Source organism: Gordonia sp. JH63 (assembly GCF_009856645.1).
GTDB classification, from domain to species: Bacteria; Actinomycetota; Actinomycetes; order Mycobacteriales; family Mycobacteriaceae; genus Gordonia; species Gordonia hongkongensis.
Map to the genome: position 1 here is coordinate 4,372,256 of NZ_CP047235.1, position 57,671 is coordinate 4,429,926.

Here is a 57,671-nt window from a genome sequence, read left to right on the forward strand (position 1 = left end):
GAATGGCTCAGTCCCCCACACCCCCTTGAGGACATCGAGGAACTCGCTGGTCCGGCGATAACGGTCGTCGTGCGCGACCTTGTCGCCCCACCACAGCTGGGCGGGGCCTCCGCCCCCGCTGATGATGTTGTAGACCAGGCGTCCCCCGGTCGCCCGCTGCAGGCTGGCCGACATCCGGGCGGCCTGTAACGGATGCAGGAATCCCGGCTGGAAGGCCACCATGAACCGGTAGGTGCTGGTCTCCCGGGCGAGCGCCGCAGCGGCCGCCCACGGATCGTCGGTCCCGGGGAACGACGGGAGCAGACCGCCGACGAAGCCGGCGCTCTCCGACGCCTTGGCCACGGCCGCCATGTGGTCGATGTAGGTGTACGAGTCACGTTCTCCCGCACGGATGGCCGGCGTCAGGTTGCCCGGCTGGACGCCGCGCCAGTCTCCCCGGTTGAGCCGTCGGGGCGTGCGCAGGGTGGCGTGGTCGCCACCCATCCCTATCCGCCAGTAGAAGTCGATGGTCATGGGTCTCCGCTCGTCTGTCTGGGATCGTCGGTCAGGCGAGGACGCGGTTGCGTTCGTCGGCCCGGAAGAGCAGGTGCTCGGTGTTGCGGTTGAGTTCCTCGATGTTCGGTATGCCCGACAGGACGAAACGCGCGAAACCCTGCTCGGTCAGATCGATGATCCGCTGCGCGACATCGTCATAGGAGCCGACCAGACCGATGGGGTGCCGGTGGCCGATCCGGTCGAACCCGGCGAAGGTGAGGTCGTCGACCCAGAGATCGTCCGTCCGGGTGTCGGCGTCGGCGCCGTAGGCGTCCCGCCATTGACGACGCAGGCGTTGCACCGCTTCGTCTTTCGTCGACCGGGCGATCACCGGCAGGTACAGGCCGGCCGCCACCGTCCGCCCGAGCGCCGACGCACGGTCGACGAGCGGTGCGATCGCCGGCGCCGCACCGGTCGAGGACAACTCGAACAGGTGGATGTCGCCGTGCCGGGCCGACAGCGCGAGCGCCTCGTCACTCTCCCCGGTCAGGCGGACGGCCGGGAATCGATGACCGTGCACCGACCGATCGAGCCCACCGTCGGTGACCTCGTAGAACTCGCCCACGTGGTTGAATTCGCCGCCGTCGAAACCGCCCTGACGGGACCCGGCCCCGTCCCACACGCCTTTCGCCACGGTCAGGAATTCGTCGGCCCGTCGGTAGCGCTCGGCATCGGTCAGCCGGTCGCCGCGCGCTCGGTTGTCCGCGGCGTCGGTCTCCACGCGCAACTGCCACTGCAACCGGTCCGCGGAGTTCCGCTGCAGCGTCGCCGACACCTTGGCGGCATAGACCGGCGTTCCGAAACCGGGGTGGAACTCGACGGCGACGTGCGCATGTCGCGTGCGCCGCAACGCGATGCCGGCGAGAATCCACGATTCCTCACCCGCCGGGTCGTACGGCGCGATCACCGTGTCGTAACCGGCGGTGTCGATCGCGGTGATGACCTGTTCGGTCGGATCGAACGGATCCCACCGGCCGGCCGCGCGGAGGTCGGTGGCCACCGCCGACCCCGGTGATCGTGCCCAGCCGCCGCGGTGACGCGCGGCCGACCCGACATGCCGGCTGTCGCCGCGGCTCGGCACCTCCCATTCGAAAGCAACCATCACGCTTCCCCGGTGATGTCGGCAATGGGTTTGGCCGCACCGATCTCGGCGCGCGCACGGCGCAGGGGCTCGGGATCGACCCAGCTCTCGAGATCGAAGTCCGCAGGCAGGAACCCGTAGGTGTAGAGGAACCGCTTCTGAACCCCCAGTAGATCCAGCCGTTCGTCGGACAGCGACGGGTGCAAGGACGTGTGGAAGCCGTCCCCGTATGCCGCCACGACACCTTCCGGTCCCGAGAACGTCTCCCGCGCGAGCACTTCGCGGACCGTACCCAGATTCCCCGCCGCCCAGTCCGCCGCACGCAGACTCGCGGCGAGGAACCCGACCACGACCTCGGGATGCTCCTGCAGCAGGGACTCGTGCACGGTGATCGGCCGCGGCGTGCCGTTGTTCACCCGGGACCGCTTCGACTCGGTCGCATCGAGATCGACGAGGACGCGCAGACCGTGTTCGGCGGCGGCCTCGGCGGCCCTGGCGCCCTTCACATAGATGGCGTCGACGTCGCCGTCGAGCAGTTCGGGGAACCCGGACGGCACCGATCGCAACCGGTCCGCCTCCTCGGTGCGGACGCGTGGTTCCCAGTTGGCGGCCGTCTCGACCACGTTCACGTCGCCGAACGAGAGTCCGCCGAGTGCCAGCGCGGAGGCGAAGCCGTGCAACGACATCGCGCGGGGAAAGCTGCGGGCCTGGTCGACCGCCCACGCCGGAATCCCGATCCGCTTGCCGCGGAGCCCGGCAGCGTCGTCGATGTCGGAGTCGGGTCCGACCAGAACGGCTTGCGATTCGTCGATCCAGGTGAGTCCGATCAAGCGGGTCGGTGAACCCGACGCGCGGGCGACGATCGCCGGCACGTTGCCGCCTTCGCGGATCAATCTCGACAACTGGTGGTCGAAGTGGCGCGGAGCGAGTTCGGGGCCGGCGTCCTGGAGGATCGAGAAGCCCAGTCCCGCTGCGGATGCCGGCTCACCGAGCCAGCCCAGACTGTTGGCCAGACCGCTCGCGGTCGGGACCGGGCACCGGGTGTACCAGACGGTGTCGGCATCGGCAGACGCCGTGGTCGCGGTGTGGATGGTGGTCGCGGTGTCGATGGTCATCGGGGATTCGTCCTCAACTGTCGGTGTCGGGATGTATGCGGCCGACGCCGAGTTCACGGAGGAACTCGGCTCGGTAGCGGAGCGATTCGGGGTCGGAGCGGTCACGCGGACGGGGCAGGTCGATGTCCTCGTCGACGCCGAAGGTGCCGTCCGACAGGATGATCACGCGGTCGGCCAGCCGGACCGCCTCGTCGACGTCGTGGGTCACGAGCAGCACCGCGGGTTGGTGCCGGGCCACGAGATCGCCGACCAGATCCTGCATCTGGAGTCGCGTCAGGGCGTCCAGCGCGGCGAACGGCTCGTCGAGCAACAGCAGTTCCGGTTCGCGGACGAGGGCTCGGGCCAGTGCGACCCGTTGCGCCTCACCGCCGGACAGGGTGGCCGGCCAGGCGTCTGCCTTGTCCGCGAGGTTGACCTCCGCCAGCGCCGCCCGTCCGCGGTCCTTTGTGGTCTTGCCGCCGCGCTGGCCGATCGTCACGTTGGCCAGCGCCCGCTTGGAGGGCACCAGTCGCGGCTCCTGATACACGGTCGTGCGTGCAGCGGGGACGAGGATCTCACCGGAGTCGGGCTCTTCGAGGCCGGTCAGCAGGCGCAGCAGCGTCGTCTTCCCGGTACCCGATGGGCCGAGCAGCACCACGAACTCGCCTCGCCGGATGGTCAGGTCGACCGACTGCAGGACCGTCTTCGGACCGAAGGTCTTGGTCACCCCGGTCAGCGAGACCGCGACCGGCCGGCCCGCACGGCGTTCGCGTGCGGTGACCTGCGTCGGCTGCCGCTCGAGGAGTGGGGGCAGCGGGGCTTCGGGGCTCATCGGACGGTCACCCCCGCCCGCCACGGCATCGAGTACTTCTCCAGGATGCGGACGATGAGGTCGAAGATCAGGCCCAGGACGGCGTACAGCACGACACACAGGATCATGTAGTCGGTGCGGTTGTACTCCTGCGCCAGACTCACCAGGTAGCCGATGCCCTCACGGGTGCCGACCTGCTCGGCGGCGATCAGCCCGGTGATCGAGATGGACAGATGCGCAGTGCCATCAGGATTCCGGGCAGCGCCGCCGGGATGATCACGCCGAGGATGAGGCGGCCCCCGGTGAGCCCGAAACCCTGTGCCGCCTCGATCATCTTGCGATCGACGTTGCGGACCCCGAGGTAGCTGTAGGCGTACATGGGCGACACGGTCGCGATGGCGATCAGCAGCACCTTGAAGGTGTTGTCGATGCCGAACCAGGCGATGAACAGGGGCACCAGCGCGAGGAACGGGATGGCCCGGTTGATCTGCATCGTCGAGTCGATGAGTTCCTCGCCGAGCGTGTACAGGCCCGCGAGCACGCCGAGGATCAGCCCGACGCCGACGCCGAGACCGACACCGAGTGCGGCACGCTCCAGAGACGCCAGCGCGAAGTCGACGAGTTGCCCGGTGCGGTAGAGCTCGACGAACGCGTCGAACACGGCCCCGGGCGAGGCGAGGACCGCCGGCGAGATCGCGCCGGTGGCGGTGCCGATCCACCAGACCGCCACGATGACGCCCGGAACCAGGAACCGCAGCGGCAGCGAGAGCCACACCGGCCGGGCGCGCTGTCTGCGCGTACGTGGGGTCTCCAGGCCGATCGGTGAGACCGGTTGCGACGCAGTCTCTCCGGATGCGGTCTGGGCGATCGTCGACGAGGTCATTTCTGTCCGCTCTCGTACTTCTGCAACTGTGCGGGCAGATCGAAGAAGATGTCCTCGGCGGTGACCGGCTTCTGGATCACGCCGGCTTCGACGAACAGCGCCGACACCGATTCGAGGTCCTCACCGTCTTCCGCCGTGGGGTAACGCGGGGTCGACGCGTCGGCGCCGAGTGCGAGGGCGCGGGTGAGCCGGTCTCCGCTGAGCGCACGGGGACCCGCCTTCTCGAAGACGTTCTCGTAGTCGGCCGGATTCTCGCGCTGCTTGTCGGTCAACTGCTGCAACGCCTTCAGGTAGGCGTCGGCGACGTCGGGCCGCTCCTCGAGCACCTCGGTCCGGAAGGCGACGATGGTGTTGTCGACCGAGCCGATGCTCTCCTCGGTGGCGATCTCGACACCCCCGGCGGCCTTCGCCTCCTGGTACGGCTGGTTGAACGATGCCCAGCCATCGACCTGACCGGTGGAGAACGCCGAACCGGCCTCCGCCTGCTGGAGGGGCACCCGCTCGACCTTGTCGAACGGAATCCCTGCCTGCTTCAACGCCTTCAGCGTGATGTACTCACCCTTGCCCGCCGGGTTGACCGCGACCCGCTTGCCGACGAGGCCGGCGACATCGGTGACGCCGGAGTCCTTGGTGACGAGGATTCCGTTCTGGTCCTTGCCGGCCGGGTCGGCCACCGCGATGATCTTGACGCCGACGTTCTTCGACAGTGCGCCGACGACCGGGCTGTAGGCGCCACCGGACACATCGAGCTGGCCGGTGTTGAACAGCTTGAGGTTCGACGAGAACCCCGGTGTCGAATTGACCCATTCGATCTTCGCGCCCTGCGGGGCCAGCGCCTCGTCGAAGGTCCCGTCGCGCTTGCCGACCGCCAGCGGTCCGGCGTTGCCCGGGTCGGTCACCTTGAGCACATACTGTTCGCCGCCGGCACTGCCACCGTCCGAGTCACCCGACGCGCACCCGGTGGCGACGGTGAACAGCGCTGCCGCCGCGACCGCGGCGGCGGCGAGGCGGAATCGTGGGGTTGCGGGCATGACGGGCTCCTGTTCGACAGGTGGAGGCCGTGTTCGGACGAACACGAGGATTCGGATACCGCAGACGTTAGGTGGACGGAGACAGTCCGCACACCTCTGCGTTTCCATCAGTTGGAAAGCTTGACAACTCCACTCAGAGCTGGGTCGGTCGGCGCGTAGCTCTGCCAGAGGTCGCGGTAGGGCCCGGGCGCCGACACCAGATCCGCGTGCCGTCCGGACTGGACGGCCCGACCGTCGGCCATCACGACGACCCGGTCCGCCCAAGCCGCGGTGGTGAGGCGGTGTGCCACGAGAACCGTTGTGCGCCTGCGCGCTACGGCCTGCAACGCGGCCAAGACCTCCGCTTCGGTACCCGGGTCGATGTCCGAGGTCGCCTCGTCGAGGATCAGCAGATCCGGTTCGACGAGTTCGGCACGGGCCAGGCAGATCAATTGCTGCTGGCCCGCGGACAGCGTCGCCCGGCCCGGCCCCACCGGCGTCTGGTAGCCCAGCGGCAGCGACGCGATGCTGCCGTGAGCGCCGACCGACCTCGCCGCCCGTTCGATCTCGGCCTGCCCGGCGTCGGGACGCCCGAACGCGATGTTGGACGCCACTGTTCCGGCGAACAGATAGGGATCCTGTGGCACGTAGGCGATTCGAGGGCGGCGGCCACTCGGGCCGATGTGGCGCAGGTCGACGCCGCCGACCCGCACGACGCCGCGGTCGGGCGAGTGGAACCGCAACAGCAACTTCATCACGGTGCTCTTGCCCGCGCCGGTCGTGCCGACGACGGCCGCGGTCTCACCGTCGGGGATGACCAGGTCGAGCCCGTCGAGCGCGGGCCGACCACGCGTCCGCGTCGCCGTCGGATACCCGAAGACCACCTCGTCGAATTCGACTGTGGCACCAGCTGGTTCGGCCGTGTCGGCGATCTTCTGCCGCGAATCCTCGTCGATCGGGGTGTCGAGGAAGCCGCGCATCCGCTGGGTGCCGACCCGAGCCTGGATCCAGAGGTCGAGCACGATCGACAACTGCTGGAGCGGGGTGAAGAACAGATCGACGTAGAGGAGCGCGGCGATCAGCACGCCGGTGGTGAGGGAGCCCGCGTCCATGAGCTGTGCGCCGACGATCAGGATGAGCGCCTTGGCCGCCACCGCAAGCAGATTCAGGAAGGGAAAGAACACCGAGATGTACAACATCGAACGACGGCGCGCATCTCGGTAGCGTCGCGAGTGCCCGTCGAAAGCACCCGTCGTCCACTCCTCGGCGTTGTGCGCCTGGATGATCCGCACCCGCCCCAGATGTTCGGAGAGGAGCGCGGTGACGGTCGCGATACGCGAACGCGCCTGCAGGTAGGCCCGATTCGAACCCCGGACGAAGATCCACGATCCCACCGCGAGAAACGGGATGGTGGCGAGCATCGCGGCCGCCAGCCGGATGTCGAGCAGGGCCAGTACCACCAGGATTCCGGCACAGGTGCACACGTTGACGATCGCGTTGACCATGCCCTGCGTCATCAGTTGCCCGACCGCGTCCACGTCGCTGGTGAGCCGGGTGACGATGCGGCCCGACTGCCGTGCGTCGAAGTAGTCGATGCGCAGTTGCTGGAGGTGCCCGAACAGCCGGAGCCGCAGCGCGAAGAGCACGCGCTCGAAGACCCGCGCCGCCCGCAGCGCCAGCACCCACGAGTTGAGCCAGGACACCAGCGCGATCACCAGGACGATCGCGCACGTTCCCCAGAACACGGTCGCCGCACCCGCCCCGAGACCGTTGTCGATGCCATGCCGGAAAAGGGCGGGGGTGGCCAGCGTCGTCGCCGCGTCGACGACGACCAGGGCCACGCACAGCGCGACGGGCCACCAGAACGGCCGCAGGGACCCGGTCAGACCGAAAACCCTGGTACGGGCCGACTTCGGGGGAGGACGGTCGTCGCCCGGCGCGGGCACATCGGTCAGCGGGGGGAGCGCCAGCAGTGCCTCGCGTAGGTGCGAGTCCACCTGCTGGACCTGTTTGCCGCTCTCGTCGGCGTCGAGCCCCAGCCGGGCCCGGACCACCGGATCGGCGCCCGCCTCGTCGACTTCCGGCCAGCTTTCGGGAGTCGGAATCGAGCTGTCCGGCACCGTCGAACGCTCGGTTTCGTGCGCCTTCGGCACGCCACCGGCCAGGAGAGCCGCGACGCGCGGGTCGGCGAGCACCTCCGACGGCGGACCGTCGTGCGTGATGCGGCCCGCCTCGAGGACGATGACCTGGTCGGCGAGTTCGGTCGTCGCCGGCCGGCGCGCGATCAGGATCGTGGTCCGGCCGACCATCAGCCCGGCCAGGCTCGCCAACACCGTCCGCTCGGTCGTCGGGTCGAGCGCCGACGTCGTGTCGTCGAGGATCAGGACCGCCGGGTCGGCGAAGAAGGCGCGGGCGAGCGCAATCCGCTGACGTTGTCCGCCCGACAACGAGATCCCGCCCGGTCCGACCACGGTGTCGTAGCCCGCGGGCAGCCGCTCGATGAACTCATCGGCCGCGGCGGCGCGGGCAGCAGCAGCGATTTCCGCGTCGTCGGCCGGGGACCCCATCGCAATGTTCTCGCGGAGGGTGCCCGAGAACATCAGGCTCTCGTCGAACACCATCATCACCGCCGACCTCACCGAGCGCGGCGACACGGCACGCAGGTCGGTGCCACCGATCCGCACCGATCCCCGGTCGGGGTCGAACTGGCGGGCGATGAGCGACCCGAGCGTCGTCTTGCCCGAACCGGACGGACCGATGATCGCCACCCGGCTACCGGGAGCGATCGACGTCGTCACCCCACGGAGGACGGGGTGGCCACCGAGCGCGAGGTCGACGCCGGTCACCTCGATCGTGCCGCGCGGGGACGGGAGATCCGGACCGGTGGGGTCCATCGCCGGCACCGTGTCCAGCAGCGCGAACACCCGACGCGCCCCCGATCGCGCGAGCTGCATCGTCGTCACCATGGCCGCGAGCAGCCTTGCCGGAGGCGCGAATTGCAGCACGTACGAGGCGAAGGCGAGGAAGACACCCACCGAGACGTGTTCGTTCATGGCCAGCCACCCGCCGACGACCAGCACGCCGAGCTGGGTGAAGACCGGGATCGCGACCATCGCCGCGCTCAAGCGTGCCGAGATCCGCGCACTGCGCAACCGCGAGGCGAACAGGCGGGTCGCGCGGTCGCGGAAACGGTTGCGTCGCATATCTTCCTGGCCGAACGCGCGGATCAGTTCGACCCCGGAAATCTCCTCGTCGACCGCGGCGGCGACCTGGCCCAGCAGCACCTGGTCGCCGAACGAGGCGGGGTAGAGTTCGCGGCGGAGCCGGCGCGTGACCCAGAACAGGACCGGAACGCTCGCCGCCACGACCACGAACAGCGGCGGCGACAGGACGAACATCACGACCAGGCCGACCGCGAGCAGTGTCAGGTTGGCGACGAACAACGGCACCTGCGAGATGAACATCTGGATCAGGTTCAGATCCGACGTCCCACGCGAGATGACATCGCCCGCCGCGAGTTCCGCCCGACGCCGTGCGTCGAGCGCATGCAGGTGCCGATGGACCGCGACGCGCAGATCGTGCTGAACGTCGACCGCGCAGCGGCTGCCGATGTACCGGCGCAGTGCGTGGGAGGCGAAGCTCAGCACACCGATGGAACACAGGACGGCGATCCAGAACGCGAGGGACTGCGTCGGATCGAGCAGGACGTCGTCGACGATGATCTGCTGGACCAGCGGCACCAGTGCCAGCAACCCCTGGCCCACCACCGCCAGCACGAGCGCCACCGACACCCGGCCGTGGTACGGGCGTACCCACTGCCAGAGCCGTCGCAGCCAGCCCGGCCCATTCTCGTCGGTCACACGTCTCCTCGCCCGATCTCGGGACTCTCTGATTTCCGAACTGCACCGCTCGAACCGCGCTGATCCTGATATCGACGGCCCCCTTCGCGAGGAGTATCTTCCGAATAGTGGAAAGTGGCCAGGCCCTGAATCAGGCCGATTTCTAGTCGGGAGGCATGGAGAGATGGCCGGTTCTGGTGTGCAGACCGTGTCGAGGGCGCTGGCCGTCCTCGGCTGCTTCCGCGGTGGGGACGAACTCGGGGTCACCGACGTCGCCCGCGCGCAGGGCCTCGCTCTGAGCACGACTCACCGTCTGCTCACCGCTCTGGTGGACGCCGGGTTCCTCGAGAAGACCGCCGAGGCAAGCCGATACCGCCTCGGCGGGGCGTTGGCACAGTACGGCCAGATCGCCTATCGCCAGCATCGGATCTACCTCACCGAACCACATCTGGAACGCCTTGCCGCGACCACGGGCGCGTCGGCATCGGTCGCGATGCGGTACGGCAACGAAGTCGTCCTCCTCGGCACGAGCCGCTGGCGCGAAGCCGAGGGGCACGCACTCCAGGGCGTGTTGCTGCCGCTGCACGCCTCCGCACTCGGCAAGGCGCTGCTGGCGTTCTCGCACACCGGCCAGGACGAGCTCGAACGCCTCCCTTACGGAGACGGCACCGACCGCGCCGTCCGAAACGCCGACGAGCTCGCGAAAGAACTGGCCCTCACCCGGGAACGTGGCTACGGCTTCAACGACGAGGAGCTGGCCGCCGGCCACCGCACCATCGGACTCCCGATCTTCCCCGCCGACGGTGGCGCCGACGTGCGCTTCGCCCTCGGCATCCGGGGTGCCACCGAACTCATGAGTCCCGAACGCATCCCGTTCCTCGTCGACCTGGGCCGGTCGACCGCCCGGGACATCAGCGTCGCCCTGGCGCAGTGAGCGAAGAGGTCTAGGAGACTGCTGAAATAGTCGGTGTCGTTTCGGTGTGGGGTGAGCGGGTTTGCCTGGTGGGCTGGGATCCTGGTGGGTATGCAGGGTGAGCCGGATCGTCAGGGTGAGTTTCTGGATGTGAACTCGGTCGTCGGGCATTTGCTGGCCGAGGGCAGTGTGTTCGCGTTTTTGGCTGCTCATCGCGAGCAGTTGTTCCCTGCGGAGATGTTCGCGGACCTGTTTCCCAGCGGCCGGGGCCGTCCGTCGATCCCGCCGGCCACGATGGCGTCGGTGATCGTGCTGCAAACGCTGCAGGGTTTGTCCGATCGCGAAGCCGCTGATGCGGTCACTTTTGATCTGCGGTGGAAAGCGGCGTGTGGATTCGTGTTGGGTAACAAAGGTTTTCATCCGTCGACTCTGACGTACTGGCGTCGGCGACTGGCAGCCAGCGACCGGCCGCACCGCATTTTCGAGGTGGTACGCGAGGTCATCACCACCACCGGGGTGCTCGCGGGTAAGAGCCGTCGAGCGCTGGATTCGACGATCTTCGATGACGCGGTGGCCCGCCAGGACGCCATCACCCAGGTGATCGCGGCGATCCGGCGGGTCGCCCGAGAGGTCGACGGTGGTGCGGTGGTGGTCGAGCAGCACGCGACTCGTCTGGCCGCGTTGACCGGCGGCGGCTATGACCGGCCCGGCAAGCCGCGGATCGCCTGGGATGATGAGTGTGCTCAACAGGACCTGATCAGCGCCCTTGTCGAAGATGGGTTGGCCGTGCTCGACGGTCTGGACCTCGAGGCCATCGACAAGGAACCGAGTAACCAGGCCCAGGCGCAGGCGGTGGCATTGCTGGCATTGGTGACCGGCCAGGATGTGGAACCGGCACCAGGTTCTGATGGCACCGACGGACGCTGGCGCATCGCGCCCCGGACCGCCCCGGACCGGGTGATCTCCACCGTCGATACCGACACCCGGCACGCCCACAAAACCCGGGCACGCCAGCAGGACGGGTTCAAGGGCCACATCGTCAATGAACCGGAGACCGGGTTAGTCACCGCGATCGAGATGACCAAAGCCGCTGGTCCGGACACTTCCGACGGAGCAGTCGGGGCACGGTTGTTGCTGAGCGATCCGACCGTCGCCGACGACGCCGACGATCGTGAGGTGCTGGGTGATTCAGCGTATGCCTCCGGTGACATGCTGGCCACGCTGGCGCGGACACGATGGAACGCGGTGATCAAACCCAAGCCACACATGCCGGCGGTTGCTGGTGGTTTCGTCGTCGACGATTTCACCTTCGACGCCGACGCGAACACATTGACCTGCCCCAACAACCTGACCCGACCGGTCAGCGCGAAAGGCCACGTCACCTACGGTGCGGCCTGCCAAGACTGCCCACTTCGGGCACGGTGCACCACCGCGGTTCGTGGACGCAAAATCAGTTTCGGCGAACACCACCAACTCCAGCGCGAACACCGACAACACTTCTCTGACAACACTATTGCCGACACCTACCGCCAGCATCGACCCATGGTCGAACGGACGATTGCCTGGCTCACCCGCGGTAACCGGCGGGTGCCCTACCGTGGAATCGAACGCAACAACAACTGGCTGCACCACCGCGCCGCCGCGATCAACCTACGCCGCCTGATCACCCTCGGACTGACTACCACCAACGGCACCTGGACACTGGCCACCGCCTGAACCGCGGCACCGCCGCCCCACCTAGATCGATCACCACGACCACACCCCGGAACCGACACATCCCCGCAGCAGGAACCTCAACCCAGGCTGGACCCTAATTCAGCAGGCTCCTAGACTCGGACGGGTGCCAGCCTTCAGCCCCCTCGAATGGCCGGTGTTCCGCCAGTTGCGGTCGGGCGACGTCTTCGGGCGCGGACCGGCGGTCACCTCGGCGAGGACACGCGGCATCGAACCGCGCACCGCCACCGCGGACCGTGTGGTCCAGAGCGTGTGCCCGTTCTGCGCGGTGGGTTGCGGGCAGAAGGTGTACGTCAAGGACGAGCGGGTGGTCCAGATCGAGGGCGACCCGGACTCCCCGATCTCCCGCGGGCGCCTCTGTCCCAAGGGCGCGTCGAGCGAGCAGTTGGTCAACAACCCGATGCGGCAGACCTCCATCCGCTATCGGGCCCCGTACGCGACCGAATGGCAAGACCTGGATCGCGATACCGCGATCGACATGATCGCCGACCGTTTCCTCGAGGCCCGACGCCGTGGCTGGCAGGACCGCGACGACGAGGGCCGGCTGCTCCGACGGACCACCGGTGTCGCCTCGCTCGGCGGTGCCACCCTCGACAACGAAGAGAACTATCTGATCAAGAAGCTCTTCACCGCGGCGGGCGCGATCCAGATCGAGAACCAGGCCCGCATATGACACTCCGCGACGGTTCCCGGTCTGGGGGCCTCGTTCGGACGCGGCGGCGCAACGCAATCACTGCAGGACATGGCCAACGCCGATTGCATCGTTCTCATGGGCGGCAACATGGCCGAGGCGCACCCGGTGGGTTTCCAGTGGGTGTCGGAGGCGAAGGCCAAGGGCGCGACGATCATTCACGTCGATCCGCGCTTCACCCGTACCTCTGCGGTGGCCGACCGGCACATCTCCATCCGGGCCGGCTCTGACGTCGTCCTGCTCGGTGCGCTCATCAACTACGCCATCACGCACGAGAAGTACTTCCGCGAGTACGTCGTCGCCTACACCAACGCCGCCACCCTGATCGCCGCGGACTTCCGCGACACCGAGGATCTCGACGGCCTGTTCTCCGGCTTCGACCCGGAGACCGGCGAATACGACGCCACCAGTTGGGCTTACGAGGAACCGTCCGCCCACTCCGACGACGGTGGCCGCGACAGCGAGGACGGCAAGGTCGAGTCGCCCGGCCACCCGGACGACGGGCCGCGGGTGAAGGACCGCGCGGTGGGGCACGAGCATGGCTCCGGCGGGCCGCCGCTGGAACACGGGGCGACAGTGCGCGATGACACCCTGGAACACCCGCGCAGCGTGTTCCAGATCGTCAAGCGTCACTACTCGCGCTACACACCCGAGATGGTGCGCGACATGTGCGGGATCTCGGTGCGCGACTTCGAGTATCTGGCCCGGGCCGTCACCGACAACTCCGGCCGCGAGCGCACCACGTGCTTCGGGTACGCGACCGGCTGGACCCAGCACACCTTCGGCGCGCAGTTCATCCGCGCCGCGTCGGTTCTGCAACTCCTGCTCGGCAACGTCGGGCGCCCCGGCGGCGGCATCATGGCCCTCCGCGGACACGCGAGCATCCAGGGGTCCACCGACATCCCGACGCTGTTCAACCTGCTGCCCGGGTATCTGCCGATGCCCTCGGCGGGCAAGCATGACAGTTTCGCCGACTACATCGACGCGATCACGTCGAAGGCCGAGAAGGGTTTCTGGGCCAACGCCGAGGACTACATGGTGAGTCTCCTCAAGGCGTGGTTCGGCGACGCCGCGACCGCCGAGAACGACTGGTGTTACGACTACCTGCCCCGGCTCACCGGGCCCGCCGGGACCTTCCAGACGACGGTCGACATGCTCGCCGACAAGGTCGACGGCTACTTCGTCCTCGGCCAAAACCCGGCGGTCGGATCGGCCAACGGGCGCCAGGCGCGGATGGCGATGTCGCACCTCAAATGGCTCGTCGTTCGCGACCTCAACATGATCGAGACGGCCACCTGGTGGAAGGAGGGCCAGGAGATCGAGTCCGGCGAGCTGCGCACCGAGGACATCGCCACCGAGGTGTTCTTCCTCCCCGCGGCCACGCATGTGGAGAAGGCCGGCTCGTTCACGCAGACCCAACGCATGGTGCAGTGGCGCCACCAGGCGGTCGAGCCGCCGGGTCAGTGCCAGAGCGAGATGGACTTCTTCTATGAGCTCGGGCAGCGCATCCGCGAACGCCTCGCCGGGTCGACCGACGAACGTGACCGCCCACTGCTCGACATCACCTGGGACTATCCCCTCGACGAACACGGCAACCCCGACCCCGAAGCGGTGCTGTCGGAGATCAACGGCTACCACGTGACCGGCGCCGACGCCGGCACGAACCTCACGTCCTACACCCAGATGAAGCGCGACGGCTCGACCGCGGGCGGCTGCTGGATCTACACCGGGGTCTACACCGGCGCGGACACCGACGGGCCGTCGAACTCCGCTGCCCGCCGGGTCCCGCAGGGCGGTGGTGGCGTCACCCAGCACGAGTGGGGCTGGGTGTGGCCGGCGGATCGTCGAATCCTCTACAACCGTGCGTCGGCCGACCCCGACGGCCGGCCATGGAGCGAGCGCAAGCGGTACATGGAATGGGACGCCGACGCCGGGCGGTGGGTCGGTCCCGACGTGCCCGACTTCCCGGTCGACCTGGCCCCCGACGCCCGTCCCGACCCGTCGGTCGGCGGCGTCGAAGCCCTCTGCGGCGACGACCCGTTCGTCATGCAGGCCGACGGGAAGGGCTGGCTCTACGCCCCGCGCGGACTGGTCGACGGCCCGTTGCCGACGCACTACGAACCGCAGGAATCCCCGGTGGTCAACGCGCTGTACCCCCAACAGCAGTCGCCATCGCGAGTCCTGTTCCCCCGCACGGACAATCTCGACGCACCCAGCGGCGAGAGCCCCGGTTCCGAGGTGTACCCGTTCGTGTTCACGACGTACCGCCTCACCGAGCACCACACCGCGGGTGGCATGAGCCGATGGACGCCGTATCTGTCGGAACTGCAGCCGGAGATGTTCTGCGAGATCTCACCCGAACTCGCCGAAGAGCGGGGCCTCACCAACGAGGGCTGGGCGACGATCGTGTCGCCGCGCGCTGCGATCGAGGCGCGGGTGCTGGTGACCGACCGCATGATGCCGCTGACCATCAACGGCCGGCAGGTGCATCAGGTGGGTCTTCCCTATCACTGGGGCGTGGGTTCCGACGCCGTCGTCAGCGGCGACGCCGCCAACGATCTGATCGGGGTCACACTGGATCCGAACGTGCAGATCCAGGAATCCAAGGTGGGCTCGTGCGACGTCATCGCCGGGCGCCGGCCGCAAGGCCGGGCACTGCTCGACCTGGTGCGCGCCTACCAGGAGCGGGCCGGGGTCACCGTCGAGACCGACAACCAGCACATCACCGGGAAGGCGGAGGAGTAGATGGGACAGCTGTCCGGGCCATCCGATCCCAGCACCGACGCGCACTGGAACACCCACGAGGAGCGCAAGGGGTTCTTCACCGACACCTCGATCTGCATCGGCTGCAAGGCCTGCGAGGTGGCGTGCAAGGAATGGAACGGCAACCCGCGCGACGGCGACCTCGCCCTCACCGGGATGTCGTACGACAACACCGTCGCCCTCGGCGCGAGCACCTGGCGCCACGTCGCCTTCATCGAGCAGAATTCCGACCGCATCGCCGAGGCCCGCGAGTCCGGGCGTGCGCTCGTCGGACTGGGCATGCCCGCGATGCCCGGCTCCTCGCCTGCTGACACCGCCTCCCAACCGGCTGAGCCCTCCTCCCCGGCCCCGCCTGACACCCCTGAGTTCCGCTGGCTGATGTCGTCCGACGTCTGCAAGCACTGCACGCACGCCGGGTGCCTCGACGTCTGTCCGACGGGCGCGCTGTTCCGCACCGAGTTCGGCACCGTTGTGATCCAGGACGACGTCTGCAACGGCTGCGGGACGTGCGTGGCCGGATGCCCGTTCGGCGTCGTCGAGCGCCGGGCCGACGGCACCGCCGCGCCGACGACCCGCTCCGGCGAACGCAAGGGCGACCAGCCCGAGGTGCCCAAACGCGGTGTCGCGCAGAAGTGCACGCTCTGCTACGACCGGTTGCTCGACGACGAGACACCGGCTTGCGCGAAGACCTGCCCGACCACGTCGATCAAGTTCGGCGACCACGACGACCTCGTCGACGACGCGCACGCCCGCGTCCGGGCGCTGCACGAGCAGGGCATGACCGAGGCGCGGCTCTACGGCGCCAACCCGAACGACGGTGTCGGCGGCACCGGATCGGTGTTCCTGCTGCTCGACGAGCCGGAGGTCTACGGACTGCCGCCGGATCCGAGGGTGTGCACCGCCGACCTGCCGGCCATGTACAAGCGAGCCGGGATCGCGGCGGCCGGAATGCTGGCCGCCGCCGCACTCTCGTTCCTGCGGGGCGGCCGATGACCTCGTCGGAGTTCGACTCCTTCCGCCCGCCGGAGCCGCCCCGGCGGCGCGGCCGGGGTTTCGGCCGTGGCGGAAAACGAAGGCCGGGTAGAGGTTTCGGTCAGGGCGACGGCAACCGCGAGATGTCGATGGTGCCCGATGCCGAATTCACCTCGTATTACGGGCATCCCGTCGTCAAGCCGCCACCCTGGGACGAGAAGGTGGCCGCCTACCTGTTTCTCGGCGGTGTCGCCGGCGGCTCCGGCGTCCTGGCCGCCGGGGCCCAGCTCACCGGGCGGGACGCGTTGCGCCGCAACGCCCGCCTCAGTGGTCTGGGTGCCGTGGGTCTGGGAGGGATCGCGCTCGTCGCCGACCTCGGACGGCCGGACCGGTTCTACAACATGTTGCGCACGTTCAAGGTGACGTCGCCGATGAGCGTCGGTTCCTGGATCCTGTCGGCGTTCAGCGGGGCACTCGGTGTCGCGGCGGTCGCCGAAGTCGACCGGATGACCGGTGCGCGGCTGCCGCTCGGGCCGCTTCGTGCGGTGTTGCGCGCCGTCGAGGCCCCCGCCGGGCTGACCGCCGGCCTGGCGGGTCCGCCGCTCGCGGTGTACACCGCGGTCCTGCTCTCCGACACCGCCGTGCCGACCTGGAACGCCATGCACCGGGACCTGCCGTTCGTGTTCGTCAGTTCCGCGAGCCTGGCGTCGAGCGGGCTGGCGCTGGTCACGACGCCGGTCGGTCAGGCCGGGCCGGCACGGACGCTCGCGGCGCTGGGCGTGGTCGGCGACCTCGCGGCGATGCGGCTCACGGAGCGACGGATGGACCAGGTCGCCGCCGAACCGCTTCACCACGGCAAGGCCGGCACCCTGCTGCGCTGGAGCGAGCGACTCGCCGTCGCCGGCGGAGTGGGCGCGTTGCTCAGCGGTCGCTCCCGCCCCCTGGCGGTCGCTTCGGGAGTCGCACTGCTCGCCGCGTCGGCCTGCACGCGATTCGGCGTCTTCGACGCCGGCATCGAGTCGGCCAAGAACCCCCGCTACACGATCGAACCGCAGAAGCGCCGCCTCGCGGCCCGTCGCGCCGCCGGAATCACCGACGACTCGATCACCACCGGGCCGCCCGCGCCCTGAGCGGTGCCCACTGAGGAGCGCCGCCACCCGCTGCTCCCTAATCCGAAAGAGGGCGCATAACCCCTGCTCCCTGAGGTGCGAGGAGCGCAACCGACGAGCCACGAAGGGCCTGGTGAGACACGTTGCGTGACCCTTCGTGGCTCGCTTCGCTCGCACCTCAGGGAGCATGTTCTTCGGACGTTCACGAGTGTTCTTTCGTGGTCCACAACGGCCGCCAGGCCCCCGCTCCCTGAGGAGCGCCCGGAGCTTGCGGAGGGCGCGTCACGAAGGGTCTTGGCGACCGAGTCAGCGAACCCGGATACCCATCCCCGCAACCGTCTCGGCGACCCCACCGCTCCCTAATCCGAAAGAGGCGCATAACCCCTGCTCCCTGAGGTGCGAGGAGCGCAAGCGACGAGCCACGAAGGGTCAGCGCACCGTGATCCCGAAGCCCGCCACCGTCTCGCCGATCACCGGGTAGCCCGGGACCTCGCCGACCACGAGCAGCCCGCCCGAGGTCTGTGCGTCCGCGAGGAACAGCAGGTCGTCGTCGGAGACACCGGAATCGACCGTGAGGTGCGGCCGCACCCAGTCGAGGTTGCGGCGGGTACCCCCCGACACGAACCCGTCACGCAGGGCCTCGTCCGCGCCGCTCGCGGCCGGCACCGAAGCGCGGTCGACTACCGCGCCGACGCCCGACGCGCGGCACAGTTTGTGCAGATGCCCGAGTAGACCGAAGCCGGTCACGTCGGTCGCCGCACGGACGCCGGCCGCGACCGCAGCGATCGACGCATCGCGATTGAGCGTCGTCATCAGGGCGATCGCCTCCTCGAACACCTCGCCCGTCTGCTTGTGCCGGTTGTTCAACAGTCCGACGCCGATCGGTTTGGTCAGGGTGATGGGCAACCCCGGCTCGGCCGCGTCGTTGCGCAACAAGCGGCCGGGTTCGGCCACTCCGGTCACCGCCATGCCGTACTTGGGTTCCGGATCGTCGATGGTGTGCCCGCCGATCACCGGACAGGCGGCCTGCGCCCCGACGTCGAGACCGCCGCGCAGCACCTCGGTCATCAGCTCCATCGGCAGCACCTGCCGGGGCCACCCGACCAGGTTGATCGCGACGACGGGGGTGCCGCCCATGGCGTAGATGTCAGACAGCGCGTTGGCCGCGGCGATGCGGCCCCAGTCGTACGGATCGTCGACGACCGGGGTGAAGAAGTCGGCGGTGGACAGCACCGCGAGGTCGTCGCGGATACGCACTGCCGCGGCGTCGTCCCCGTCGTCTAGCCCGACGATGATGTTCTCTCCGACCTGGCCGGTGAGCCCGGCGACCGCCTGCTCGAGCTCGCCCGGCGGGATCTTGCACGCGCATCCACCACCGTGGGCGTAGCCGGTCAGTCGGATGGGTGTCTCGCTTCGCACGGTCACCGTGTCGAGGGTAGCCCTCCGGCAATCGCCGATACGGTCCTCCGGCGATCGCTACCATCGGGCGCATGAGGCAAGCAGACGGCGAGTACTACGTCACGGCCGGCGAGCTGCAGGCGTTCTGGGAATCCGGTCACGACTACTGGTACATGCGAGAGGACGGGTCGACCGACCTCTACGCCGACGAACTCGACATCACCCACGGCTGGCCGATCTTCCTGATGAAGCGCGACGAGGAGTGGTTCGCGAACTGGGACGGCGACTTTGAGCGCGCCGTCGACGATGATCTCAACCCGAAGCTGATCCGCCACTTCGAGGAACTCATCACCGAGGGCAACTGGCCACACCGGCAGGACTGACCGGCCGCACGTCGGATAGGTTGGGACCGCATGGAGGCGTATGGGTCCTGGTGGGCTCCCCGGTCTTCAAAACCGAGGAGGTCGAGTATCTCGGCCTGGCGGGTTCGATTCCCGTCCGCCTCCGCCAGGGGTCGACCGTGACCCCCGCCGGCTGAGCCGGTGACGAGCGAAGCGAGAGCCACCCCCGCCGGCTGAGCCGGTGACGAGCGAAGCGAGAGCCACCCCCGCCGGCTGAGCCGGTGACGAGCGAAGCGAGGAGCCGTGTCGAAGCCCCCCGTCACCGATCCGCGCCGTCGAATTCCGCGAACCGACGCACTGTTGGCCCTGCCCGCGGTGTCCGCGGCGCGTGCACGACTGGGCGACACAGCGATTCGCGACATCATTCGCCAGGCCCAGGACGCGGCCCGCCGCGGCGAGACGCCACCGGATGACGTCGAGCGGATCGTCGTGGAATCGGTCAGCGCGTCGTATGCCTCGTCGATCCGCCCCGTGCTCAACGCCACCGGGGTCGTCGTGCACACGAACCTCGGGCGGGCACCGCTGTCACCCGCGGCGCTCGACGCCGTCGGCGCGGCGTCGGGTTACGTCGACGTGGAACTCGATCTCGAGTCCGGCACCCGGTCGAAGCGCGGGGCGGCCACCCGCAGCGCTCTCCTACGAGCCTGTCCCGCAGCGGAAGACGCGCTGATGGTCAACAACGGTGCGGCCGCATTGGTACTGGCGACGACCGCGCTGGCGGCCGGGCGTGCAGTCGTCATCAGTCGTGGCGAGATGATCGAGATCGGCGCAGGTTTCCGGCTCACCGAACTGATCGCGTCGACAGGCGCCCGGTTACACGAGGTCGGCACCACCAACCGCACCCACGCACGCGACTACGCCGACGCCCTCACCGACGACGACGTCGGAGCAATTCTCAAGGTGCATCCGAGCAACTTCCGGGTCGAGGGCTTCACCAGCGAGACATCGCTCTCCGAGCTGCGCGGCCTCGCCCGGGCGCACGGCGTGCCCGTCGTCGCCGACATCGGCAGCGGACTCCTGCAACCCGACCCGCTGCTGCCCGACGAACCCGACGCCACCACGACACTCGAATCCGGCGCCGACCTCGTCATCGCCAGCGGCGACAAACTCCTGGGCGGACCACAGGCCGGACTCCTCCTCGGCGATGGAGCGCTCGTTCAGCGTCTCGCGAAACACCCACTCGCACGGGCCGTTCGCGCGGACAAGCTGGCACTGGCCGCGATGGAGGCGACCGTCGGCGGCCCACGACCCCCCGTCTGGGAGTACCTCCACGCCGATCCCGACAGACTTCGCGTGCGTACCGAATCCCTGGGCACGGCAGTCGGATTCCCGATCGTCGCCCATGACGGACGGGTGGGTGGCGGTGGCGCACCCGGCGTGCCGCTGCCGGGGTGGGCGGTGCGGCTTCCGGTCGCAACGGCCGCCCGCCTACGCGTCGGCGATCCGGCCGTCCTACCCCGCGTTCACGACGACGCGTGTCTGGTGGACCTGCGCTGCGTTCCCGAAGCCGACGACGTGCGGGTACTCGCCGCGATCCGACAGGCTCTGGGCGCGTCGTGAAGTCGCGCTCGTGAAGTACGTGGTGGCCACCGCCGGACACGTGGACCACGGGAAGTCCACACTGGTGCGTGCTCTGACCGGGATCGAGCCGGACCGATGGGAGGAGGAACGACGCCGCGGGCTGACGATCGACCTCGGTTTCGCCTGGACCACACTGCCTTCCGGTGCCGACGTGGCCTTCGTCGACGTCCCCGGCCACGAGCGGTTCATCCCGAACATGCTGGTCGGCCTGGGCCCGGCGCCCGTCGTCCTGTTCGTCGTCGCCGCGGACGAGGGATGGAGCGCCCAGTCCGACGACCACCGTGATGCCGTCGCCGCCCTCGGCATCGAGTACGGGCTGCTGGTCATCACCCGAGCCGACCGGGCCTCGCCCGACCGCGTTCGTGAAGTGATCGATCTGTCGCGTGATCGCCTCAGCCGCACCGGCCTTTCCGATGCGCCGGCGGTCGTGGTGTCGGCGCCCGATCGCGTCGGAATCGACGAACTGCGCACACGGCTCGACGCCGTCTTGGCCGGGATGTCATCGCCGTCGACCTCGGGGCGTGTCCGGTTCTGGATCGACCGGGTCTTCACCCGCACCGGCGCCGGCACGGTCGTCACCGGCACCCTGGCCGCCGGGACGATCGCGGTCGGCGACACCCTGGACCTGCTCACGGTTGACGGCCGCCGACGACTCGATGTCCGTGGATTGCAGAGCGAGGGTGCAACTCTCACCACCGCGGCCCCCGTCAGCCGAGTCGCGATCAATCTGCGCGGCGTCGGCGTCGACGACGTCTCGCGTGGCGACGCACTCGTGACGCCCGGAGCCTGGCACACCTCTGCTGTCGCTGATGTCCGGCGCGTGAGCGGAATGTCCTTCGAGGAGGCACCGGAACACCTCGTCGCGCACATCGGCACAGCGGCGCTACCGGTCCGGTTGCGCCCCTTCGACGGCGACCACGCGCGTGTGACCCTCGCGCGCGCCGTGCCGATGTCGCGGGGCGATCGGCTGGTCCTGCGCGATCCCGGCCAACGTATCGTCGGCGGCGGCGTCGTGCTGCACCCCGATCCCCCGGCGCTGACCCGACGGGGCGACGCGACGCGACGCGCGGCCTCGCTGGCGGCCATGTCCGACGACGCCGGGGCCGCCGAAGAAGTGCATCGGCGTGGCGCGATGCGCGTCACCGATCTGACGCGACTCGGCCTGGTCGACGACGCCGAGCCCACACCCCACGGCGTACGAGTGATCGGCGAGTGGTGGGTCGACGAAACCTCCCTCACCGCCTGGGCCGAGCGACTCCGCGCCGCCGTTGTCGATCTACACGACCGAGATCCGTTGTCGGCAGGGCTGTCCGCGTCCGGCGCACCTGCCCTGCTCGGGCTTCCGGACACGACGCTGCTGGCGACCGTCATCTCGGAAGCCGAGCTGTCGTCGTCCGACGGGCACCTGGCGGTCCCGGGTCACAAGCCCTCCCTGGGTGATGCCGACGACGCGGTCAGCGCACTGGAGCGCCGGCTCGCCGACCACCCGTTCCGTGCACCCGAGGCCGATGACCTCACCGCACTCGGCCTGGGCGCCCGAGAACTCGCCGCCGCCGAGCGCACGGGCCGGATTCTCCGATTGCGCGACGGTGTCGTGCTGTTGCCGACTGCCCCCGCCCTGGCGATGCGCACCCTCGCCTCGCTCGATCAGCCGTTCACCACCAGCGCCGCCCGCCAGGCGCTCGAAACCACTCGGCGCGTGGTGATTCCGCTACTGGAGCACCTGGACGCCCGCGGTTGGACCCGTCGGCTCGACGCCGGGCATCGCGAGGTCGTGCGCTGATCGACGGACGGTGGTCCTGTCGGACAGGTCGCCGCGTGAATCGCAGGAAGAGCTTCCGTCCGAGGCCCCTACCACACGACACCGACAAGTCGATATCAACGAATAGCATTGCACAGCAGCATGTTTGGCCTTGCCGCACGTCTGGATTGGTGTACACTCGAACGTACATTGCATTCGCAGCACCGGTTCTCGGGGGAGGTGACCGTCATGTTCGATTCCCAGCAGGTCGGCGGCACCGACGCGCCTTCGGCTCGTGTAGTCGAGTTGGTGGCTGATCTGCATCGCACCCTGGACAAGTTGCAGACCGTGGATCTGTCGCCGTGTACCGATGCGGAACTCGCTGAGGTGGCCGCGGAGACCGAACGCGCCATCGCGCGACTCACCGTCGCCGGTGACCGGCAGATCGATCAGGTCGAGGCTCGTGATCTGCCCCGCAAGGCCGGCTGCCGCACCCTCATGCAGTTCATGACGCACCGGCTACGAGTCTCGAACCCGATGCGCCGCCGTAAGCAGATGGACGCCACCGCCCACCGCACCAGCCTCGGCGGCGACGTCCTCCCACCCGAATACCCCTGCCTCGCCGAAGCTTTCGCACAAGGCGCGGTCGGCACCGCCCACGTACAAGCCACACTCGACGTCCTCGACCGCATCCCAGGCACCATCGACCACGACCTCAAGGTCGCCGCTGAACGGCAGATGGCCGAGATCGCCACCGACCACACCCCCGCCGACATCACCCAACTCGGCTCGCGGCTGCTTGCCCACCTCGACCCCGACGGCACCCTGTCCGACGACACCGACCAGAAACGACGCCGCGGCCTGTGGATAGGACGGCAACGCGCCGACGGCACCGCCAAAATCTCGGGCACCCTGACACCCGCACTCGCCGCCCGACTCACCATGATGTTCGCCGTCTGGGGCAAACCCGGACTCAACAACCCCGACGACCCCGCCTCACCCCAAGGCCCGGCCGCCACCGCCGACCCTGACGCCCTGGCCGCGGCAGTCGACCGCGACGGTCGCACTCTCGCCCAGACCAATCACGACGCGCTCGACGCCGCACTGGCCGCGGGTTTCGCCGAGGGGACTCTCGGCACGTCGCATCGCGGGCTGCCCGTGCAACTGATCGTCAAAGCCGACCTCTCCGACCTCATCCGCGAAGCCGGACTCGCCACCACCGCCACCGGCACCCTGCTACCCATCCGGGACCTGATCGCGATGGCCGGTGACGTCCAGCCGTGGTTGGCGATCTTCAAAGACGCCACCGCCGTCCCCCTGCACTTCGGGCGGGGCAAACGCCTGGCCACCCGCGAACAACGCCTCGTCTCCTTCGCCCGCCCCGATGGGGAAGTGTGCTCGGCTCCCGGGTGTGATCAGCCCGCCACCCAGGTCGACATGCATCACGCCCACAGGGATTGGGCCAAGGGCGGTCTCACCGACATCGACGACCTCGCCCCGGCCTGTCCCCGCCATAACCGCATGGTCGGCGACCAACCCGGCCAGTACACCACCCGGATCGTCCGGTCCGGGCCAGACGAAGGCCGCTGCGCCTGGCGATTGAACGCCGAACCCGGCGCACCGCCCAACCCCGAATACATCAACCGCCGACCCGACATACCCAAGCGGTTGCAGGCCCACCTGGCACAGGTGCGGCGAGAGATCCACGGACGCACCACGTCCGGCGACGAGCCACGCCCACATGACGCGCGCCGCTCATGGCTGAAAACCAGCCACGTCATCGACGTCCGACCACCCCGACCCGGACCACGCACGCCCCGGCCCTCCCTCGTCGAAGCACACCTCATGGAGTTACTCGCCACCTCGTGAAGTTCGCCGGCTCATCCGCGGTGGTCAGCGCGTGAGGACCACCTTGCCGATCGCCCCTCCGGATTCGGAGACCTGGTGCGCTGTACGAAGATTCTCGATCGTGAAACCAGCCAGTTCACGGTTGACAGTGCTGCGAATCTTGCCGGCGTCGACGAGTTGGGCGACCCGGCCGAGGATCTGGTGTTGCGAGTCGTCTTCCGGTGCGAACAACGGCTTGGAGAACATCAACTCCCAATGCCAACTCTGGCTTTTCTGCTTCAGCGGGAGGGTATCGAGACCTTCCGGCTCGTCGATGGCGACGACCTGACCGTGTACACCCATGATGTCGGCATAGGACTCGACATTCCCGTCCGAGTGGGGCGAGAAGATGTAATCCACGCCGCCCGGGGCGCACGACCGCACGTCCTCGCGCAGGCGTCTCGGGTCGACGACGTGGTGGGCCCCGAGCCCTCGCGCCCATTCCTGCGACTCAGGCCGTGACGCGGTTGCGATCACGGTGAGATCAGTCAGGGTCCGGGCCAACTGAATGACCATCGAGCCGACGCCCCCGGCACCCGCCACCACGACGATCGTTCCCGAGTCCGCGGAATCGACCCGCAGCTTCTCGAACAACGACTCCCAGGCAGTGATCGTGGTCAACGGCAGTGCGGCAGCCGCGCCGAAGTCGAGGGACGACGGTTTGCGCCCGACGATCCGCTCATCGACAAGATGGAACTCGGCATTCGTTCCCGGCCGATCGATCGAACCGGCGTAGTAGACCTCGTCCCCGACGGCAAACCTCGACACCTCGTCGCCGATCCCGACGACAATTCCCGCCGCGCCGAATCCCAGAACACGCGGCGGATCGGAGTCACGCAGGCCTGCACGCACTTTGGTGTCCACCGGGTTGACCGAGACCGCGCGGACCTCGACGAGGAGATCGTGCGGACGGGGGGCCGGCACCGGCATTGTCGCCTCGGCGAAGGCGCTCGGGTCCTCGACGCAGTCCGCGGCGACCGCGACCAGGGCTGTCATCTCTCGTGTCATGGCGCTAAGGTATCCCGACGACCCCAGTTACCCGCAAGGGCTCCTAGTATCTAATGGAAAGCATCGAGGCCAACGTCATGTCAGTGCCGTCCCATCGCGGAGACGCCTACTCGGCGTCGTGTCCCTGCCGAGGGATGCTCGACCTTCTCGCCGACAAGTGGAGCGCCCTCGTCATCGGCGCCCTACGCGATCGACCGATGCGGTTCGGAGAGCTCCGCGTGCGGCTGGACGGGATCAGCCCCAAAGTCCTCACGGCGACTCTGCGTCGGTTGGAGACAGCCGGGATGCTCACCCGCACCGTCTATCCGGCGGTCCCGCTGCACGTCGAATACGAACTGACGGAACTCGGGGTGGACGCCGCCGGGCCGCTGGACGCATTGCGCCTGTGGGTAGAGGACAACCTCGACCGTTTCCCACATCAATAGCCGACGCAGACAAAGGGACCCATCCCGAAGGATGGGTCCCTCTGTCGTGCAATGAACTCTGTCTGGCGACGAACTCAGCCGAGTACCAACGATTCTCCGTCGGCACTGACGTTGACCGGCACCACGTCACCGTCCCGGATGTCCCCGGCGAGCAGCTGCTTGGCGAGCTGGTCACCGATGGCCTGCTGCACCAGGCGGCGCAGCGGGCGGGCACCGTACAGCGGGTCGAATCCGCGAGCGCCCAGCCATTCCTTGGCCTTGAGCGACACCTCGAGGTCGAGGCGACGCTGCGCGAGGCGCTTCTTGAGCTGGTCGAGCTGGATGTCGACGATCGACACCAGTTCCTCCGGGCTCAGGGCGTCGAAGATCACCACGTCGTCGAGACGGTTGATGAACTCCGGCTTGAACGCCGACCGCACCGCCATCATGACGTGATCCTTGTCGCCCCCCGCACCGAGGTTCGAGGTGAGGATCAGGATGGTGTTGCGGAAGTCCACCGTCCGGCCCTGACCGTCGGTCAGTCGACCTTCGTCCAGTACCTGCAGCAGCACGTCGAACACGTCCGGGTGAGCCTTCTCGATCTCGTCGAACAGGACCACCGTGTACGGACGACGCCTCACCGCCTCGGTCAGCTGGCCGCCGGCCTCGTACCCGACGTAACCGGGCGGAGCACCGACGAGCCTTGCCACGCTGTGCTTCTCGCCGTACTCGCTCATGTCGATGCGGACCATCGCCCGCTCGTCGTCGAACAGGAACTCGGCGAGCGCCTTGGCCAGCTCGGTCTTACCGACACCGGTGGGGCCGAGGAACATGAACGAGCCGAGCGGCCGGTTCGGGTCCGCGACACCGGCGCGGGCACGACGCACCGCGTCGGACACCGCCTGCACCGCATCCTTCTGACCGATGACCCGGTGTCCCAGTTCCTCTTCCATGCGCAGCAGCTTGGCGGTCTCGCCTTCGAGCATGCGTCCGGCCGGGATTCCGGTCCACGCCGACACGACCTGGGCCACGTCGTCGGGTCCGACCTCCTCCTGCAGCATCACGTCCTGAGAAGGATCCGTGCCGGTCTTCTCGATCGCGGCCTCGAGCTCCTTCTCCAGTCCGGGGACGCGACCGTACCGCAGCTCGGCGGCGCGTCCGAGATCACCGTCGCGCTCCGCGCGATCAGCCTCGCCGCGAAGCCTTTCCAGCTCCTCCTTGAGGTCTCGGACCGCGTCGATCGCGGTCTTCTCCGACTGCCACCGGGCGGAGAGCTCGTTGAGCTTCTCCTTCTGGTCGGCCAGCTCGGCGCGGAGCTTCTCGAGCCGCTCCTTCGACGCCGCGTCGGTCTCCTTCTGCAAGGCGACCTCCTCGACCTCGAGACGGCGGACGATCCGCTCGACCTCGTCGATCTCGACGGGGCGCGAGTCGATCTCCATCCGCAACCGCGACGCGGCCTCGTCGACGAGGTCGATGGCCTTGTCGGGCAGGAACCGCGAGGTGATGTAGCGATCGGAAAGCGATGCGGCAGCGACCAATGCGGAGTCGGTGATGCGCACGCCGTGGTGCACCTCGTATCGGTCTTTCAGGCCACGGAGGATGCCGATGGCGTCTTCGACCGACGGCTCGCCGACGTACACCTGCTGGAAGCGACGCTCGAGTGCGGCGTCCTTCTCGATGTACTTGCGGTACTCCTCGAGGGTGGTGGCACCGACCAGCCGCAGCTCGCCACGGGCGAGCATCGGCTTGATCATGTTGCCGGCGTCCATCGCGGAATCGCCTGTCGCACCGGCTCCGACGATCGTGTGCAGCTCGTCGATGAAGGTGATGACCTGTCCGGCCGAACCCTTGATCTCGTCGAGCACGGCCTTGAGTCGCTCCTCGAACTCGCCGCGGTACTTCGCACCGGCGACCATCGAACCCATGTCGAGGGAGATGACGGTCTTGTTGCGCAACGACTCCGGCACGTCGCCGGCGACGATGCGCTGCGCGAGACCTTCGACGATGGCGGTCTTGCCGACGCCGGGCTCACCGATGAGGACCGGGTTGTTCTTGGTCCGCCGGCTGAGCACCTGCACGACGCGCCGGATCTCGGTGTCGCGGCCGATGACCGGGTCGAGCTTGCCCTCGCGGGCGGCCGCGGTCAGGTCGGTCGAGTACTTCTCGAGAGCCTGGTAGGTCGATTCGGGATCCTCGGAGGTGACCCGTGCGCTGCCGCGCACGGCGACGAACGCCTCGCGCAGAGCCTGCGGAGTCGCACCGAGGTTGTGCAGCAGTTTGGCGATGTCGGAATCACCGGTCGCCAGGCCGACGACGACGTGCTCGGTCGAGACGTACTCGTCGTCGAGTTCACCGGCCAGCTGCTGGGCGGCGGTGATGGCCGCGATCGATTCGCGGGATAGTTGAGGCGTCGAGCTTGCGCCGGACACCGTGGGCATGCGATCGACCAACGCCTGGGCCTGCGCACGAACGCTCGACGGGTCCACGCCCACTGCTTTGAGCAGCGGCGACGCGATGCCGTCGGACTGATCGAGCAGTGCCACGAGGATGTGGGCCGGTCGCACGTCTGGGTTGCCAGCACTGGCCGCCGCCTGCACAGCAGAGCTCAATGCTTGCTGCGTCTTGGTGGTGGGGGTGAAGCTGTCCACTCGCGTGCACCTTTCTCTTTAGTCCAACAGGCTCAAGTATGAGCCATACAGGGTCTATAACGCCAACAGAGTTGAGTGCATTCCGCTCATGTCTGATGATTATGTGACATAGACCACTTGCATCAGGATGTCGGAGGTCGGCGATCTACCGCCCTCACAGCCGTCCAGGCTCGGGACCCGACGCCACAGCCCCGCCGGAACGCGACAAACCGATCCGCGAAATCGGCCGACGAACAAGTCGGGCGCCTATTCTCGAGCCTGATGTCACAGCTCTCACGCGACAAGAAGAAGCGGCGCGCCCAACGAAAGCGCAAACACGACTCCGGCAGTGGCAACCACTCCAACGTGGTACCGCTTTTCGGCACCGCAAGGCGACACGTTGCTCCCGAATCATTCAAGTCGTGGCTCCGCGATGAAGTCTTCCCCGGCGATGAGGAAGCTGTCACCCACATCGGGGCGTACGCGTTCATCGTGCTCGACGCCGTCGGGCAGACGAACCCCGGTTTCGATCCGCTCTCCTGGACTACCGGCGACGTCGACACCATGGTGTCGATGCTCAACCACATCGAGTCGAACCAGGAGCAGGACGCCAAACCGCTCGCCATCGCGATCGAGACGATGCGCCGCTACCTGGTCGAGACCGGCATGTGGCTCAGCACCGAAGCCGTATCGGCCTATGCCGCCGAGCAGTTTGCCCTTGCCTCCGGGCTCGAGTTACGGACCACGACAATCGAGGAAGTCGACGAAGCCACCGAACGCGCTGCCCTCCTGGACACACAGCCCGTCCGGCGGGTCACCGAACTGCTGGACTGGCTGGGTCCGCACCGCCCCACCACGCAGAGTCGGTGGCTCAAACCGGCCGATGCCCGCGACCTCGCCCGCCGACTCGACATCGACTTCCCCGCTCACGTCAAGAGCATGAGCGACGTCGCGTCGTTACATCACCTGTGGGGCTTTGCCCAGGCCCTCGATATCGTCGAAGCCAACACCTCGAGCGCACGTCCCGGGCGCGCCGCCCATCTGTGGCGGGAGGAGCCCCGGATCGACGTGCTGCGGGTGGGTCTCACCGCCTGGATTCGGTCCGGCTTTCCTCGGGAATACAACCCCGACATCGACTTCTCGTCGTCTTTGATCGGCGTGGTCATTAGCGGACTCGGCGATTCACCGCTGAGTATCGCCGAGATCAACGCCTGGGTCCCCAAACTCGGACTCAGCGAGTTTCTCGTCGAGGCAATCCATCGTCGGCTCGAGTTGTACATCGACGAAGGCTGGCTGACGCTCGAGGGCGACAGGTACGTCGTTCCCGTCGCGTTACGCCCTGCCGTGGTGTCTGCGCTCCCCCTGCCAGGACCTCCGCAGGACTAGAAGTGGCCGGCGGCGCAGGGATCCGCTGACATCCACAGTGCGGGATCGGTAACGGAATCCAGCACACATCCCGCACTCTGCACATCTGTTCGCGCAATATGGATTGAGTGACCACAGACAACTCCACCGGGCCGGTGATCTTCATCCTCTTCGGGTCGACGGGTGACCTCGCCAAGCGGATGGTCCTGCCGTCGCTGTACGAGCTCCACCGGCGAGACCTGCTCCCCGACGGCTGGCAGCTGATCGGCAACGGACGCGGCGACCGGACCGACGACGAGTTCCGGCAGCACGTGAAGGACGCCATCGAGGAGTTCGGTCCGGGCGGGTCGGTGTCATCGGACGAATGGGAAGCGTTCGCCGAGACCATCCGCTTCGCCGGCGGCGGGTTCACCGTCGACGACCCCGGCCGTCTGCCGGAGGTGATCGACGCGGCCCGTGACGCCGTCGGTGACGGTGCTCAACTGGTCCACTATCTGGCCCTCCCACCGACCACGTTCGTCGACTACACGAAAGCCATTGCCGCGCACGATCTTGCGAATGGCTCCCGAGTGGTCTACGAGAAGCCGTTCGGTACGTCCCCCGACGGCTTCCGGACTCTGGACAAGGCGGTCCACGAATCCCTGGACGAGAAGCAGATCTACCGGATCGACCACTTCCTGGGAAAGGAGAGCACCCAGAACCTGCACGTCCTCCGGTTTGCCAACGGGTTGTTCTCGGGAGTGTGGAACCGCGAACACGTGGCGGAAGTCCAGATCGACGTCCCGGAAACCCTCGACATCGCCGACCGCGCCGCCTTCTACGACGCCACCGGCGCATTCCTGGACATGATCGTCACCCACCTGTTCCAGGTGGCGGCCGAAGTCGCGATGGAACCCCCGGTGTCGCTCGGCGCCGACGACCTGCTCGACGCGCGGGAGTCGGTCATCGCGGCGTTCCGGCCGCTGGACCCCACCGAGGTGGTCTTCGGCCAGTACGAGGGGTACCGCGACACCGACGGCATCCCCGCGGACTCCACCACCGAGACGTTCGCGGCAGTCCGCCTGTGGGTCGACACCAACCGCTGGCACGGCGTCCCGTTCCTGCTGCGGACCGGCAAGATGCTCGACCACAGCTCCCAGCGACTCAGCCTCGTGTTCCGCTCCCCCGCCGACGGTCCGCTGACCGATACCCCTGAGGACGGCACCGTGCTGACCTTCGATCTGGCCGGCGATGGTGCCATCGATCTGGCGGTCACCGTCAAGGAACCCGGTTCGGGCACCGACCTCTCCGTCGCCCACATGACCGAACAGCTCGACGAGGTGGCCGACGGCCTGTCGCCCTATGCCCGACTCATCGTCGACGTGCTGCGCGGCGATCGGTCGCTGTTCACCCGACCCGACGGCCTCGCGCATGTGTGGGAGGTGGCCGCACCGGTGCTGGCGAATCCGCCGGCGCCGCAACCGTATGCGGCTGGATCGACCGGCCCCGCGGCCGCCGACGACCTGTGCGGCGGGTCCGGCTGGATCTGAACGCGGACATGAGATCCGGTTGTGGTTTGTCCCGGTTACCGGCACAAAGCGCAACCGGATCCCTTGGCGCTCAGTTCAATCACCAAGCCGTCTATCGAGATTGATGGCCGCGCTGATGAGTGCGAGGTGGGTGAACGCCTGCGGCATGTTGCCGAGTTGTTCGCCGGTGAGTCCGACCTGCTCGGCATAGAGGCCGAGGTGATTGGCGTGGGTGAACATCTTCTCCAGCGCCAGCCGGGCGTCGGCCAGGCGGCCGACCCGGGTGAGTGCATCGACATACCAGAACGAGCACAGGGAGAACGTCCCCTCGGCACCGTCGAGCCCGTCGTGCCCGCCGTCGGTGTCGTACCGGAACACCAGGGAGTCGCTCACCAGTTCTTCCTCGATCCGCTCGAGCGTGCGGAGGAACCGATCATCGGTGGGCGACAACAACTTCACGGCGGGGATGAGCAACAGCGCGGCGTCGAGCCGATCGGAGTCGAGCGTCTGGACGAAGGCCCCCACGTCATCGTTCCAGCCCCGCTCCATGATCTGCAAGAAGATGTCGTCGCGGGCCTTCATCCAACCGGCGACGTCGCCCGGTAGACCGCGCTGACGACTCATCCGGATCATCCGCTCGAGGGCCACCCACGACATCACTCGCGAGTAGACGTAGTCCTGCGGCTTGCTCCGCACCTCCCAGATGCTCTGGTCCGGACGATCCCAGTTGTCGACGAGCCATCCCGCCACCGTGCACAGATGCGTCCAGGACCCATAGGAGATCACCGGTCCGTACTTGTTGTACAGGTACACCGAGTCGATGAGCTCGCCGTAGATGTCCAGCTGGAGCTGGTCGGCGGCGGCGTTTCCGACCAACACCGGCGAGGTCTGCCGGTAACCCTCCCAGTGGTCGAGTTCGGTCTCCTTCGGCGGCGGATCCCCGTCGACGGTGTACATCAACCGCAGCGGCCCCAGATCCCCCGCTTCATCGGCACCATCGTCGAACCGGCAGGTCAGCCAGTCCATGAACGCGCCCGCCTCGTCGGTGAAACCCAGCCGCAATAGCGCGTAGAGCGTGAAGGCGGCATCGCGGATCCACACGTAGCGGTAATCCCAATTCCGTTCGCCGCCGATCTCTTCGGGAAGCGCGGCGGTCACCGCGGACACCACCGCCCCCGACGGTTCGTGCGTCAGCAGTTTGAGCGTGAGCGCCGACCGGTGCACCATCTCCCGCCATCGGCCCGTGTAGGAGGAGCGCGAGACCCAGTCCTGCCAGAATGCGACCGTCGCGGCGACGACCGCGGGAGAACTGTCATGGTCGAGCACTTCCGACCCGATGGGGTCGGGGGCGAGGACGAACGTCACGCACTGACCGGTCTCGACGGTGAAGTGGGCCTGCGCATCCCGGTCGTCGACGGTGTCGACATCGACCGTCGACGCGAGATGCAACACCAGATCGTCTGTCTCGAAACGGAGTCGGCGTTCGTCCTCGACGACGACGGTGTGCGCCTGGCGCCCGTAATCGAACCGCGGCGCAACCGTCACGCGGAACTCCACGGAGCCGCGCACGCAGGAGACCCGACGGATGATCCGCGTGCGATGGTCGGGATCGTGCGGGCGCGCGATCGGCATGAGGTCCTGGACCTCGGCGACACCGTCCTCGCTCAGGAAGCGGGTGACGAGCACGTTGGAGTCGGGGAGGTAGAACTGCCGCGTGGTGACCTCTCCGTCGATGGGTTCCACGGTCCAGGCACCGCCGCGGCGGGCGTCGAGCAACGAACCGAACACACTCGGCGAGTCGAACCGCGGACAACAGAACCAGTCGATCCGCCCGTCGACTCCCACGACGGCCGCGGTACGCAGGTCCCCGATGACACCGTGGTCGGCGATCGGCAGATAGTCACCGGTGGCGTCGGCTGTCGTCGCGCCGTCGCATCGAGCCGTCGCGGCCGTGTCCTCGCCTGATTCGGTAGGGATGCTCATGCCGGCCATTCGGTGCCTGCCTCATCTCGGATGGGCGACCGGGTTCGCCAATACGCCGGTCGGAAACCCGCCGATACCGGACACTCGACAGCGATCGACCCTCGACGGAAGGACAACGGTGCCGACAAGCAGCGTGGACACGAGCATGACCGACGACGCCGCCAACGTCTTCGCCGACGCCAAGGCCTACACCGACGAGCCGCGACTGCACGCCGCGATGGCCCACCTGCGGGCCCACAATCCGGTACCGCGTGTCGACCACGGCCCCTACCGGCCGTTCTTCGCGATCACCAAGCACGCCGACATCATGGACATCGAGCGCGACAACAACCTGTGGCTGAGCGAACCGCGTCCGGTGTTGACCACCGCCGCCGCCGACGATGTGGCACGTGCTCAGCTGGAGTCCGGTGCCGGACTGCGCACCCTGATCCACATGGACGACCCGCACCACCGCAAGGTCCGCGCCATCGGCGCCGACTGGTTTCGTCCGAAAGCCCTGCGCGACCTACAGACCCGCGTCGATGAGCTCGCGAAGCGCTACGTCGACAAGATGCGCGACATCGGACCCGAGTGCGACTTCGTCGAGGAGATCGCGGTCGGCTTCCCGCTTTATGTGATCCTGTCGCTGTTGGGCCTCCCCGAGGAGGACTTCCCGCGGATGCATCAGCTCACGCAGGAGTTGTTCGGCGCCGACGACGTCGAATACCGGCGCGGAGCAACGCTCGAGGAGCGGATGGCGACACTGCTGGACTTCTTCGCCTACTTCAACGAGCTGACCGCGTCCCGACGCGCTCACCCGACCGAGGACCTGGCCTCGGCCATCGCCAACGGCCTCATCGACGGCGAGCCCCTGTCCGATGTCGACACCGCGTCGTACTACGTGATCGTGGCCAGCGCCGGGCACGACACCACCAAGGACGCCATCTCCGGCGGCCTCCGGGCGCTCATCGAGAACCCCGGTGAACTCGAACGACTTCGACGCGAGCCCGAACTCGTGGGGACCGCGGTCGAGGAGATGATCCGGTGGACCACACCGGTCAAGGAGTTCATGCGCACCGCTGCCGAGGACACCTCGGTGCGAGGTGTGCCCATCGCCAAGGGCGAATCCGTCTATCTCGCCTACACTTCGGGCAATCGGGACGAGGAGGTCTTCGACGACCCGTTCACCTTCGACATCGGCCGGTTCCCCAACAAGCATCTGTCGTTCGGCCACGGCGTCCACTTCTGCCTCGGCGCCGCCCTGGCCCGGATGGAGATGCGGAGCTTCTTCGCGGAACTGATCCCGCGGCTCGACTCCATCGAACTCGCCGGGACGCCGGAGCTGGCCGCGACCGTGTTCGTCGGCGGTCTCAAGCACCTGCCGATCCGGTATTCACTGCGCTGAGCTGTCCTCGGATTCGCGCACCGGACAAGCGTTGTGCCGGTGCGTCATTCCGACAGCCGACAGGCCGGGTCCCGGTCGGTCGACGGCGCGCCCAGTGGCGACACCTCGCTTACCATCGGGACTGTCCGGCCACCATCCCGAGGAGTAGTTGTGCACGAGCTCACCAAGGGCTCCAAGACCACCCTGAGCACGACCGCGCACCTCGTCGAGATCACGACCAGGTCGCCCGGTGACGTCGACCTCATCGCCGTGCTCCTGACGGCCGGCGACAAGGTCCGCACCGACGACGACCTGATCTTCTTCAACAACCCGGCTTCCTCCAGAGTTCGGCTCCGAGGGTCGAGTTCGTGTGCAGTCGACCTGACGTCGGTACCCGCCGACGTCGAGCGGGTCGTCGTCGCGGCGAGTACCGAGGCGCAGCACAAGACATTCGAGCAGATCGGCTCGCTGACGGTGACCATCTCGGGTTCGGGCACGTGGACGTTCACGCCACCGGATCCCGGAACCGAGACCGTCCTGCAGCTGGTGGGGTTCTACCGTCGCAACGGACAGTGGAAGCTCGACGCCATCGGGCAGGGCTACAGCCAGGGGCTGGCGGCGTTCGCCACCGACTTCGGGATCACGGTCGACGACGAGCCGGAGCAACATCCCGGCCCGGCCGCGTCGGCGGCCACCGCCCCTGCCAGCTCTGTCCCGCAGCAGATTTCGGCAGCACCGCCGGCCAATCTGTCGAAGGTCAAGGTCTCCATCACGAAGGACTCCCGCGACAAGACCGCGTCGATCGACCTGCGCAAAGGGTCGTCGGACTGGGTTCTCACCGTGGGCCTCGAGTGGGATGGGCGGGGCGCGGAGTACGAGGCCGACGGTCGGGTGAAGCAGTACGGCACAGGCGACCTCGACGTGTACTTCTTCTGCCGCGACGAGGTCGCTCATCGGTACGTGGTCATCAGCGGCGAGAAGGGTCATCGCGGCGACCTGCGCAGTTGGCCTTTCATCGAGCACCACGGGGACAGTCGCGGTCCGGGACGAGGAAAGAAGCCCGCCGTCGAGCAGGTCACGGTTCTACCAAAGGAGAACGGCGACCTCTTGGTCAACGTGTACCAATCCGTCGACAATGGTGCCGGCGCGATCGACAAGTTCGGCAGGCCGAGGGTGGCGATTCGGTACGGACGGCCGGGCAGAGACGGTCTACCGGGGCCGGACAGCGACGAGATCCTCATCCATGTCGGCAACGGCAAGAACTCGTTCTGGGCAACGGTCGCACACATCGACGTCCAGGACGGTGTGCTGAAGGTCGACGGGACAACGCGCTACAGCAAATTCTTCTCCGAGCGGATGCCCACTCTCGACCGCACCGGGAAGTGGGTGCGCAGCGCCAAGGAGGCGCCGACCGGGCGCAGCAAGAAGGCGAGCGGTTCCGGGCTGGACCGCTATCGCGGGGATCTGTGATCGGTCCCTCTCGACAAGTTCCCGCGCGGACAGCTTTTCAGGATTCGACGGTCAGATCGACCCGCTCGTCGTAGAAGCAGATGAGGTCCCGGACGGGCTCGGCGTCGGTCAGCGGATCGGTGTAGGTCCATGCGACATCGGGAACGACCTCATCGCCGACGACGGCCGACCAGTAGGTCGCCTCGCCCTTGTACGCGCACACCGTGACCGTGTCCGACGGCACGAGCAGATCCATCCGATGTCCTCGCGCGGCAGATAGTGTCGGGGCGGCAGGTGGGTTTCGAGCAGCAGAGTCGGGCGTCGGCTGTCCGCCAGGACCGAACCACCCACCGTCACCACCACATGTCTTCCGGTGTCGAGGCAGTCGATGCGCTGAAACGGATCGTGCGGATGACCGATCGCCGTCTGCTCCTCTTCGCGCCACTCGTCGAAGGCCGCCCAGTCCAGCAGGACGTGGCCCGCGAGATCGGAATCGTCCGGACGGAACGCGGCGCCGGCCAGCGTCCGTTCGCCGGCCACGAGGTCGCAGGCCATCGGGCTGCTCGCAGTTCGCCGGTGGTGCCCGGTCCATCGTTCGGCGGGTAGCGGAAATTCGTCCATCTCAGCTCCGTGGAAGGGCAATATATGCCCTTCGGCCATCGTCAGCTGGACGAGACGTTCGGAGCCGACGCTCCCCCGGTACGGTCCGACGTCATGGGCGGGGACAAACGGCGCACGATCACGGGTCCGAAGCAGATCGCGTGGATGGCAGCAGTCGCGGTGGGGTCCGCGCTCTTCTTCTCCGGAATGCTCCGCGCGTGCATGTGGCTCGGCGATCGAATTCTGCCCGAAGCCGGTCTGATCTACGGCTTCATCGTCGGGATGATCGCGACACTGGTGCTGTGGCCGCAGGTGCTGTGGGTCGTGTGGCGCGTGCGATGGGCCCACCTGCGGAACGTCGGCCGGCGGGCGTCGGGAACGGTCGTGCGGAACGAGATGCGCAGGGAACACCGACGATTCGTCGACCGGTTCCGACTCACGCTGACTGTCGACCTCGACCACCCGGTCACCGGCGAAGCCCGACGGGTGCGTAAGGAGTTCGTGGTCATTGCGCCACGGAAAGCACAGCTCGAGGCGCTGCAGTCGCGTCTGCCCGCAGGCGGAACGGTTCCGCTGCTGGTCCACGGGACGTCGGCCGCGATCGACGTGCCCGACCGTCCGTCGTGGGCGGACATCTGGTGACGACGCCGGGAACCCGCCCCGCGCAGTGACCGCTTCGAGACTTCACCGCAGCACTCGGCGAGACCAACCGGTGCGACGATGAACTGGTGACCAGTCCGCCGGACACCGACCGCACCGGACCCGGCGCCGACGACGCCGCGTGGAATCGCGCCCAACGCGACGAAACGGAAACCCAACGCCTGGACCGTAATTGGAATTCGCTTCTGCAGGAGCTCCGGGTCGTTCAGACGGGAGTGCAGATCCTGACCGGGTTTCTGCTCACCCTGCCGTTCCACGACGGATTCGAGGAACTCGGCGGCACGTTGCGAGTCATCTACCTGATCACCGTGTCGTGCGCGGTCGGGGCGGCGATCCTCCTGGCGGCGCCCGTCGCCCTGCACCGCGCCCTGTTCCGTCAGCATCAGCTCGCGCTCATCGTCACCTGTGCGCACTACCTCTCGTTCGCCGGTCTCGGCCTGCTGGGACTCGCCCTGTCCGGCGCGGTCACGGTTGTCTTCGGCGCGACCGCCGGGCCGGTCCCGTCGGCAATCGCCGGAGTCGTCACGCTCGTGGTGTTCTCCCTCGCGTGGCTGATACTCCCGCTGTGGCTCCGCGCGGTGGCGGGCTCGCCGGGGGACTCCGTCGACGACCCCCGCCGTTGACAGCGTTCCGCCGCCGGGGTACGCAGGCGACGTGACCCGCGCACCGAGTTTCATCGAGAACCGCTATGACGAGGTGACCGTGCTCGCGTCGTCACATGGCGGTGCGTTTCCCTACGGCAACACGGTCGTGGTCCGCGGCTCCGCCGGGACCCTGGTGATCGACCCCTCCCTCGAGGTCGACCACGACCCGGTGCAGCCCGACGCGGTGATGATCAGTCACGCACACGAGGACCACATCGCCGGCCTCCGGTACTTCTCCGCGGACAAGTTCGCCCATCACGCCGACGTCGACGGCGTGCGATCCCTGCAGGTCCTTCTCGACAACTACGGATTGACCGACGAGGAGAGGGCCGGCGTCGACGCCCAGATCGGCGACACCTTCCGGTTGACGTCCGGCTTCCCCGAGGCCGCCGGGGTCGAGGACGGACACACCTTCGACCTCGGCGGGGTCACCGCGACGGTCGTCCACCTGCCCGGGCACACCGCCGGGCATTCCGGCATCCTCGTCGAACCCACGGGCTTTCTCTATCTCGCCGACATCGACCTCACCTCGTTCGGACCGATGTACGGCGACCTGGGGAGCAGCGTAGACGACTATCTCGCGTCGATTGCGCGAGTACGCGACATCGATGCCCGCTGGTACGGCACCTTCCATCAGAAGGGCGTGGTCACCGGCGCCGACGAATTCCGATCACGTCTCGCCGACTACGAGGCCGTCATCCATCGACGCGAGGAACGCCTGCTGGAGTTGCTGCGCCGCCCACTCACGGTCGAGGGGATCGCCACCGAGCGGCTGGTGTATCGCCCGCATGTCCAGCTGCCCTTCGTCGACGCGGTGGAGAAACGGACAGCCGAACTCCACCTCGAACGGCTCCTACGCCACGGCCAGGTCACGCGTTCGGAGGACGGCGTCTACCACCGCTCGTAGGCCGATCGTGACCCCTCCTGACGTTTACCGGATGTCCGGTTCGGACACCCTCGGTGTGTCAGCGACACAGCGAGAGTGAGGAGCGAGTAGTGCACACCGACACCACCCGCGCAGACACCTGGGATTTCGGTCTGGGCAGCGCCATCCCCGACCTCGGAGACCCCGGCGACGTCGAGATCTCGTCGACGGATTTCAGCGACACGTACTACGACACCGAGGACCGGGACCTCCTCGCGCACGGCACCACGGTCGTCTACGTCGACGGGGACGAGCGTCCGGCCGGCTGGCGGGTCGTCACCCCCTTCCCCGCTGAGGCCATCACCGAACGAATCGATGCCCCCTCGACGGCCGTCCCGCCGACGATTGCCGATGCCCTATGGGGGCTGAGCGGCGGCAAACCGCTTCGCGTCGCGGCGATCGTGCACACGCACCGAACCCGCCACCGCCATCTCGACGCGAACGGTGAGACCGACTACCAGGTGATCGACGACACCGTCTCCGCCACCGCCACCGGCCCGGTCGCCACCGCCACGTCCTGGCGCGAGGTCGCGGTGCGCTCCGCGTCGTCGGATGCGGTGCCCAAAGGGGTACGCAAACGGATGGTCGGGGCCGGCGCGCGTCCGGCGTCGGCGTCGTCGACGTACGAGCGCGCCATCGGTCACGAAGCACCGCACCGAGCCGGATCGGCGTCGCCGGCCGCTGCCGCCGCACTGGACTACGTCCACGAGCAGATCGCGACCATCTTCGCCGGCGATGTCGCGCTGCGTCGCGGTGAGAACCCGGTGCACGGCGTTCGCGTCGCCATCCGCCGTCTCCGGAGCACGCTGCGGACCGCGGCACCGCTGTTCGAGCCGAGCGGCCTCGTGAGACTCGACGACGAACTGCGGTGGTTCGCAGGGGTTCTCGGCGAGGTGCGCGACCGGGAGGTCCTGCGCGCACGATTCGCCACCGCCCTCGCCGAACTGCCCGACGAGCTCGTGCTCGGACCGGTTGCGGCGCGGATCGAGGAGGAACTCTCCGCTCAGCAGCACCACCATCGCGAGAACGTCGCCGCCGAGATGACATCGGACCGGTATCGCCGGCTGCTGTCGACCCTCACGACCTGGAACGAGGCAGTCCCGCTCGTCGATGACCAGATCTCGAAGAAGCAGGTCCGTCAGATCGCCACCCGCGCGGCGCGCAAGGCGGACAAGCGGTTGAAGCAAGCCCTCGCCTCCGGGCACGAGGAGGATCTGCATCGGGCGCGCAAGGCGGCCAAGCGCGCCCGTTACGCCGGTGAGCTGGCCACGCCCGTCGTCGGGTCGATCGGTCGTGCGCAGGCCAAGCGCTACAAGAAGATCCAGACCGTCCTGGGGGAACACCAGGATGCCGCCGTTGCCGCCCGCGCCCTGCGGGAACTGGGCGCCGCCGCGGGAATCCGCAAGGGAGAGAACGGTTTCACCTACGGCATCCTGTATCAGCGCGAGCTCCACGCGGCCGCCGCGGCCCGCGACGCCGTTCTGTCCGGAAAGAAGTGATCGCCCGTTCAGCTCGACGTGTCGAGGATCGCGCGCCGTAACTGGGTGTGATCGTCGAAGAACGACGTCTCGGGCCCGTACCTGCGGAAGGTGTCGCTGCCCCGGCCGGTGACCACGACCACGTCGCGGTCACCGGCTATGGACGTGGCCGTCGAGAATGCGCGCCGCCGGTCGGGTTCCTCGATGACGACCGCCGACGCCTCCCGGTGCGCGCCGCGCAGCACACTGGCCCTGATCTCGCCGGGGTCCTCGTCCTCGGGGCTCTCGTCGGTGACGATCACGACGTCCGCGTAACGCGCCGCGACCTGTCCCAGTGGTTCTCGTTTCCCTGGATCGCGTCCACCGGTTGCCCCGACCACGACGATGAGCCGACCGTCCTCCGTCAACGACCTCAGGTAGGGGAACATCGCGTGTTGTCCCGCCGTGTTGTGCATGTAGTCCACGATCGCGCGATACGGCTGTCCGGCATGCACGGGTTCGCACCGTCCGGCGATGCCGGTCACCGAGGAGACGCCCTCGGCCGCAGCGGCGAGGTCGACGCCGTCTGCCACCACGGCGGTGAGCGCCAGTAGAGCGTTGCCGACCTGGTGAGGCCCCAGCAGCTGCAGCCCGACCCGGGATCGCCCGTGTGGCGTGTGGACGGTGAACTCGGCGCCGAGACGCCCGGCCCGGATATCGGTGGCGACGACGTCGGCGTTTGTGCGCCGAGTCGAGCACGTCCAGGTCTCCGTCGTGGCCCCGGCCGCCAGACGCGCACCCCAGTGGTCGTCGATGTCGACCACCGCGATCTGCGTCCGCTCCGGTGTGAACATCGCGGCCTTGGTCGCGAAGTAGCCCTCCATCGACTCGTGGTAGTCGAGGTGGTCGTCGGACAAGTTGGTGAACGCCATCACGCGGAACGCGGTGCCGTCGACCCTCCCCTGATCGATCGCATGCGAGGAGACCTCCATCGCGCAGCAGGTGACGCCGTGGCGTCGGAATGTCGCCAGGGTCCGCTGCAGCATGGGCGCCTCCGGCGTCGTGCGGGCGGGCACGACGTCGTACCCGGGGCCCCGGATCCGCGCACCGGAGATGAGCCCGCCCGCCTCCCCGGTCGCCGCGAGGGCGGCATCGACGAAGTGGGTCGTGCTGGTCTTGCCGTTCGTGCCGGTGACACCGAAGATCCGCAGATCACGTGACGGTTCACCGTGAAACCACGAGGTCAGCGGCCCCATGATGCGGCGAGGTTCGTCGACGACCAGAGAAGGCAGGACCGACGACGGGCGGTCGCTGATCACCAGGACGGCACCGGCCGCGGCCACGTCCCGCTCGAAGTCGAGTCCGTGCCAGCGGCGGCCCGGGATGGCCAGGTACGCGTCCCCGGGACGGATCGTGCGGGAATCGTCGTCGATGTCGCGGACCAGCGTCGACCCGGCTGTGAGGTCGCCGAGGATGGCGGTGTCGAGGTGGTCGGCGATCTGCGCGACCGTCACTCCGGATCCCAGGTCGGGGTCCGCCTGGCGAACACTCCGCTCCGGGTCCATCGCCGCGAGGTACCCGTGACGAGGGCGAATCCAAACCTCGACGTACGGTCCGGCCGGCCCGACGCAGGCCCGATACCACACAAATCTCGGCAAACGGTCATAGCGCACGCCCGCATCGGCCGCTGTGACGCGTCTCACAATCTGTAGAACCCGCTGTGGCTCAACGTGTTCGAGTCGGCGCGACTGGTTGATTCGCACCGGGGTGTTACATCTGCCCTCGTCGTGGCAACACTCGGGGTGTAGCCGATCCAACCCGTTCAAGAGGGGAGCAAGAACCGATGACCGTTTCCACCACCACCGTTCACCAGCAACTTCGCGCGATCCTCGCGTTGACGCACACCGAGATCCAGATCGCCGAGACCCGGCAGGCCCAGGCCCGTACCGATGCGATCCGCAAGGAACTGGCCCAGAACGCCGAGAACGCCCGCGAGCGCGCACTCACCATCGAGACCGCCCTGCGTGACCGCGGCGGACTCGTCGACGTCGTCCGGCCGGTCCTCGGCCGTGTCGGTGCCGTCGCCAAGACGTTGGCCGAGCAGACCCAACCGCTCGACGAGGCCCTGCTCGACGACCTCGCACTGGAGCAGCGGCTCGTGGCACGCGCCACGTACCTGAAGGCACTGGCCACCGGTCAGGATGACCAATCACTCGTCGGCTTGGCCGACAAGCTCATCGACGCCCACACGGCGACCGTCCACTGGCTCACGACGGTTCTCGCCGAAGAGGCTCTCGGCGGCCCGGCCGCCCTGCGTCGCGGCCCGTCGCAGTGGGCGAGCGGCCTCGCCGCGCGCGCCTTGACCGCCCCGGCGCTCGGCGCATCGTGGGCGATCGACCGCACCGCCGAGTTCGCCCGCCAGCTCCCCGACCCCGTGGAGACCCTGCGCAGCCGGTTCGGACGAGCAGTCGACGACGCGACCGAGACCGCCTCGCGAGCCGGTGACGCCGTCAGCAACGCCGGTGCCGCGGTCTCGAAGACCGTGGCCGCCGGCCGTGACGCCGCCCTCGAGGCAGTCGAGGACAGTGCTCGCGACAGCGGTGCCGAGGGTGCCGCCGACGCGCTCCACCAGCTCCGCGAGATCACCGGAACCGTTGAGGCGGAAGACCTCCCGATCGAGGGCTACGTCGATCTCAACGTCACCGACGCGGTGGCCGCGGTCAAGGAGTTGACCAAGCCGGCCGACCTGCGGGTCACCCTCGCCTACGAGGAGGCACACAAGAACCGCCAGCGCGTGGTCTCCGCGGTCGAGATCCGCTTCGCCGAGATCGCCAAGGACCTGGTCGGCATCGACAGCTGATCTGCCGAACCGACCGACCCCGACGGCCGCCATCGACCTGATGGCGGCCGTCGGCCTGTCGGAAGCATCTGCAGATGTCGCGAAACGTGGCGCCAGACGCAACGACACACGACAACTGGCGTCGGCCCCACCCACCTCTGCACGAATTTGGATCAGATCCAGAAAAACCGTGCGAAGTGGCGGTCACGCCCCTATGGTGGGGGACGTGGCATCGACATCGGACCATGCCCAGCAACTCCGGGCCGCAGATCTTCGTGTCACCCAGCCTCGGGTGACGGTGATGGCCGCCGTCGACAAGCACCCGCATGCCGACACGGACACCATCTATCACGCGGTACGCGAAACCCTGCCCACCGTCTCACGTCAGGCCGTCTACGATGTGCTGCACGCCCTGACCGAGCGCGGGCTCATCCGCCGCATCCAACCCTCGGGTTCGGTGTCGCGCTACGAGTTTCGCACCGGAGACAATCACCACCACGTCGTCTGCCGCGCCTGCGGTGTCATCGCCGACGTGGATTGTGCAATCGGGGAAGCCCCATGCCTGACCCCCTCGGAAGACCACGGTTTCGCAATCGACGAGGCCGAGGTCATCTTCTGGGGCCTGTGCCCCGATTGCCTCAGCAAGGCCCCGACCTGATCACCTCCCGTGATCGCAGCCTGTCAGTCCCCTCGAAAGGAATGTCGTGACCTCCGACAGCCGCCCGCCCAACTCCGACGCCGACACCGCAAGTGCCAGCGAGAGCGAGAACCCGGCGATCCCCTCGCCGAAGCCGAAAGCGCATGCGCCGCTGACCAACAAGGACTGGTGGCCCGAGCAGATCGACCTCTCGATCCTGCACGCCCATTCCTCGCTGTCCAACCCGCTCGGCGAGGACTTCGACTACGCAACGGAATTCGAGAAGCTCGACGTCGAGGCCCTGAAGGCCGACCTGGTCTCGCTGATGACCACGTCCCAGGACTGGTGGCCCGCCGACTACGGCCACTACGGTGGCCTGTTCATTCGCATGAGCTGGCACGCCGCCGGTACCTACCGCATCTTCGACGGCCGCGGCGGCGGCGGTCAGGGTGCACAGCGGTTCGCCCCGCTGAACAGCTGGCCGGACAACGCCAACCTGGACAAGGCCCGTCGTCTGCTCTGGCCCATCAAGCAGAAGTACGGCACCAAGCTGTCCTGGGCCGACCTGCTGGTGTTCGCCGGCAACGTCGCACTGGAGTCCATGGGCTTCAAGACCTTCGGCTTCGGCTTCGGCCGCGAGGACATCTGGGAGCCCGAGGAGGTGTTCTGGGGCCCGGAGGACGCCTGGCTCGGCACCGACAAGCGCTACTCCGGCGAACGTGAGCTCGCCCAGCCCCTCGGCGCCACCACGATGGGTCTCATCTACGTCAATCCCGAAGGCCCCGAAGGCAAGCCGGACCCGATCGCCGCCGCCGAGGACATCCGCGAGACCTTCGGTCGCATGGCGATGAACGATGAGGAGACCGCGGCACTCATCATCGGCGGCCACAGCTTCGGCAAGACCCACGGCGCCGGCGACGCCGACCTGATCGGACCCGAGCCCGAGGGCGCCCCGATCGAACAGCAGGGCCTGGGCTGGAAGTCGGGCTACGGCAAGGGCAAGGCCGAGGACACGATCACCAGTGGTCTCGAGGTCGTCTGGACCTCCACCCCGACCCAGTGGGGCAACGGATTTCTCCAGAACCTCTACGGTTACGAATGGGAGCTCACCAAGAGCCCCGCGGGGGCCTGGCAGTACGTCGCGAAAGACGGTGCGGGAGCAGGCACGATCCCCGATCCGTTCGGCGGTCCCGGTCGCGCGCCCACCATGCTGGTGACCGACGTCGCCCTGCGCGAGTCCCCCATCTACGCCGACATCACCCGTCGGTGGCTCGACCATCCCGAGGAGCTCGCCGAGGCCTTCGCCAAGGCGTGGTACAAGCTGCTGCACCGCGACATGGGTCCGGTCAGCCGTTACCTCGGCCCGTGGGTTCCCGAGCCGCAGATCTGGCAGGACCCGGTTCCCGCGGTCGATCACGAACTGATCGACGCCGACGACATCACCTCTCTCAAGGGCACGTTGCTCGACGCGCTGTCCCCGACGCAGCTCATCAAGACGGCCTGGGCGTCGGCGGCCAGCTTCCGCAGCACCGACAAGCGGGGCGGTGCCAACGGCGCCCGCATCCGTCTCGAGCCGCAGAAGAACTGGGAGATCAACGAGCCCGGCGAGCTCGCCAAGGTGCTGCCGGTACTCGAGCAGGTCCAGAAGGACTTCAACGACTCGGCATCGGGCGGCAAGAAGGTCTCGCTCGCCGACATCATCATCCTCGGCGGTGCGGCGGCGATCGAGAAGGCCGCCGAGGCAGCCGGTTTCCCGGTCACCGTGCCGTTCACACCCGGCCGTACGGACGCCTCGCAGGAGAGCACCGACGTCGACTCGTTCGAGGTCCTCGAACCGCGCGCCGACGGGTTCCGCAACTTCAGCAAGGACGGCGAGAAGACTCCGCTGGAGTCGCTGCTCCTCGACCGTGCCTACATGCTGGACCTCACCGCGCCGGAGCTGACCGTCCTCGTCGGTGGTCTCCGCGTGCTCGACACCAATTACGGTGGCAGCAAGCACGGCGTGTTCACCGACCGGCCCGGCGTCCTGTCGACGGACTTCTTCCGCAACATCATCGACATGAACACCGAGTGGAAGAGCGGTTCCGACGAGAACGTCTACGAGGGAACCGACCGCGCCACCGGCGAGAAGAAGTGGACGGCAACGGCTGCCGACCTCGTGTTCGGCTCGCACTCGCAGCTGCGCGCACTCTCCGAGGTCTACGCGCAGGACGACTCGGCGGAGCGCTTCGTCAACGACTTCGTCAAGGCGTGGGTGAAGGTCTCGAACAACGATCGGTTCGATCTGGCCTGATCCGTCATCTCACGATCGAGAACACCCCGTGGGCACCTCGCCCGCGGGGTGTTCTGCTCTGCCGGTGAGGTTCTCGAATCACCGTTCCCGCAGGCACGCGACGACCTCGGCGAGCACCTGCTCGACCCGGGGGCCCGTGAGCGCGGAGGCCGCGCCGGTCACCAGGACCTGCAGCTCCCCCTGTGCGGTCGGCGAGCCCTCGATCTGCAGCATCCATCGCGTGGTCCGCGGTGGGAACACGTACAGGTGACCGCCCACGCTCGGCCGGGTGATCGTCGGGGTCCAGCCGAGCAGCACCGGCACCGGGAAGAGGCGCCCGTCGACGGCCGGTCGGCCCAGTACGTCCAGCACGTCCTCCATCGGTCCGGTCGCCGCGGCGATGCACCGACGGGTGCGCTCGACCGAGCCGCGGACGTCCTCGCGGGCGTCGAGCGGTGTGACCGCAGCGACGACGAAGTCGCCCACGGTGTCCTCGGCACCCGCCGGTCGCGTCGACGCCGCGGTGGCCGCCATCACCCGGTCTTGTCCGGTCAGTCGCGCGAGCGCCTCCGACACCGATCTCCCGAATGCCTCGAACGGGGTCATGCCCTGCTCGGACGCACCGGCACGGAACCGTGCGTAGACGTCGGCGTCGACGAGAGCCCGGCGACGAACCGCCGTGGACTGCGCGCAGGAGACGGGGTCCAACCCGTCCAGGGTGAAGGACCCCGCGGGCGACTCACCGAGCAGTTGGTGCCACGACCGGCCGTCCATGTCGTCGTCAGTGCGTGGTGCGTGCGGCGAGATGGGTTGCACCGCAGGGACATCCACTCCGCGGGCGAGCAGGTCCGCCTCCCGGGCCAGCGTTCCGAGCGAGTGCCCGTCGACCGCGATGTGATGGAACACCGCGACCGCGGCCATCACACCGCCGTCGGCATCCGCCAGGATCCGCACGCAGAACGGCGGCGCGGTCCGGACATCGAGCGACTCCGACATCTGTTCGGCGTGTGCGCGTAGGCTCTCGCGTCCCGGGTTCGGGTCTGGGTCCGAAACCACCTGCACGGCAACATCGACCGCTGCGTCAGCGCCGCCGGCCAGCGCCCGCTGGACCGGCCCGGCGGGGGTGTCCGGATAGCTCGACCGCAGGGCGGGGTGCCGATCGGCCAACGCGCGGAGCAATTCTCGCAATTCGGGAGCGGTGGGCCGCCCGGTCTCGGGTGGAACCCATCCGACGCGGACCAGCTGCCCGTGCGGGTGTCCCGGTGCGCGTTCGACCGTCCGTTCTGCGGACGTGAGCGGACGATCGTCGTCCGGTGCGGCCGGTCGCCGTACGGTGTCGTCCGGGCGGACCGGCTCGACCATCCGCTCGGCCAGCGTCTCCAGGTCGGGCGCGGTGAGCACGTCGTCGGGCCCGATCTCGGAATGTCCTGCCGCGATCAGCGATCCGACGACCCGCATGACCGCCAGGGAGTCGCCGCCCTGCTCGAGGAAGCCGGCGAACAGATCGACCTCATCAGTGCCCAGCGCCTCGCCCACGACCCGAACCAGCAGGGTCTCGTGCGAGCCGACGGGTCCGCGCACCGACCGGCGACCGGGGAGCGGGTGGTCCACCAGCTTTCCGACGTCGAGCTTGCCGTTGCCGGTGCGGGGTAGCGCGTCGATGCCGATGATGAGCGCGGGCACCATGTACGACGGCAGGACACCGGCGACCGCGCGACGCAGCCCGGGTGCGTCGACATCCGTTCCGGTTCGCTGCGGCACGACGAATGACACCAGAGCGGTACGGCCCGACGGCAACTCGCGCAGAATCGTCGCGGAACTCCGCACGTCGGTGCATCGTCCGAGCGCAGCGTCGATCTCAGCGAGTTCGATTCGCAAGCCCCGCAGGGTGATCTGTCCGTCGCGGCGTCCGAGCAGTCGGATCTCACCGGCCTCGGTCCACTGGGCCAGGTCGCCGGTCCGGTACATCACCTCCTCGGCCGAGAACGTGCTCTGCACGAAGGCCTCCGCAGTGGACGCTGAATCGTCGAGATAGCCGTCGGCCAATTGCGGTCCCGCACAGTGGAGCGTGCCGATCGCCCCGGGAGGTTGTGGCCGGCCGAGGCGGTCCAGGACCGCCTCGTCGACTCCGACCATCGGCGGGCCCACGGTGATCGCCTCGCCCGGCAGCAGCGGAGCGGAGATGTTGATGCTGCACCGGGCTTCGGTGGGTCCGTACGCATTCCGCAGCCGGACGCGACCCGACCAGCGGTCGACCACCCGCGGCGACGGCGGTTCGCCACCGATGATCACCTGCACCAGATCCTCGGCCAGATCCAGGGGCAGGGTGTCGAGGACCGACGGCGTGACGATGAGGTGACTGACGCGATGCCGTCGGATCAGCTGTGCCAGAGCATCACCGCCGGGTGCCGACCTCGGCGCGACGACAACTGTCGCCCCGCCGACCACCCCGCACAGCATCTCGACGATCCCGGTGTCGAAGGTCGGGGACGACGCGTGCAGGATGCGTGACCCGGGTGCTAGAGCGTACGTCTGTCGGATCTCCGCGATCAGGGCGGGCAGGCCGCGGTGGGGCATGATCACGCCTTTGGGCGTTCCGGTGGAACCCGACGTGAACAGCAGGTAGGCGGCATCGTCGGGCCCGCGTTCCAAACCCGGCCACCGATCGGGGATCGGGGAGCCGGGGTCGTCGTGCTCGAGGTCGAGCCACCGGATCGAGCCCGGGTGTGGGGCGCCCGGCACGCACAATCCGACCTTGGCGCCGGAGCGATCGAGCAGATCCCTCGTTCTCGCGTCCGGTGCGAACGGATCGCCGACCGGCACCCATACGCCGCCCGCACACAGCACCGACCAGAACGCGACAACGGAGGCCGCCGACCGCTCGATGGACACCGCCACGCGGTCGCCCGCACCGACCCCGGCCTCCAGGAGCAACCGGGTCCCGCGAACGACCCGGCGCGCGAACTCGCGTCGGGACACCGACACCTCACCGTCGATGATCGCGATGGCCGCCGGGTCCGCCGAACGGTGGTCCTCCAGGTGGCTCACGGTCGGCGTGAAAGGCGGTGCCGGTGGTCCGCTCCGGCACCGAAACCGCTCCCACTCCCCGTCGACGAACACCGAATCGTCGGGAACCGTTGGGCCACCGTCCAGTTCGCGCAGCGTGGCGGTGAGGTATCGGTCGAAACGTCGGGCGAGGGTGGCCAGCGCATCGGTGTCGACGACGGCGTCCGGGGCTTCCCAGGTCACCGCCCGGCGACCGTTCTGATCGGCGGGGTGCAGGGTCACCGCGACGTCGGAGATCGGTCCGGTCCGCATCACCTCGAGTCCCCAGTGCAAGCCGTCGACAGCGGGCGGCCCGAAACCCGGCAAGAGGTTGACCACCGCACCGAAGCCGTTGAGCCCGTGCTGGTTCCGCAGCATGTCCTCGCGAGGGTAGCGCTGATGGCGCAGTGCCTCGATCAGGGCCGACGACACCGCGGAGAGGGCCTGCCCGGCGTCGCGGTCGCCGATTCCGTCGAGGCGCAGGGGCACGACGTTCGAGACAGGCTGCACCGCCCGGAGACGTGCCGCCGAGGTACGTGCCGCGACCGGGAGACTCAATCCCACGTCCGGGGCGTCGAGGAGCCGGGCGCACAGGCCCGCGAACGCGGTGACGAACTCGGCCGACGATGCGGTGCGCGGACTTCTCAGGGTTTCGGTGACGCGCGTGATCGACGACGTGAAATGCGGGATGGAACCGGCCAGCAGGGACGGCGCGAGGCCGTCGAGTCGTCGGGCCCAGTGTTGTTCGTCGGCCCCTCGGCGTCGCGAGCCGCGGTACCTCTCCTCTTCGGCCTCGAGTTCGGGGTCGTCGGCGAGGGGCATCTCGTCCGGTCGCGCAGTACCCGCGTAGACAGCGGCGATGTGCGCCATGACCCGCAGGACGCCGGCGCCGTCGGTGAGCACGTGATGCACCCGCACGATCCACCGGTGGGAGTCGGGAGCGAGGACGTGCAGTTCGCTGCGGAACAACGGCAGTCCGAGATCGGCGCCTGCGGGGTCGTCGAGGAAACGCTGCGCAGCGCCTCGCTCTCGGCAGCCGGGTCGGCACACGCGGACAGGTCCACGCACTCCACCGGGTCCAGTCCGGAACCGGCTGGTTGCAGGGGGTGCGGATGACCGTCGGCCGGCGACCGATTCGGGCTCAGACGCACGTCGTACCAGCCGACGTGGTCGAGCACGGCACCGGCCGTGCGATGCAGTCGTTCGGCGTCGAGCCGGCCGCTCAGGGTCAGGCCGAACGCGACGACATGCGAGACCTCGGGATGCAGCAGTTGCGAGAGCCACAGGCCGCGCCGGGTCACGGTCATCGCGGATCGCCCCCTGGGCCTCGTCGGGTGGAGCCGTGCCCGGAGATCACGCCCCGACCGTAGGTGCGTCGAGTTGAACGGACGCTGAAATGCGAGGTCCGGCGGTCGACGACGACCGCCGTCCGCGGTGCATCTCCCGCGGCGTCACGCCCCGAGCGCGCGGGCGAACATCGGCCAGGACTCATGCATCTGGTCCTCCCAGTACCCCCAGGAATGCGTACCGGTCGCCGGGAGCCGGACGACGGCCGGGATGCGCAGCGCGGCGAGGCGGTTTGTCATCGTCACCGTGCACGAGCGTGCGGTCGCTTCGGCGAATCCGCCGGCCGCGACCTGTTCGGCGAGCTCCCCCACGTTGCCGGCGATCCGCCGGTCGGACAGATTGTCGTGCGCACCGGGCAATCCGGTCGCCGCACTGATCCACAGGGCGGGGGTGCGACGCCCGAACTTGTAGGCGTTGATCACCGGATCCTGGGCTGCCCACTGCGGGTCCCCGGGCGGACCGTACATGTTGCTGGCGTCGGCGAGTCCGGGGACGAACACCACGTTGCGCAACAGCAACTGCCCGGTGGGCGACGCGGTGTCGGCGCATCCCGAGTAGGAGCCCACCGCCCGGTAGAACCCCGGGTGGTTCTCGGCGATCCGCAGCACCGCCGTACCCGCCATCGAGATCCCCGCGACACCGCGCGAGCGTCCCGGGCCGGATCGTCCCCCGTGCGCGTTCTCGAAGGCGGCGGGCAGCTCCGAGGTCAGAAAGGTCTCCCACCGCAGGGGCCGCGACGTCTTCACGCCGAACCGGAAGTTCGCGGCCGGGTCGACGCGGCGCCAGTCGGCGTAGTAGCTCGCGGCACCGCCGATCGGGGTCACGGTCCACACGTTCTTGTTGGCATAGAACGCGTTGGCGTCGGTGGCGTGCGTCCAGTCGTCGTTGTCCTCGCCGCCGGACGATCCACTGAGCAGGTACATCACCGGTGCGGCCTGATTCCGGTTCGCGGGCGTCTGGACCAGCGACGGGACCTGGGTCTGCATCGACCGTGACCACACCGACACCACGAGATTGCGGGGCGACACCCAGGTCTCCCGGTATGGCGCGCCGGCCGTCGCCTTGGCGTATCGGACACCGGTGAGGGTGTCCGCCGACGCAGATCCCGCGGAGGGCACGAGCACACCCGCCACGCCCATCACCATGGACAGGACGGCAACGCCGACGCCGACGCCGACGACCAGGACATTCGGCAAGCGAGACATCGGCGGCTCCTCGAGTTCGTGCCGAATCATCACCGACCCGGTCCCGTCATCGTATGCACACCGCTCTGTACTCAGGACCGTTCGGGTCAATCGTCCAGGACTGTCGCACAACAGAATCGGACGAATCGGGTATGAGGTGCGTCGGCCCGACGTACGGTCGGACGATGACACCACTCCTGCGCACCGCCGTCGCGACGCTCGCCGCCGCGGCCGCTCTCCTGACGCCGCTCGCGATGTCGTCGGGGACGGCGAATTCCACGCCTTCGTCCGGAGTCTCGGCGGTCAGCCTGGCCAAGGCGGATATCCCGGCCGACCTCCTACCATTCGTGCCCGACGGCGTACACGTGGAGGTTCGGGAGATCACCATCGCCCCCGGCGGCACCACCGGGTGGCACTATCACGACGGCCCGCTCTACGGACTGGTCCGGCAGGGCACCCTCACCCACCCCGGCTCCGACTGCAAGCCGGTGGTGTACCGGACCGGCGAGATCATCGCCGAACCCGGGGGCAAGGCGAACACCCACGAGGGAACCAATCTCGGGACCAGCCCGGTCGTGCTGATCGTCCTGTACCTGATGCCGCTGAACAAGCCGCTGTCCCAGGACGCACCCGCACCGCCGTGTGCGACGGCCACTTCCTGACGGCGGGCGAGCCCGCCCCTGCTTGCTGATCCGAAAGAAGCGACCCCATTGCTCCCTGAGGAGTGAGGAGCGATAGCGACGAGCCACGAAGGGCCTGGTGAGACACGTTGCGAAGCCCTTCGTGGCTCGCTTCGCTCGCACCTCAGGGAGCAGAGGGAGGCCGTCGCTGCACCCAACGGACCAGCGGTTCTGTGGTTCACTCGGATCAGGGAGCAGAACGCTGCCGCCAGTCGAGCAGTGTCCCGAGGTCGGCTGCGAGCGAACGTGAATCAGCGGTCACGAGTTCTCCGTCGCGTACCACCCACCGGCCTGCGACCATGACGTCGCGGGGTCGCCGGCCCGGGCCGGCCCACAGCAGGCCGTCGACCGGGTCGGTGACCCCGGCGTCGAAGACGTCCGAGCAGTCCCACACGCAGAGGTCGGCGGCGGCACCGGGCCGGAGGTGCCCCAGCTCGCTGCGGCCGAGACCTGCCGCCGAACCCTCGGACGCCATCGCGAGAACCTCTCGGGCCGTGACGGGTTCGCCGATCAATCCCGAGACCTGAACGGCCAGGCGGGCATCGGCGAGCAGGTGCCCGGCGTCGTTGCTCCCGCCGCCGCTGGTGCCGAGTCCCACCCGCACACCCGCGGACACGAGCGCCGCAACCCGCGCGACGCCCCATCCCATCGGCACGTCGCACCCGGGCGCGTGGGTCGCAGACGCTCCCGATCGCGCGACCAGAGCCACTTCGTCGTCGGTGATCTCGCACAGATGCGCCAGCGTGACGTCGTCGGCGAGCCAACCCCACTCGTCGAGCAACTCGAGGGGGCGCCGCCCATATCGTTCCGCGGCGACCTGCACATCGACCTGCTCGTTCGCCTGCGTACGACGACGCAGGCCGAGTCGAGATGCGACCTCGCCGAGCGTCGCGAAGGTCTCCGGCCCGTCGCTGTGCACGCCGGACGGGCCGACGGCCAGCTGCAGCATCCCGTCCGCGCTCGTGCCGGTTGCCCCCGCACCCAGATGCGTTCGGTGGATGTCCTCGACCGATGCGGCTGCGGCTTGCGGGTCGTCGCGAGCAGTGCCCCGGACGAAGACCAATCGCGCACCGACCCGTGCGGCGGCATCGATGGTCCCGCCGGCCAACGCGACCGGGTCCTGACCACCGGGCCAGGTCAGATGATGGTCAGCGACCGTAGTGACACCGCACAGCAGGGACTCCGCGAGCCCGGCAGCCGCTGCCGCGGCGACGAGCTCGGGGTCGACACCGACCGATGAATAACGTTGCGCCATCAGGCCGAGCCACTGCGGCATCGGTACCGACCGGCTCTCCGGACGCGACCGGAACGCGGTCTGCAGCAGATGGTGGTGCGCGTTCACGAGACCGGGCGTGACGACGCACCCCGAGACGTCGACGACCTCGTCCGCGGCGGCCCGGCCGCCGACCGCGGCCCCGATCCGCCCGTCGTCGACCACGACCGGATCGCGCGTGACCATCGACGCGTCACGTAGGACCGCCACCGCGCCGGTGAGCACCGTGACGGTCACAGCTCGAGCACCAGACGACCGCTCGTACACCGCGACACGCAGATCATCATCGATTCGTTCTCGGACCGCTCCTCCGGCGACAGGATCGAGTCGCGGTGGTCCACCTCGCCGCTGACCACCCCCGTCTCACAGGTTCCGCAGACACCTTCGCGGCACGACGACGGCGCCACCACCCCACGTCCGTCCAGGACGTCGAGGATGGTGCGATCCTGCGGCACCGTCACCGTCACGCCCGAGAAGGCAAGGGAGAGTTCGAACTCCGCGTCAGCCGCGGACTGCGTCGTCGTGGCCGTGAACTTCTCGGCGAACGAATCCACGGCCGGTTGCGGCTCACACACTTGCGCAACGGCTTCCAGCATCGACGGCGGTCCGCAGGTGTACACGGCGGTGCCGCGGGCGAGCCCGGCCAGGACGCCACCGAGATCCAGGCGGCCCGAGTGGGCCGACTCGTGAATCGTGACCAGTCCGGGGTACCTGGATTCGATCTCGTCGACGAAGGCCATCTCCGCCCGGGACCGTCCGACGTAGACGAGCCGCCACGGCCGCCCGGTACGGCGGACCTCGTCGACGAGGGCGAGGACGGGGGTGATGCCGATACCACCGGCCACGAACACATAACCGAGTGCACGTGTCAGCGCGAAGTGATTGCGCGGCGGGCTGATCCACACCTCGCCGCCCACCTGGATGTCGTCGTGCACGGAGTCCGAACCGCCCCGGCTGTCGATCCGCCGCTCGACGGCGATCCGGTACGTACTCGTGTCGTCAGGGGAGGAACACAACGAGTACTGCCTGACCGGGCCGGCCGGTGTGTGCAGATCGACGTGCGATCCAGCGGTCCACGACGGCAGCGCGGCGACACCGACCGGCGCGAGGACGAATTCGTCCACCCGACGGGCGAGCCGGCGCCGTGACACCACGCGGACACGCAGTCCATCTCGAAGGTCGTTCGCTGACACAGACATCGGAGATCTCCTAGGTATTACGATCTCCGCCGGGATTCCCAGCCACGGGAACCACCCCCACCGTCGCGGATCTCCGACACCTGCGTTGACGCCTGGACAACGACGAGCCGAGCGGCCTCGGAACCGGTGAGCCGCCACCGGTGGGGAATGCCGCCAGCGTAGTAAAGGCTGTCGCCTCTTCGCAATTCGAGGAGACTTCCGTCGCCGAGGTCGACCTCGACCTCGCCGTCGACGACATGCAACCACTCGTCCTGCTCGTGCTGGAAGTACTCGCCGTAGTCCCGCCGGTTCAACAACTGCTCCTGGGGGAAGAACGCGGCGTCTCCTCGAACGAGCAACCGGGCGTATCCGGCGTTGTCGCCGGCCTGCGGAAGGATCGCGCCCTCGCCGGCACGCACCAGTTGCGTCCCGACGGGTGCCGGAGACGGCGCCCCCGCCACGTGCGCAGGGTCCGCGGCCAGCATCAGACTGACCTGGGTGGTGTCCAGCGCCCTGGCGATCCGTTCCAGGGTCGTCATGCTCGGACGCGCGTATCCGCGCTCGAGCTGCGACAAGAACGGATGCGAGATACCGGCCTGCGCAGCCAGATTCGTCAACGTGAGGCCATGCTGCTTACGTCGTCGGCGGATCTCGGCACCCAGCGACACCTGCGCGACGTCCGGCTCGTCGAGCGCCATGTGGCTCACACCCTTCCTGCAGAACCGATGGTTACACGCCCGCAGCGCTGGTTAACGTCGTGGCAACAGCGCATTCCTATATTCGGACGTGTTGACGTGATCAACAAGTATCACGAACCGCCCCAACCCCGCCGACCCCAGCCACAGCGGGACCACCGACCCAGTCGTGCACCGTCGCAAGCCATTTCGATGTTCTCGAGGAAGTGTCATCAATGCCGACTCAGCAGACAGCGCCCGTGCCGGGCATCACCGGTTCACTGGCCGACGGGTCAGTGGTCGATGTCGAGCTGTCCGCCGACGCCGACGGTATCCACCGCGTCCGCGCCGTCTCACCGTTCTCTCCCGATGCCCCGCATCCCGCCGAATGGTTGGATCTCCGCGACCACCTGCTGCTCCCACCCGCCGCCGAACCCCATGCCCACCTGGACAAGGCCCTGTCGTGGCCGGAGTTGTCACCGCCGAGCGGCGACCTCAACGCCGCGATCGCCTCCTGGCGGGCCGGCAGTGTCTCCCTCGATGAGCAGTCCTTCCGGACGCGCGCTCTCCGGGCGACCTCGTCCATGCTGCGCAACGGCATCACCGCGGTGCGCACCCACGCCGACGTGCTCTCGCACGACGACCCACTGCGAGCCGTCCGCGTGCTCACCGAGGTCCGAGAGCACCTGCGCGGACTGATGGACATCCAGGTCGCGGTCCTGGCGAGCCCACTCACGCCCACCGCGCACATCGAGGCCGCGCTCGACGCCGGCGTCGACCTCGTCGGCGGGGCCCCGCACATCGCCGACGACCCGCTCGCCGAGCTCACGAGACTGCTCGACCTCGCCGAAGCGCGCGGTATCGGCGCCGACCTGCACGTCGATGAATTCCTCGACGGTGACCACCTGACCATCGAGGCCTTCGCCGACCGCGTCGCCGAGTGGCCCGACGACCGGATCCGCACGGCCGGCCACTGTTGCCGCCTCGACACCCTGGCCGCCGCCGACCTGCAACGGGTCGCACGGGCGCTCGCACGGGCCCGTGTCTCGGTCGTCGCCTTGCCGGTGACGAACCTGTACCTCCAGGGCCGATCCGGACCGTCCGCGGGGCGACGAGGCATCACGCCGATCGACGTGCTGCGCGATCACGGCGTCCGCGTCGCCGGTGGTGCGGACAACATCCGCGACCCGTTCAACCCCGTGGGCCGGGCCGACCCGCTCGAGACCGCCGCCCTGCTGATCACCGCCGCACATCAGAACCCCCACACCGCAACGGAACTGGTCACCTCCGAGGCGCGTGCCGTGCTCGGACTGGAGCCCGCGGGCCCCGTCGTCGGAGCCCGCGCCGACCTCGTCGCCATCCGCGGCGCCGATCTCACCGAGGTCATCGCCACCGCGCCGGCCGACCGGGTCGTGATCGTGAACGGAACGGCGGTCGCACGCACCGAGTCCACCACCTGGACGGCGTTCCCGTCGTTCCCGGTTCCGTCCCCGGCAGGAGCATCACCGGCCGGAATGTCCTCAGCCGCAGCATCACCGCTGGGCCTGTCCCCCGTCGGCATGGAGAGATGATGAGTTCACCAGCAACGACCCACAGACCGGCACTCGGTCACCCGCTCGTCGGCTTCGAACACGTGGAGCTCACCTATCCGGACGGCACCCACGCCCTCCGCGACGTGAACCTCACCGTGCGCGAGGGCGAGTTCGTGAGCGTCGTGGGCCCATCGGGTTGCGGCAAGTCGACCCTCCTGCGGTTGTCGTCGGGCCTGGAGACGATCACCGACGGTTACCTGCAGAGCGGTGCCGAACGGATCGGTTACGTGTTCCAGGACGCCACCCTGCTCCCGTGGCGGACCGTGGCCGACAACGTCGCACTGCTCGGTGAACTCGACGGTGCACCGAAAGCCGAACGGCGCGAACGCGTCCGCGCCGCGCTGGAGACGGTCGGGCTGACCGGGTTCGACAAGCACCTGCCGCACATGCTGTCCGGCGGCATGCGGATGCGGGTGTCGCTGGCCCGCTCGCTGACGCTCGATCCCGATCTGTTCCTGTTCGACGAACCGTTCGCCGCACTCGACGAATTGACCCGCGAACGGCTCGGTACCGAC

General features: G+C 68.4%; 40 protein-coding genes, 1 tRNA gene and 2 pseudogenes (2 of these 43 running past the window's edge). 25 read left to right on the forward strand and 18 right to left on the reverse strand.

Translation table 11 applies throughout. The features are described from left to right. From GR168_RS19390 to GR168_RS19420, 7 genes and pseudogenes are all read right to left on the reverse strand, one after another. A protein-coding gene (locus tag GR168_RS19390) for an LLM class flavin-dependent oxidoreductase (protein WP_159371467.1) crosses the window boundary here: on the reverse strand, positions 1 to 513 show its beginning. Its footprint begins 660 nt before the window's first position; 513 of the gene's 1,173 nt are visible here — the first part of the coding sequence; it begins with the start codon at positions 511 to 513; the stop codon falls past the left edge of the window. A gap of 31 nt (positions 514 to 544) precedes the next feature. After that, positions 545 to 1,636, reverse strand: a complete 1,092-nt coding sequence (locus GR168_RS19395) for an LLM class flavin-dependent oxidoreductase (RefSeq protein WP_159371468.1) — start codon at positions 1,634 to 1,636, stop codon at positions 545 to 547. After that, the gene (locus tag GR168_RS19400) at positions 1,636 to 2,730 is read right to left on the reverse strand and encodes an ABC transporter substrate-binding protein (protein ID WP_159371469.1); all 1,095 of its coding nucleotides are present in this window, start codon (positions 2,728 to 2,730) and stop codon (positions 1,636 to 1,638) included. The genes GR168_RS19395 and GR168_RS19400 overlap by 1 nt, the downstream gene beginning before the upstream one ends. A 13-nt stretch (positions 2,731 to 2,743) precedes the next feature. Beyond that, positions 2,744 to 3,541, reverse strand: coding sequence for an ABC transporter ATP-binding protein (locus tag GR168_RS19405; protein ID WP_159371470.1), 798 nt, complete (start codon positions 3,539 to 3,541; stop codon positions 2,744 to 2,746). Beyond that, positions 3,538 to 4,403 (reverse strand): annotated as a pseudogene (locus tag GR168_RS19410) (ABC transporter permease). The gene GR168_RS19405 and the pseudogene GR168_RS19410 overlap by 4 nt, the downstream one beginning before the upstream one ends. Further along, positions 4,400 to 5,434, reverse strand: coding sequence for an NrtA/SsuA/CpmA family ABC transporter substrate-binding protein (locus tag GR168_RS19415; RefSeq protein WP_159371471.1), 1,035 nt, complete (start codon positions 5,432 to 5,434; stop codon positions 4,400 to 4,402). Before GR168_RS19415 ends, GR168_RS19410 begins: the two are co-directional and overlap by 4 nt. A 107-nt stretch (positions 5,435 to 5,541) precedes the next feature. Continuing rightward, positions 5,542 to 9,273 (reverse strand): ABC transporter ATP-binding protein, encoded by a 3,732-nt coding sequence (locus GR168_RS19420; protein ID WP_159371472.1) that lies wholly within the window; start codon positions 9,271 to 9,273, stop codon positions 5,542 to 5,544. 163 nt (positions 9,274 to 9,436) lie between these two features. Between GR168_RS19420 and GR168_RS19425 the strand changes: the two genes are divergently transcribed. From GR168_RS19425 to nrfD, 5 genes are all read left to right on the forward strand, one after another. Further along, complete coding sequence (locus tag GR168_RS19425) at positions 9,437 to 10,186, forward strand: IclR family transcriptional regulator (protein WP_078112691.1); 750 nt, start codon at positions 9,437 to 9,439, stop codon at positions 10,184 to 10,186. Between the two features lie 90 nt (positions 10,187 to 10,276). Further along, entirely contained in the window at positions 10,277 to 11,881 is a 1,605-nt protein-coding gene (locus tag GR168_RS19430) for an IS1182 family transposase (RefSeq protein WP_159371972.1), read from the forward strand. Positions 11,882 to 12,005: 124 nt separating this feature from the next. Next, complete coding sequence (gene fdh / locus GR168_RS19440) at positions 12,006 to 15,335, forward strand: formate dehydrogenase (protein WP_238994943.1); 3,330 nt, start codon at positions 12,006 to 12,008, stop codon at positions 15,333 to 15,335. Continuing rightward, positions 15,336 to 16,346: a 4Fe-4S dicluster domain-containing protein gene (locus GR168_RS19445; protein WP_159371473.1), complete on the forward strand. Its 1,011-nt coding sequence runs from the start codon at positions 15,336 to 15,338 to the stop codon at positions 16,344 to 16,346. Beyond that, complete coding sequence (gene nrfD, locus GR168_RS19450) at positions 16,343 to 17,455, forward strand: NrfD/PsrC family molybdoenzyme membrane anchor subunit (protein WP_159371474.1); 1,113 nt, start codon at positions 16,343 to 16,345, stop codon at positions 17,453 to 17,455. Before GR168_RS19445 ends, nrfD begins: the two co-directional genes overlap by 4 nt. A gap of 408 nt (positions 17,456 to 17,863) precedes the next feature. On the opposite strand, the gene selD is transcribed toward nrfD, so the two are convergent. After that, complete coding sequence (selD, locus tag GR168_RS19455; RefSeq protein ID WP_159371475.1) at positions 17,864 to 18,859, reverse strand: selenide, water dikinase SelD; 996 nt, start codon at positions 18,857 to 18,859, stop codon at positions 17,864 to 17,866. A gap of 65 nt (positions 18,860 to 18,924) precedes the next feature. Here selD and GR168_RS19460 point away from each other — a divergent pair, with 65 nt between their 5' ends. The 5 genes from GR168_RS19460 (at position 18,925) to GR168_RS19480 (ending at position 24,424) form a co-directional block, all read left to right on the forward strand. Beyond that, positions 18,925 to 19,215, forward strand: coding sequence for a hypothetical protein (locus tag GR168_RS19460; protein WP_065631414.1), 291 nt, complete (start codon positions 18,925 to 18,927; stop codon positions 19,213 to 19,215). A 32-nt stretch (positions 19,216 to 19,247) separates the two neighbouring features. Beyond that, positions 19,248 to 19,342: transfer RNA gene (locus tag GR168_RS19465), tRNA-Sec, on the forward strand. A 134-nt stretch (positions 19,343 to 19,476) separates the two neighbouring features. After that, on the forward strand, positions 19,477 to 20,793 hold the full coding sequence (selA, locus tag GR168_RS19470; protein WP_068971196.1) for an L-seryl-tRNA(Sec) selenium transferase: 1,317 nt from the start codon (positions 19,477 to 19,479) through the stop codon (positions 20,791 to 20,793). A 10-nt stretch (positions 20,794 to 20,803) separates the two neighbouring features. Next, the gene (gene selB / locus GR168_RS19475; protein WP_159371476.1) at positions 20,804 to 22,597 is read left to right on the forward strand and encodes a selenocysteine-specific translation elongation factor; all 1,794 of its coding nucleotides are present in this window, start codon (positions 20,804 to 20,806) and stop codon (positions 22,595 to 22,597) included. Positions 22,598 to 22,804: 207 nt separating this feature from the next. Further along, entirely contained in the window at positions 22,805 to 24,424 is a 1,620-nt protein-coding gene (locus GR168_RS19480; protein ID WP_159371477.1) for an HNH endonuclease signature motif containing protein, read from the forward strand. A 24-nt stretch (positions 24,425 to 24,448) separates the two neighbouring features. Here GR168_RS19480 and GR168_RS19485 read toward each other — a convergent pair whose 3' ends face one another. Continuing rightward, positions 24,449 to 25,450 carry a zinc-binding alcohol dehydrogenase family protein gene (locus tag GR168_RS19485; RefSeq protein WP_238994944.1) on the reverse strand — a complete coding sequence of 334 codons (1,002 nt, stop codon included), beginning with the start codon at positions 25,448 to 25,450 and terminating at the stop codon, positions 24,449 to 24,451. Positions 25,451 to 25,527: 77 nt separating this feature from the next. On the opposite strand from GR168_RS19485, the gene GR168_RS19490 reads away from it, so the two are divergent. Continuing rightward, complete coding sequence (locus GR168_RS19490; protein WP_203235871.1) at positions 25,528 to 25,875, forward strand: helix-turn-helix domain-containing protein; 348 nt, start codon at positions 25,528 to 25,530, stop codon at positions 25,873 to 25,875. Between the two features lie 74 nt (positions 25,876 to 25,949). On the opposite strand, the gene clpB is transcribed toward GR168_RS19490, so the two are convergent. Continuing rightward, the gene (gene clpB / locus GR168_RS19495) at positions 25,950 to 28,502 is read right to left on the reverse strand and encodes an ATP-dependent chaperone ClpB (protein ID WP_159371478.1); all 2,553 of its coding nucleotides are present in this window, start codon (positions 28,500 to 28,502) and stop codon (positions 25,950 to 25,952) included. Positions 28,503 to 28,763: 261 nt separating this feature from the next. Here clpB and GR168_RS19500 point away from each other — a divergent pair, with 261 nt between their 5' ends. Then, positions 28,764 to 29,867: a hypothetical protein gene (locus tag GR168_RS19500; RefSeq protein ID WP_159371479.1), complete on the forward strand. Its 1,104-nt coding sequence runs from the start codon at positions 28,764 to 28,766 to the stop codon at positions 29,865 to 29,867. A 107-nt stretch (positions 29,868 to 29,974) separates the two neighbouring features. Beyond that, positions 29,975 to 31,375: a glucose-6-phosphate dehydrogenase (NADP(+)) gene (locus GR168_RS19505; protein WP_275406144.1), complete on the forward strand. Its 1,401-nt coding sequence runs from the start codon at positions 29,975 to 29,977 to the stop codon at positions 31,373 to 31,375. Positions 31,376 to 31,450: 75 nt separating this feature from the next. Here the strand turns inward: GR168_RS19505 and GR168_RS19510 are convergent, their stop codons facing one another. Then, on the reverse strand, positions 31,451 to 33,346 hold the full coding sequence (locus GR168_RS19510) for a glycoside hydrolase family 15 protein (protein ID WP_159371480.1): 1,896 nt from the start codon (positions 33,344 to 33,346) through the stop codon (positions 31,451 to 31,453). 136 nt (positions 33,347 to 33,482) lie between these two features. On the opposite strand from GR168_RS19510, the gene GR168_RS19515 reads away from it, so the two are divergent. Next, positions 33,483 to 34,721, forward strand: coding sequence for a cytochrome P450 (locus GR168_RS19515; RefSeq protein ID WP_159371481.1), 1,239 nt, complete (start codon positions 33,483 to 33,485; stop codon positions 34,719 to 34,721). A gap of 150 nt (positions 34,722 to 34,871) precedes the next feature. Continuing rightward, the gene (locus GR168_RS19520) at positions 34,872 to 36,170 is read left to right on the forward strand and encodes a TerD family protein (RefSeq protein WP_159371482.1); all 1,299 of its coding nucleotides are present in this window, start codon (positions 34,872 to 34,874) and stop codon (positions 36,168 to 36,170) included. A 37-nt stretch (positions 36,171 to 36,207) separates the two neighbouring features. Here GR168_RS19520 and GR168_RS24000 read toward each other — a convergent pair. Then, positions 36,208 to 36,695, reverse strand: a pseudogene (locus GR168_RS24000) (DUF427 domain-containing protein); the annotation flags it as partial. A 99-nt stretch (positions 36,696 to 36,794) separates the two neighbouring features. On the opposite strand from GR168_RS24000, the gene GR168_RS24005 reads away from it, so the two are divergent. The 4 genes from GR168_RS24005 to GR168_RS19545 all read left to right on the forward strand — a co-directional run bounded on the left by GR168_RS24005 (position 36,795) and on the right by GR168_RS19545 (position 40,477). After that, positions 36,795 to 37,391, forward strand: a complete 597-nt coding sequence (locus tag GR168_RS24005) for a hypothetical protein (RefSeq protein ID WP_238994945.1) — start codon at positions 36,795 to 36,797, stop codon at positions 37,389 to 37,391. Positions 37,392 to 37,477: 86 nt separating this feature from the next. Next, entirely contained in the window at positions 37,478 to 38,032 is a 555-nt protein-coding gene (locus GR168_RS19535; protein WP_159371484.1) for a DUF6328 family protein, read from the forward strand. Between the two features lie 31 nt (positions 38,033 to 38,063). After that, positions 38,064 to 38,960 carry an MBL fold metallo-hydrolase gene (locus GR168_RS19540; RefSeq protein ID WP_137810388.1) on the forward strand — a complete coding sequence of 299 codons (897 nt, stop codon included), beginning with the start codon at positions 38,064 to 38,066 and terminating at the stop codon, positions 38,958 to 38,960. An 89-nt stretch (positions 38,961 to 39,049) separates the two neighbouring features. Beyond that, entirely contained in the window at positions 39,050 to 40,477 is a 1,428-nt protein-coding gene (locus GR168_RS19545; RefSeq protein WP_238994946.1) for a CHAD domain-containing protein, read from the forward strand. Positions 40,478 to 40,485: 8 nt separating this feature from the next. Here GR168_RS19545 and GR168_RS19550 read toward each other — a convergent pair whose 3' ends face one another. Next, positions 40,486 to 41,949, reverse strand: a complete 1,464-nt coding sequence (locus GR168_RS19550; protein ID WP_238994947.1) for a UDP-N-acetylmuramoyl-L-alanyl-D-glutamate--2,6-diaminopimelate ligase — start codon at positions 41,947 to 41,949, stop codon at positions 40,486 to 40,488. Positions 41,950 to 42,278: 329 nt separating this feature from the next. Between GR168_RS19550 and GR168_RS19555 the strand changes: the two genes are divergently transcribed. The 3 genes from GR168_RS19555 (at position 42,279) to katG (ending at position 46,204) form a co-directional block, all read left to right on the forward strand. Next, positions 42,279 to 43,295 carry a ferritin-like domain-containing protein gene (locus tag GR168_RS19555; RefSeq protein ID WP_137810390.1) on the forward strand — a complete coding sequence of 339 codons (1,017 nt, stop codon included), beginning with the start codon at positions 42,279 to 42,281 and terminating at the stop codon, positions 43,293 to 43,295. Positions 43,296 to 43,488: 193 nt separating this feature from the next. Further along, complete coding sequence (locus GR168_RS19560; RefSeq protein WP_065631428.1) at positions 43,489 to 43,932, forward strand: Fur family transcriptional regulator; 444 nt, start codon at positions 43,489 to 43,491, stop codon at positions 43,930 to 43,932. A gap of 46 nt (positions 43,933 to 43,978) precedes the next feature. Next, the gene (katG, locus tag GR168_RS19565) at positions 43,979 to 46,204 is read left to right on the forward strand and encodes a catalase/peroxidase HPI (protein WP_159371485.1); all 2,226 of its coding nucleotides are present in this window, start codon (positions 43,979 to 43,981) and stop codon (positions 46,202 to 46,204) included. A 78-nt stretch (positions 46,205 to 46,282) separates the two neighbouring features. Here the strand turns inward: katG and GR168_RS19570 are convergent, their stop codons facing one another. Both GR168_RS19570 and GR168_RS19575 read right to left on the reverse strand, forming a co-directional pair. Then, positions 46,283 to 50,278 (reverse strand): AMP-binding protein, encoded by a 3,996-nt coding sequence (locus GR168_RS19570; RefSeq protein ID WP_343213009.1) that lies wholly within the window; start codon positions 50,276 to 50,278, stop codon positions 46,283 to 46,285. A gap of 401 nt (positions 50,279 to 50,679) precedes the next feature. Beyond that, positions 50,680 to 51,780: an alpha/beta hydrolase family protein gene (locus GR168_RS19575; protein ID WP_137810392.1), complete on the reverse strand. Its 1,101-nt coding sequence runs from the start codon at positions 51,778 to 51,780 to the stop codon at positions 50,680 to 50,682. Positions 51,781 to 51,944: 164 nt separating this feature from the next. On the opposite strand from GR168_RS19575, the gene GR168_RS19580 reads away from it, so the two are divergent. Continuing rightward, positions 51,945 to 52,421, forward strand: a complete 477-nt coding sequence (locus GR168_RS19580) for a cupin domain-containing protein (protein ID WP_137810393.1) — start codon at positions 51,945 to 51,947, stop codon at positions 52,419 to 52,421. Positions 52,422 to 52,626: 205 nt separating this feature from the next. Here the strand turns inward: GR168_RS19580 and GR168_RS19585 are convergent, their stop codons facing one another. From GR168_RS19585 to GR168_RS19595, 3 genes are read right to left on the reverse strand one after another with little or no spacing between them, the layout of a single operon-like run. Beyond that, positions 52,627 to 53,949 carry an amidohydrolase family protein gene (locus tag GR168_RS19585; protein ID WP_137810394.1) on the reverse strand — a complete coding sequence of 441 codons (1,323 nt, stop codon included), beginning with the start codon at positions 53,947 to 53,949 and terminating at the stop codon, positions 52,627 to 52,629. Next, positions 53,946 to 54,911, reverse strand: coding sequence for a PDR/VanB family oxidoreductase (locus GR168_RS19590; protein WP_137810395.1), 966 nt, complete (start codon positions 54,909 to 54,911; stop codon positions 53,946 to 53,948). The genes GR168_RS19585 and GR168_RS19590 overlap by 4 nt, the downstream gene beginning before the upstream one ends. A 17-nt stretch (positions 54,912 to 54,928) precedes the next feature. Next, on the reverse strand, positions 54,929 to 55,588 hold the full coding sequence (locus GR168_RS19595; protein ID WP_058249777.1) for an XRE family transcriptional regulator: 660 nt from the start codon (positions 55,586 to 55,588) through the stop codon (positions 54,929 to 54,931). Positions 55,589 to 55,800: 212 nt separating this feature from the next. Here GR168_RS19595 and GR168_RS19600 point away from each other — a divergent pair, with 212 nt between their 5' ends. Beyond that, positions 55,801 to 57,135, forward strand: coding sequence for an amidohydrolase family protein (locus GR168_RS19600; protein WP_159371486.1), 1,335 nt, complete (start codon positions 55,801 to 55,803; stop codon positions 57,133 to 57,135). Continuing rightward, positions 57,135 to 57,671: the 5' portion of an ABC transporter ATP-binding protein gene (locus GR168_RS19605; RefSeq protein WP_058249775.1), read on the forward strand. 234 nt of this gene lie beyond the right edge of the window; only the first 537 of its 771 coding nucleotides appear in the window; it begins with the start codon at positions 57,135 to 57,137; its stop codon lies off the right edge, out of view. The genes GR168_RS19600 and GR168_RS19605 overlap by 1 nt, the downstream gene beginning before the upstream one ends.

Coding starts and splice junctions, on each gene's coding strand:
- GR168_RS19395 (WP_159371468.1), bottom strand. CDS start 1,636: ATGGTTGCTTTCGAATGGGAGGTGCCGAGCCGCGGCGACAGCCGGCAT.
- GR168_RS19400 (WP_159371469.1), bottom strand. CDS start 2,730: ATGACCATCGACACCGCGACCACCATCCACACCGCGACCACGGCGTCT.
- GR168_RS19405 (WP_159371470.1), bottom strand. CDS start 3,541: ATGAGCCCCGAAGCCCCGCTGCCCCCACTCCTCGAGCGGCAGCCGACG.
- GR168_RS19415 (WP_159371471.1), bottom strand. CDS start 5,434: ATGCCCGCAACCCCACGATTCCGCCTCGCCGCCGCCGCGGTCGCGGCG.
- GR168_RS19425 (WP_078112691.1), top strand. CDS start 9,437: ATGGCCGGTTCTGGTGTGCAGACCGTGTCGAGGGCGCTGGCCGTCCTC.
- GR168_RS19430 (WP_159371972.1), top strand. CDS start 10,277: ATGCAGGGTGAGCCGGATCGTCAGGGTGAGTTTCTGGATGTGAACTCG.
- GR168_RS19445 (WP_159371473.1), top strand. CDS start 15,336: ATGGGACAGCTGTCCGGGCCATCCGATCCCAGCACCGACGCGCACTGG.
- nrfD (WP_159371474.1), top strand. CDS start 16,343: ATGACCTCGTCGGAGTTCGACTCCTTCCGCCCGCCGGAGCCGCCCCGG.
- GR168_RS19460 (WP_065631414.1), top strand. CDS start 18,925: ATGAGGCAAGCAGACGGCGAGTACTACGTCACGGCCGGCGAGCTGCAG.
- GR168_RS19480 (WP_159371477.1), top strand. CDS start 22,805: ATGTTCGATTCCCAGCAGGTCGGCGGCACCGACGCGCCTTCGGCTCGT.
- GR168_RS19485 (WP_238994944.1), bottom strand. CDS start 25,450: ATGACACGAGAGATGACAGCCCTGGTCGCGGTCGCCGCGGACTGCGTC.
- GR168_RS19490 (WP_203235871.1), top strand. CDS start 25,528: ATGTCAGTGCCGTCCCATCGCGGAGACGCCTACTCGGCGTCGTGTCCC.
- GR168_RS19500 (WP_159371479.1), top strand. CDS start 28,764: ATGTCACAGCTCTCACGCGACAAGAAGAAGCGGCGCGCCCAACGAAAG.
- GR168_RS19510 (WP_159371480.1), bottom strand. CDS start 33,346: ATGGCCGGCATGAGCATCCCTACCGAATCAGGCGAGGACACGGCCGCG.
- GR168_RS19515 (WP_159371481.1), top strand. CDS start 33,483: ATGACCGACGACGCCGCCAACGTCTTCGCCGACGCCAAGGCCTACACC.
- GR168_RS24005 (WP_238994945.1), top strand. CDS start 36,795: ATGCCCTTCGGCCATCGTCAGCTGGACGAGACGTTCGGAGCCGACGCT.
- GR168_RS19555 (WP_137810390.1), top strand. CDS start 42,279: ATGACCGTTTCCACCACCACCGTTCACCAGCAACTTCGCGCGATCCTC.
- GR168_RS19560 (WP_065631428.1), top strand. CDS start 43,489: ATGGTGGGGGACGTGGCATCGACATCGGACCATGCCCAGCAACTCCGG.
- GR168_RS19575 (WP_137810392.1), bottom strand. CDS start 51,780: ATGTCTCGCTTGCCGAATGTCCTGGTCGTCGGCGTCGGCGTCGGCGTT.
- GR168_RS19580 (WP_137810393.1), top strand. CDS start 51,945: ATGACACCACTCCTGCGCACCGCCGTCGCGACGCTCGCCGCCGCGGCC.
- GR168_RS19590 (WP_137810395.1), bottom strand. CDS start 54,911: ATGTCTGTGTCAGCGAACGACCTTCGAGATGGACTGCGTGTCCGCGTG.
- GR168_RS19595 (WP_058249777.1), bottom strand. CDS start 55,588: ATGGCGCTCGACGAGCCGGACGTCGCGCAGGTGTCGCTGGGTGCCGAG.
- GR168_RS19600 (WP_159371486.1), top strand. CDS start 55,801: ATGCCGACTCAGCAGACAGCGCCCGTGCCGGGCATCACCGGTTCACTG.